This is a genomic window from Sphingomonas sp. NBWT7 (genome assembly GCF_014217605.1).
Lineage (GTDB): Bacteria > Pseudomonadota > Alphaproteobacteria > Sphingomonadales > Sphingomonadaceae > Sphingomonas.
Genome location: NZ_CP043639.1, coordinates 2,769,992 through 2,824,983 on the forward strand (window position 1 = coordinate 2,769,992; position 54,992 = coordinate 2,824,983).

General features: G+C 69.2%; 57 protein-coding genes (2 of these 57 running past the window's edge). 35 read left to right on the plus strand and 22 right to left on the minus strand.

Annotated features, from left to right (window positions below):
• The 5 genes from F1C10_RS13430 to F1C10_RS13450 all read left to right on the plus strand — a co-directional run.
• Positions 1-169, plus strand: the 3' end of a protein-coding gene (locus F1C10_RS13430; protein WP_185206908.1) for a lytic transglycosylase domain-containing protein. It extends 704 nt beyond the left edge of the window; 169 of the gene's 873 nt are visible here — the last part of the coding sequence; its start codon lies beyond the left edge, outside the window; its stop codon occupies positions 167-169.
• A 4-nt stretch (positions 170-173) separates the two neighbouring features.
• On the plus strand, positions 174-2,279 hold the full coding sequence (flhA, locus tag F1C10_RS13435; RefSeq protein WP_185206910.1) for a flagellar biosynthesis protein FlhA: 2,106 nt from the start codon (positions 174-176) through the stop codon (positions 2,277-2,279).
• Positions 2,276-3,025: a FliA/WhiG family RNA polymerase sigma factor gene (locus F1C10_RS13440; protein ID WP_185206911.1), complete on the plus strand. Its 750-nt coding sequence runs from the start codon at positions 2,276-2,278 to the stop codon at positions 3,023-3,025. The genes flhA and F1C10_RS13440 overlap by 4 nt, the downstream gene beginning before the upstream one ends.
• Positions 3,026-3,134: 109 nt before the next feature.
• The gene (gntA, locus tag F1C10_RS13445; RefSeq protein ID WP_185206912.1) at positions 3,135-3,842 is read left to right on the plus strand and encodes a guanitoxin biosynthesis heme-dependent pre-guanitoxin N-hydroxylase GntA; all 708 of its coding nucleotides are present in this window, start codon (positions 3,135-3,137) and stop codon (positions 3,840-3,842) included.
• Between the two features lie 10 nt (positions 3,843-3,852).
• Entirely contained in the window at positions 3,853-4,464 is a 612-nt protein-coding gene (locus tag F1C10_RS13450; protein ID WP_185206913.1) for a DUF1989 domain-containing protein, read from the plus strand.
• 134 nt (positions 4,465-4,598) lie between these two features.
• Here F1C10_RS13450 and F1C10_RS13455 read toward each other — a convergent pair whose 3' ends face one another.
• Together F1C10_RS13455 and F1C10_RS13460 are read right to left on the minus strand one after the other, a co-directional pair.
• A complete protein-coding gene (locus F1C10_RS13455) occupies positions 4,599-5,450 on the minus strand; it encodes a flagellin (protein ID WP_185210251.1) in 852 nt (283 codons plus the stop codon).
• Between the two features lie 300 nt (positions 5,451-5,750).
• Entirely contained in the window at positions 5,751-6,626 is an 876-nt protein-coding gene (locus tag F1C10_RS13460) for a flagellin (protein ID WP_185206914.1), read from the minus strand.
• Between the two features lie 320 nt (positions 6,627-6,946).
• Between F1C10_RS13460 and F1C10_RS13465 the strand changes: the two genes are divergently transcribed.
• From F1C10_RS13465 to F1C10_RS13550, 18 genes are all read left to right on the plus strand, one after another.
• Positions 6,947-8,218 carry a sigma-54-dependent Fis family transcriptional regulator gene (locus tag F1C10_RS13465; protein WP_185206915.1) on the plus strand — a complete coding sequence of 424 codons (1,272 nt, stop codon included), beginning with the start codon at positions 6,947-6,949 and terminating at the stop codon, positions 8,216-8,218.
• Positions 8,215-8,577: a flagellar hook-basal body complex protein FliE gene (fliE, locus tag F1C10_RS13470; RefSeq protein WP_185206916.1), complete on the plus strand. Its 363-nt coding sequence runs from the start codon at positions 8,215-8,217 to the stop codon at positions 8,575-8,577. The genes F1C10_RS13465 and fliE overlap by 4 nt, the downstream gene beginning before the upstream one ends.
• A gap of 1 nt (position 8,578) precedes the next feature.
• A complete protein-coding gene (gene fliF / locus F1C10_RS13475; protein ID WP_185206917.1) occupies positions 8,579-10,294 on the plus strand; it encodes a flagellar basal-body MS-ring/collar protein FliF in 1,716 nt (571 codons plus the stop codon).
• 53 nt (positions 10,295-10,347) lie between these two features.
• Positions 10,348-11,304, plus strand: a complete 957-nt coding sequence (fliG, locus tag F1C10_RS13480) for a flagellar motor switch protein FliG (RefSeq protein WP_258043162.1) — start codon at positions 10,348-10,350, stop codon at positions 11,302-11,304.
• Positions 11,297-12,028, plus strand: a complete 732-nt coding sequence (locus F1C10_RS13485) for a flagellar biosynthesis protein FliH (RefSeq protein WP_185206920.1) — start codon at positions 11,297-11,299, stop codon at positions 12,026-12,028. The genes fliG and F1C10_RS13485 overlap by 8 nt, the downstream gene beginning before the upstream one ends.
• Positions 12,029-12,070: 42 nt before the next feature.
• Entirely contained in the window at positions 12,071-13,399 is a 1,329-nt protein-coding gene (locus tag F1C10_RS13490) for a FliI/YscN family ATPase (protein WP_185206922.1), read from the plus strand.
• Positions 13,392-13,808 carry a hypothetical protein gene (locus tag F1C10_RS13495; protein ID WP_185206924.1) on the plus strand — a complete coding sequence of 139 codons (417 nt, stop codon included), beginning with the start codon at positions 13,392-13,394 and terminating at the stop codon, positions 13,806-13,808. Before F1C10_RS13490 ends, F1C10_RS13495 begins: the two co-directional genes overlap by 8 nt.
• A gap of 114 nt (positions 13,809-13,922) precedes the next feature.
• Positions 13,923-15,506 carry a flagellar hook-length control protein FliK gene (locus F1C10_RS13500; protein ID WP_219729757.1) on the plus strand — a complete coding sequence of 528 codons (1,584 nt, stop codon included), beginning with the start codon at positions 13,923-13,925 and terminating at the stop codon, positions 15,504-15,506.
• A gap of 25 nt (positions 15,507-15,531) precedes the next feature.
• Positions 15,532-16,185 carry a flagellar basal body-associated protein FliL gene (gene fliL / locus F1C10_RS13505; protein ID WP_185206927.1) on the plus strand — a complete coding sequence of 218 codons (654 nt, stop codon included), beginning with the start codon at positions 15,532-15,534 and terminating at the stop codon, positions 16,183-16,185.
• Positions 16,186-16,191: 6 nt separating this feature from the next.
• Positions 16,192-17,130: a flagellar motor switch protein FliM gene (locus tag F1C10_RS13510; protein ID WP_185206929.1), complete on the plus strand. Its 939-nt coding sequence runs from the start codon at positions 16,192-16,194 to the stop codon at positions 17,128-17,130.
• Positions 17,127-17,429: a flagellar motor switch protein FliN gene (fliN, locus tag F1C10_RS13515; RefSeq protein ID WP_085808300.1), complete on the plus strand. Its 303-nt coding sequence runs from the start codon at positions 17,127-17,129 to the stop codon at positions 17,427-17,429. Before F1C10_RS13510 ends, fliN begins: the two co-directional genes overlap by 4 nt.
• 9 nt (positions 17,430-17,438) lie before the next feature.
• Positions 17,439-17,708: a flagellar biosynthetic protein FliO gene (locus F1C10_RS13520; protein WP_185206931.1), complete on the plus strand. Its 270-nt coding sequence runs from the start codon at positions 17,439-17,441 to the stop codon at positions 17,706-17,708.
• An 83-nt stretch (positions 17,709-17,791) separates the two neighbouring features.
• The gene (gene fliP, locus F1C10_RS13525) at positions 17,792-18,583 is read left to right on the plus strand and encodes a flagellar type III secretion system pore protein FliP (RefSeq protein ID WP_374939383.1); all 792 of its coding nucleotides are present in this window, start codon (positions 17,792-17,794) and stop codon (positions 18,581-18,583) included.
• Positions 18,584-18,596: 13 nt separating this feature from the next.
• Positions 18,597-18,869: a flagellar biosynthetic protein FliQ gene (locus tag F1C10_RS13530; RefSeq protein WP_085808303.1), complete on the plus strand. Its 273-nt coding sequence runs from the start codon at positions 18,597-18,599 to the stop codon at positions 18,867-18,869.
• A 3-nt stretch (positions 18,870-18,872) separates the two neighbouring features.
• Positions 18,873-19,646 carry a flagellar biosynthetic protein FliR gene (gene fliR / locus F1C10_RS13535; RefSeq protein WP_185206934.1) on the plus strand — a complete coding sequence of 258 codons (774 nt, stop codon included), beginning with the start codon at positions 18,873-18,875 and terminating at the stop codon, positions 19,644-19,646.
• On the plus strand, positions 19,646-20,779 hold the full coding sequence (locus F1C10_RS13540) for a flagellar biosynthesis protein FlhB (protein ID WP_185206936.1): 1,134 nt from the start codon (positions 19,646-19,648) through the stop codon (positions 20,777-20,779). Before fliR ends, F1C10_RS13540 begins: the two co-directional genes overlap by 1 nt.
• Positions 20,780-20,841: 62 nt before the next feature.
• Entirely contained in the window at positions 20,842-22,347 is a 1,506-nt protein-coding gene (gene fliD / locus F1C10_RS13545; protein ID WP_185206938.1) for a flagellar filament capping protein FliD, read from the plus strand.
• Entirely contained in the window at positions 22,347-22,745 is a 399-nt protein-coding gene (locus tag F1C10_RS13550) for a flagellar protein FliS (protein WP_185206940.1), read from the plus strand. Before fliD ends, F1C10_RS13550 begins: the two co-directional genes overlap by 1 nt.
• 10 nt (positions 22,746-22,755) lie before the next feature.
• On the opposite strand, the gene F1C10_RS13555 is transcribed toward F1C10_RS13550, so the two are convergent.
• Genes F1C10_RS13555 through argH form a run of 5 tightly spaced genes read right to left on the minus strand, consistent with a single transcriptional unit; the run spans position 22,756 to position 27,306 of the window.
• Positions 22,756-23,706 (minus strand): CorA family divalent cation transporter, encoded by a 951-nt coding sequence (locus F1C10_RS13555; RefSeq protein ID WP_185206942.1) that lies wholly within the window; start codon positions 23,704-23,706, stop codon positions 22,756-22,758.
• Positions 23,703-24,452 (minus strand): bifunctional precorrin-2 dehydrogenase/sirohydrochlorin ferrochelatase, encoded by a 750-nt coding sequence (locus F1C10_RS13560; protein WP_185206944.1) that lies wholly within the window; start codon positions 24,450-24,452, stop codon positions 23,703-23,705. Before F1C10_RS13560 ends, F1C10_RS13555 begins: the two co-directional genes overlap by 4 nt.
• Entirely contained in the window at positions 24,449-25,705 is a 1,257-nt protein-coding gene (lysA, locus tag F1C10_RS13565; protein ID WP_185206946.1) for a diaminopimelate decarboxylase, read from the minus strand. The genes F1C10_RS13560 and lysA overlap by 4 nt, the downstream gene beginning before the upstream one ends.
• A gap of 3 nt (positions 25,706-25,708) precedes the next feature.
• Positions 25,709-25,942 (minus strand): hypothetical protein, encoded by a 234-nt coding sequence (locus tag F1C10_RS13570; protein WP_185206947.1) that lies wholly within the window; start codon positions 25,940-25,942, stop codon positions 25,709-25,711.
• Positions 25,939-27,306, minus strand: coding sequence for an argininosuccinate lyase (gene argH, locus F1C10_RS13575; RefSeq protein ID WP_185210252.1), 1,368 nt, complete (start codon positions 27,304-27,306; stop codon positions 25,939-25,941). The genes F1C10_RS13570 and argH overlap by 4 nt, the downstream gene beginning before the upstream one ends.
• 16 nt (positions 27,307-27,322) lie before the next feature.
• Here argH and F1C10_RS13580 point away from each other — a divergent pair, with 16 nt between their 5' ends.
• Positions 27,323-27,937, plus strand: coding sequence for a TlpA disulfide reductase family protein (locus tag F1C10_RS13580; protein WP_185206948.1), 615 nt, complete (start codon positions 27,323-27,325; stop codon positions 27,935-27,937).
• On the opposite strand, the gene queA is transcribed toward F1C10_RS13580, so the two are convergent.
• From queA to F1C10_RS13605, 5 genes are all read right to left on the minus strand, one after another.
• The gene (queA, locus tag F1C10_RS13585) at positions 27,934-28,959 is read right to left on the minus strand and encodes a tRNA preQ1(34) S-adenosylmethionine ribosyltransferase-isomerase QueA (protein ID WP_185206949.1); all 1,026 of its coding nucleotides are present in this window, start codon (positions 28,957-28,959) and stop codon (positions 27,934-27,936) included. The two genes, F1C10_RS13580 and queA, sit on opposite strands and share 4 nt — an antisense overlap.
• 26 nt (positions 28,960-28,985) lie before the next feature.
• Positions 28,986-29,663 (minus strand): peptidylprolyl isomerase, encoded by a 678-nt coding sequence (locus F1C10_RS13590; RefSeq protein WP_185206950.1) that lies wholly within the window; start codon positions 29,661-29,663, stop codon positions 28,986-28,988.
• Between the two features lie 92 nt (positions 29,664-29,755).
• Positions 29,756-30,262, minus strand: a complete 507-nt coding sequence (gene coaD / locus F1C10_RS13595) for a pantetheine-phosphate adenylyltransferase (RefSeq protein ID WP_185206952.1) — start codon at positions 30,260-30,262, stop codon at positions 29,756-29,758.
• Between the two features lie 2 nt (positions 30,263-30,264).
• Positions 30,265-31,161 carry a polyprenyl synthetase family protein gene (locus F1C10_RS13600; protein WP_185206953.1) on the minus strand — a complete coding sequence of 299 codons (897 nt, stop codon included), beginning with the start codon at positions 31,159-31,161 and terminating at the stop codon, positions 30,265-30,267.
• Positions 31,158-31,394 carry an exodeoxyribonuclease VII small subunit gene (locus tag F1C10_RS13605; RefSeq protein ID WP_185206955.1) on the minus strand — a complete coding sequence of 79 codons (237 nt, stop codon included), beginning with the start codon at positions 31,392-31,394 and terminating at the stop codon, positions 31,158-31,160. The genes F1C10_RS13600 and F1C10_RS13605 overlap by 4 nt, the downstream gene beginning before the upstream one ends.
• An 83-nt stretch (positions 31,395-31,477) precedes the next feature.
• On the opposite strand from F1C10_RS13605, the gene F1C10_RS13610 reads away from it, so the two are divergent.
• Positions 31,478-32,836: an NAD-dependent succinate-semialdehyde dehydrogenase gene (locus tag F1C10_RS13610; RefSeq protein ID WP_185206957.1), complete on the plus strand. Its 1,359-nt coding sequence runs from the start codon at positions 31,478-31,480 to the stop codon at positions 32,834-32,836.
• A 2-nt stretch (positions 32,837-32,838) separates the two neighbouring features.
• On the opposite strand, the gene F1C10_RS13615 is transcribed toward F1C10_RS13610, so the two are convergent.
• The 3 genes from F1C10_RS13615 to F1C10_RS13625 all read right to left on the minus strand — a co-directional run bounded on the left by F1C10_RS13615 (position 32,839) and on the right by F1C10_RS13625 (position 36,965).
• A complete protein-coding gene (locus F1C10_RS13615; RefSeq protein WP_185206959.1) occupies positions 32,839-33,045 on the minus strand; it encodes a hypothetical protein in 207 nt (68 codons plus the stop codon).
• A gap of 65 nt (positions 33,046-33,110) precedes the next feature.
• Positions 33,111-34,793 (minus strand): diguanylate cyclase, encoded by a 1,683-nt coding sequence (locus F1C10_RS13620; protein WP_185206961.1) that lies wholly within the window; start codon positions 34,791-34,793, stop codon positions 33,111-33,113.
• A gap of 84 nt (positions 34,794-34,877) precedes the next feature.
• Positions 34,878-36,965: a S9 family peptidase gene (locus F1C10_RS13625; protein ID WP_185206963.1), complete on the minus strand. Its 2,088-nt coding sequence runs from the start codon at positions 36,963-36,965 to the stop codon at positions 34,878-34,880.
• A 143-nt stretch (positions 36,966-37,108) separates the two neighbouring features.
• Here F1C10_RS13625 and F1C10_RS13630 point away from each other — a divergent pair, with 143 nt between their 5' ends.
• Entirely contained in the window at positions 37,109-38,296 is a 1,188-nt protein-coding gene (locus tag F1C10_RS13630; RefSeq protein ID WP_185206965.1) for a PepSY domain-containing protein, read from the plus strand.
• On the plus strand, positions 38,296-38,481 hold the full coding sequence (locus tag F1C10_RS13635) for a hypothetical protein (RefSeq protein WP_185206967.1): 186 nt from the start codon (positions 38,296-38,298) through the stop codon (positions 38,479-38,481). Before F1C10_RS13630 ends, F1C10_RS13635 begins: the two co-directional genes overlap by 1 nt.
• 58 nt (positions 38,482-38,539) lie before the next feature.
• Here the strand turns inward: F1C10_RS13635 and clpA are convergent, their stop codons facing one another.
• A complete protein-coding gene (gene clpA, locus F1C10_RS13640; RefSeq protein WP_185206969.1) occupies positions 38,540-40,858 on the minus strand; it encodes an ATP-dependent Clp protease ATP-binding subunit ClpA in 2,319 nt (772 codons plus the stop codon).
• Between the two features lie 201 nt (positions 40,859-41,059).
• Positions 41,060-41,257, minus strand: a complete 198-nt coding sequence (locus tag F1C10_RS13645) for a DUF1192 domain-containing protein (protein ID WP_185206971.1) — start codon at positions 41,255-41,257, stop codon at positions 41,060-41,062.
• 91 nt (positions 41,258-41,348) lie between these two features.
• Between F1C10_RS13645 and F1C10_RS13650 the strand changes: the two genes are divergently transcribed.
• The 6 genes from F1C10_RS13650 to F1C10_RS13675 all read left to right on the plus strand — a co-directional run bounded on the left by F1C10_RS13650 (position 41,349) and on the right by F1C10_RS13675 (position 46,959).
• Complete coding sequence (locus F1C10_RS13650; protein WP_185206973.1) at positions 41,349-42,350, plus strand: NAD(P)H-quinone oxidoreductase; 1,002 nt, start codon at positions 41,349-41,351, stop codon at positions 42,348-42,350.
• Between the two features lie 25 nt (positions 42,351-42,375).
• Complete coding sequence (locus F1C10_RS13655; RefSeq protein WP_185206975.1) at positions 42,376-42,993, plus strand: glutathione S-transferase family protein; 618 nt, start codon at positions 42,376-42,378, stop codon at positions 42,991-42,993.
• 123 nt (positions 42,994-43,116) lie between these two features.
• Complete coding sequence (locus F1C10_RS13660) at positions 43,117-43,968, plus strand: UDP-2,3-diacylglucosamine diphosphatase (protein ID WP_185210253.1); 852 nt, start codon at positions 43,117-43,119, stop codon at positions 43,966-43,968.
• A gap of 4 nt (positions 43,969-43,972) precedes the next feature.
• On the plus strand, positions 43,973-44,989 hold the full coding sequence (locus F1C10_RS13665) for a glycosyltransferase family 1 protein (RefSeq protein ID WP_185206977.1): 1,017 nt from the start codon (positions 43,973-43,975) through the stop codon (positions 44,987-44,989).
• 106 nt (positions 44,990-45,095) lie between these two features.
• On the plus strand, positions 45,096-45,770 hold the full coding sequence (locus tag F1C10_RS13670) for a DUF1013 domain-containing protein (RefSeq protein ID WP_185206979.1): 675 nt from the start codon (positions 45,096-45,098) through the stop codon (positions 45,768-45,770).
• 100 nt (positions 45,771-45,870) lie between these two features.
• A complete protein-coding gene (locus F1C10_RS13675; RefSeq protein WP_185206981.1) occupies positions 45,871-46,959 on the plus strand; it encodes an MBL fold metallo-hydrolase in 1,089 nt (362 codons plus the stop codon).
• Positions 46,960-47,022: 63 nt separating this feature from the next.
• Here F1C10_RS13675 and purH read toward each other — a convergent pair whose 3' ends face one another.
• The 4 genes from purH to F1C10_RS13695 all read right to left on the minus strand — a co-directional run bounded on the left by purH (position 47,023) and on the right by F1C10_RS13695 (position 52,405).
• A complete protein-coding gene (gene purH, locus F1C10_RS13680) occupies positions 47,023-48,594 on the minus strand; it encodes a bifunctional phosphoribosylaminoimidazolecarboxamide formyltransferase/IMP cyclohydrolase (protein WP_185206983.1) in 1,572 nt (523 codons plus the stop codon).
• Between the two features lie 86 nt (positions 48,595-48,680).
• On the minus strand, positions 48,681-50,414 hold the full coding sequence (locus F1C10_RS13685; protein ID WP_185206985.1) for a heparinase II/III family protein: 1,734 nt from the start codon (positions 50,412-50,414) through the stop codon (positions 48,681-48,683).
• Positions 50,411-51,070, minus strand: a complete 660-nt coding sequence (gene rpe / locus F1C10_RS13690) for a ribulose-phosphate 3-epimerase (protein WP_185206987.1) — start codon at positions 51,068-51,070, stop codon at positions 50,411-50,413. Before rpe ends, F1C10_RS13685 begins: the two co-directional genes overlap by 4 nt.
• 27 nt (positions 51,071-51,097) lie before the next feature.
• The gene (locus F1C10_RS13695) at positions 51,098-52,405 is read right to left on the minus strand and encodes an RsmB/NOP family class I SAM-dependent RNA methyltransferase (protein ID WP_185206989.1); all 1,308 of its coding nucleotides are present in this window, start codon (positions 52,403-52,405) and stop codon (positions 51,098-51,100) included.
• A gap of 41 nt (positions 52,406-52,446) precedes the next feature.
• On the opposite strand from F1C10_RS13695, the gene F1C10_RS13700 reads away from it, so the two are divergent.
• The gene (locus F1C10_RS13700; protein ID WP_185206991.1) at positions 52,447-52,608 is read left to right on the plus strand and encodes a DUF1674 domain-containing protein; all 162 of its coding nucleotides are present in this window, start codon (positions 52,447-52,449) and stop codon (positions 52,606-52,608) included.
• 52 nt (positions 52,609-52,660) lie between these two features.
• Entirely contained in the window at positions 52,661-54,514 is a 1,854-nt protein-coding gene (locus tag F1C10_RS13705) for an AsmA family protein (protein WP_258042930.1), read from the plus strand.
• Between the two features lie 10 nt (positions 54,515-54,524).
• Here F1C10_RS13705 and F1C10_RS13710 read toward each other — a convergent pair whose 3' ends face one another.
• Positions 54,525-54,992 carry the 3' portion of a DUF1697 domain-containing protein gene (locus tag F1C10_RS13710; protein ID WP_185206993.1) on the minus strand. It continues 54 nt past the right edge of the window, so the window shows 468 of its 522 coding nt (coding positions 55-522); its start codon lies off the right edge, out of view — the gene reads right to left on this strand; its stop codon occupies positions 54,525-54,527.

A 54,992-nucleotide genomic window follows, 5' to 3' on the forward strand; every position in this document is an offset into this window, starting at 1 on the left:
GGTCATCACCGGCGCCAACCAGTCGGCGTCGGACGCGATGAGCTGGGCCACCGCCGCCATGGGCCGCGCACCCGCCGGTGCGGCCGGGGTGACACAGGCAAGCCTGCTGCGCCCGTCGCCCGACAACGCGCGCCTCGCCTACATGATGCTCGCGCGGATGGGCGGCTGAGGCGATGAAGCTCCTCGCCAACTCGCGCCAGGCGGCGCTCCCCGCCGCGATCCTGCTGCTCGTCGTCGTCATGGTCGTGCCGATCCCGGCCTTCCTGCTCGACGTGTTCTTCGTCGCCAACATCGCGATCAGCCTCGCGGTGCTGATGGTCGCGTTGAACGCGCAGAAGCCGCTCGACTTCTCCGCCTTTCCCACGGTGCTGCTGTTCGCCACGCTGTTCCGCCTCGGCCTCAACGTCGCCTCGACGCGCGTCGTGCTGGTCCACGGGCATGAGGGCGAAGCGGCGGCCGGCCACGTGATCGAGGCGTTCGGCAGCTTTCTGATCGGCGGCGACTATGTCGTCGGCATCTTCGTCTTCGCGATCCTGATGATCATCAACCTGATCGTCGTTACCAAGGGCGCCGGCCGCGTCTCCGAAGTCTCGGCGCGCTTCACGCTCGACGCGCTGCCCGGCAAGCAGATGGCGATCGACGCCGACTTGAACGCCGGGCTGATGACGCCCGAAGAGGCCAAGAAGCGTCGCGTCGAAGTCGCGACCGAAGCCGATTTCTACGGCTCAATGGACGGTTCGTCGAAGTTCGTGAAGGGCGACGCGATCGCCGCGATCCTGATCCTCGCGGCGAACATCATCGGCGGGCTGATCCTCGGCCCCGTCAGCCACGGCATGTCGATCGCCGATGCGGCGAAGGGCTATACGCTGCTCGCGATCGGCGACGCGCTGGTCGCGCAGCTGCCGTCGCTGATGCTGTCGATCGCCGCCGCCGCGATCGTCACCCGCGTGTCGTCGGAAAAGGATCTCGCCGGACAGATCGGCAGCCAGTTCGGCAGCCCGCGTACCTGGGCGCCGGTCGCCGGCATCCTCGGCCTTCTCGGCGTGCTGCCGGGGATGCCGCACCTCATCCTGCTCCCCGCCGCCGGGATTGCGGGCTTCACCGCGTGGAAGCTCAACCAGATCGCGCAGCGCCCGGCACCGGTGGAGGAGGCGCCCGCCGCCGAGCCGATCGACCAGTCGCGCATCGGCTGGGACGAGGTGACCGACGGGATGATGGTCAACCTCGACATTGGCTACGGCCTGGTGCCGCTGGTCGACGAGCGCAAGGGTGCGCCGCTGATGGGCCGGATCACCGGGGTGCGGCGCCAGCTGTCGAAGGAGCTCGGCTTCGTCGTGCCGCAGGTGAAGGTGCGCGACGACATCAACCTGGCGCCCTACACCTACCGGCTCGTCGTCGGCGGCGTCGTGGTCGGCGAGGATCAGGTCTCGCCCGACGAGATGCTCGCGCTCGATACCGGCACCGGCTTCGGCGACCTGAAGGGCAAGAAGGCGAAGGATCCGACCTTCGGGCTCGACGCGACGTGGATCGCGCCGGGCGACGCCGATGCCGCGACCGGCGCCGGCTATCTGGTGGTCGATTCGGGCACCGTCATCGCCACGCACCTCAACCACGCACTCGGCCAGAACGCCGCCGATCTGCTCGGCGCCGACGAGGTGCAGGCGCTGCTCGACGGGCTGAAGGAGCGCAATCCGCAGCTCGTCGCCTCGCTGGTGCCGCAGCCGCTGTCGCTCACCACGCTGACCGGCGTGCTCAAGGCGCTGCTCAACGAAGGCATTACTTTGAAGGAATTCCGCCGGATCGCCGCCGCGGTCGCAGTGATCGCGCAGCGCACGCAGGACGCCGACGAGATCGTCGAGCTGATCCGTCCCGAGCTCGGGCCGCTCATCATCCAGAAACTGTGCGGGGTGCGAGAGCCGCTGCGCGTGATGACGCTGGAGGGCGGGCTCGAGGGGCTGCTCGGCCAGGCGATGCGTGCCGATCCGTCGCGCCGCCACGTCATCGAGCCTGATCTCGGCCGACGCATCGTCGATGCGCTGCAGCGCGCTGCGCAACCGATGATCGCCGAGGCCAAGCCGTTCGCGCTCGTCGTCCAGCCCGCGATCCGCGTCGCGATCCGCAAGCTCGTCAAAACCTGTCTGCCGGATACCCCCGTCATGAGCTTCTTCGAAGTCCCCGAGGACAAGGCGGTCGAAGTCGTCGCCGTCATCGGCGCGAACGATACGCACCCGGCGAACGGCATGCTGGGTGGCGGCCAACCGCAGGCGCTCGCGGCATGAGCGCCGAGCCGCATCGCAGCGCGTTCGCGAACGCCGCGCCGCTCACTTATAGTCCGCGTGCGCGCGCACGCGAGGAAGGCGCGCTGGTACGCGAGCATCTGCCGCTCGTCCGCCGGCTCGCCTGGCATGTCCACGGCAGCGTCTCCACCGCGGTCGAGGTCGAGGATCTCGTACAGACCGGACTCGTCGCGCTGGTCGAGGCCGCCGCCGCGTTCGAGGATCGCGGGCAGGTGACGTTTCGGCAATATCTCACCACGCGACTGCGCGGCGCGATGATCGACGAGCTGCGCCGCCACGCCGCGATGACGCGCGGCGCCATCCGCCGCCGCCGCGATTATGCCCGCGCCGTCCAGGTGCTGACCGGCGAGCTTGGCCGCGCGCCAAGCGAGGCGCAGCTCGCCGCGCGTCTCGGCGTCTCGGTCGACAAATTGCGGTCCGAATACGTGACGGCCGAGGCCGCCAAGTTCGATTCGATCGACGAGGTCTACACCGACGACCAGCCCTGGTTCGCCAGCGACGAGCCGAACGCGTTCGATCAACTCGCCGAGGGGCAGCAGCGCGCGCGCCTCGTCGCCGCGATCGCTGCGCTGCCCGAACGCGAGCAGCTGGTGATCCAGCTCTACCATGTCGAGGAACTTAACCTAGAGGAGATCGGCGCGGTACTCGGCGTCGGGTCGGCGCGCGTCTGCCAAATCAAATCGGCAGCGCACGCCAAGCTCAAGAAGGCGCTCCTGCGCGCCGGTTGAGGCGCCGCCGGGCGGTAACCGGCTGCGAATGTGTCATAAACTGCGACACTGACGCAGATTATACCGAATCCCCGGAACGCCGGCCTCGCCCTGCGCGTACCTCGGGGCGATGCCACAACCTGCCACACCGATGTTCCCCTGGCGCCACGTCGACCAGGAACGCTTCGAGACGCTGCTGCACGATCACGTCACGGATCGGCTATTCCCGTGTGTCGGCGCCAAGGCCGCGCTCGCCCGTGGCACGCTCAACACGCTCGCCTGCAACCGGATCGACAGCGGGTGGGACGATCTGCGGATCCACGACGGGTTGATGCGCTTCGCCGAGGCGTATCGCGAGGAGCCCGGCCTGTTCCGCAGTTTCGCCGTCGTCTTCGACGGGCCCGAGGATCTCGACGAGCCGAGCTTCGAGCGCGCGCTCTGGTCGCGCATTCAGTCGCTGTCGGACAAGGATGTGTGGCGCGGGCAGGCGTATGACGCGCGCGTCAGCCACGATCCCGACGATCCGCATTTCTCCTTGAGCTTCGGCGGCGAGGCGTTCTTCGTCGTCGGCCTGCATCCCAACGCCAGCCGCCCGGCGCGCCGCTTCGACAAGCCCACGCTGGTGTTCAACCTGCACGACCAGTTCGAGACGCTGCGCGCGACTGGCCAATATGAGGGGATGCGCGAGAAGATTCTGGTGCGCGACGAGAAGCTCGCCGGATCACGCAACCCGATGCTCGCGCGCCACGGCGCGTCGAGCGAGGCGCGGCAATATAGCGGCCGCGTCGTGGACGATGGCTGGGCGTGCCCGTTTCACTACAGCGGCGACAACGGCTAAAGCCGCGCCGATGCCCATCGATACTGCCGCTGCCCGCGAAACCGCCACCCGTATCCCCGAGCGCAGCGGCACTGCGTTCCGCCTTGCCGCCGGCGCAACGCTGGAGGTGATCGATCCGAAAGGCTGCCAGGTGTCGGACCTGCTCGCCTTCAATGCCGATGATGTCGGCGAGGCGATCTCCGCCGGTCGTACATTCGATTATGCCGAAACGATCTATCTCACCACCGGCCACACGCTCTACTCGAACCGCTCGCGTCCCATGCTTGAGATCGTCGCCGACGACGTCGGGCGGCACGACTTCCTGCTCACCCCGTGCAGCGTCGAAACCTTTCGGCATTTCTATCCCGACAAGCCGCTCCACCGCGGCTGTTTCGGCAACCTCGCCGCCGCGCTCGCGCGCTATGGCATCGCCGAGGACATGATCCCGAGCGCGTTCAACTGTTTCATGAACGTGCCGGTCGATGGAGAGACGGGCAAGCTGCGCGTCCTGCCGCCGATCAGCAAGGCGGGCGACCGCATCACCTTTCGCGCCGCGATGGACCTCGTCGTCGGCCTCACCGCCTGTTCGGCGTACGATTCGAACGGCGGCAGCTTCAAACCCATCGACTATCTGATCCGCTAGGCCGGCACCGCCGCGCCATCGCAGACGACGGGCTCTTCAAAAACGGCAAACCCCGGCTGCCGCGCGGCAACCGGGGTTCGTGATCGGCACCCGCACCCGATGTGGGGGCGGCGCCGGTGCCGAGCGATCGGTGATTAGCCGAGCAGCTTCAGCACGCCCTGCTGCGACTGGTTCGCCTGGCTGAGCATCGCGGTCGAGGCCTGCGACAGGATCTGCGCCTTTGCGAGATTGGTCGATTCCGCGGAGAAATCGGCGTCCTCGATCCGGCTGCGCGCGTCGGACAGGTTGGTAGCGTTCGAGGTCAGGTTGTTCACTGCGCTCTCGAGGCGGTTCTGTGCTGCACCAAGCCCGGCGCGGGTCGTCGCGACGGTGGCGAGCGCAGTATCGAACTTGGCAAGGTCAACCGCAGCCAAACGCGCCGTTGTACCTGTTGCCGTGAAGTCGACGATCTGGCTCAGCTGACCTTCAGCCGGTGGGCCCGCGACATAAGCCGCGTCAAGTTTCGGCAGGCTCAGCGTCACGGTGTCAGTTGCGTTGGCACCTGCCTGAATCGTGATATCATTGCTTGCCGTCGCAAACAGATTCTTTCCATTGAACGTCGTATTCTTGACCACCGACTGAATCTGTTGCGCCAACGCCTCCTGCTCGGCGACGATATTGGCGGAATCGCTGGTCGAATAGGTGCCGTTCACCTTCTGCACCTGGAGCTCGCGCATACGCTGCAGCATGTTGCTGACCTCGTCGAGCGCGCCTTCGGCGGTCTGCGCCAGGCTGATGCCGTCGTTCGCGTTGCGGATGCCCTGGTTCATGCCGCGGATCTGCGCGGTCATCGAGCTGCTGATCGCCAGGCCGGCGGCGTCGTCCTTCGCGGAATTGATGCGCTTGCCGGTGGACAGGCGCTCCATCGCGGTCGACAACATATCCTGCGCCTTGGCCGAAGCGTTCGAGGAACGCAGGGCTGAAATATTGCTTCCGATAACAGACATTGTCGATCTCCAAGTTCGGCGTCCACCACCGCCCCCAAGGCGAGGGCCTAACCACCTCAGCAAGAGAAACGACCGGTTCGTGGCGGGCTTTAGGGCAAAGTTTGCACGTTGCGCCGGTTCTTGATCCCGCGTTCAACTCGCTAAGACTGGCATGAGGTCACGAGCGCTATGGACCTGCGCCGGACGCAGAAAAGCCCCGGCGAGCAATTGCCGCCGAGGCTTTACGCCCGCTCTGAAGACGGGGCGGGCGGTAACGCAGCCGGCACCCTTAAAGGGGGGGCGGCGCCGGCTCCGCAGCTCTTAGCCAAGCAGGCGCATTACGCCCTGCTGCGACTGATTGGCCTGGCTCAGCATCGCGGTCGACGCCTGCGAGAGGATCTGCGCCTTCGCAAGGTTCGTCGATTCCGACGAGAAGTCCGCGTCCTCGATGCGGCTGCGCGCGTCCGAAAGGTTCGTGGCGTTCGAGGTCAGGTTGTTGACCGCGCTCTCCAGGCGGTTCTGCGACGCGCCGAGGCCCGAGCGGACGGTGGCGACGTACGCAAGCGCATCGTCGAACGCTAGAATCGTCGGCACTACCGGCGGCGTGGCGGCGCTGTCGCCGGTCATGCCATTCACCGTGGCGGTCAGATCGACCACCGCGTTCAACTTGTTGACCGTGCCAGTTGCATTGTTGAGATCGGCGATGCTGATCGAGACCGTGTCGGTAGCATTCGCGCCGGCCTGGATCGTCACCGACTGCGCAGTGCCGGGGGTGCCGTTGCCCTTGAACAGGTCAGTGCCGTTGAAATTGGTATTTCTAATCACCGAGCGGATCTGGTCGGCGAGCGCATTCTGCTCCGAATAGATGTTCTGCTTGTCGCCGGCGGCATAGGTACCATTCTCGGACTGCACGCGCAGTTCGCGCATGCGCTGCAACATGTTGCTGACCTCGTCGAGCGCGCCTTCGGCGGTCTGCGCCAGGCTGATGCCGTCGTTCGCGTTGCGGATGCCCTGGTTCATGCCGCGGATCTGCGCCGTCATCGAGCTGCTGATCGCGAGGCCGGCGGCGTCGTCCTTGGCCGAGTTGATGCGCTTGCCGGTCGACAGGCGCTCCATCGCGGTCGACAGCATCTTGCTCGCGCTGGTCGAGGCGTTCGACGCGCGCAGCGCCGACGTGTTGGAAGCGATAACGGTCATGGTGATCTCCGTATGGGTCTCGACGCGAACGCTGCCCCCCTTGCGGGCGTCGATCCGTCGCCACACCAAACGGCCGCCGGCCGGCAAACTTTAGCCGATTTTCTGCCGGCGACCGGCAAATCGCCGCCGGTCGCGCGCGCTCGCGGTGTGCCCGTGATGCGCGCGCTCTCGCGTGTGTACGTGGGTACGCGGCGCGGGTGTAGGCGCGGGTGTGGGCGCGGGGGCACGCGCCCGGAAATATTCTGCCGGCCGGCTGCCGGCGAAACTGGTCGTTAACCATTTGAGCGGCATCAGCAGCGTCGTTCCGAAGGAGGAAGACCTTGCGTTCGATCGTTCCCACCGCCGCGATTGCCGATGCCCATATCGCGCTCGTCTCGTCGCTGCGCGCCCAGGGGTTCAGCGTCGCTGCCGCCGGCACCCGGCCGCAGGCCGATACCGCGTGGCTGGTGGCGCCGGGTGAGGCATCGCCGGTGCCGTCGCGCACGGTGGTGCTGGCGCGCGGCGAGCGGCAGGTGGTGCCGTATCGCGATGGCGCCCCTGCGCGGCTGACGTTCGATCACGCCGACGCCGTCGTTGGCAACGCCTTCGTCCGCGCGCTCGCCGGCGGGCCCGAGCTGCCGACCGCCGCCGATCCCGAGAGCCTGGCGCTCTACGCGCTCGCCGAGCGCGTCGCCGAGGCCGACATCACCGTGCTCATCAACGGCCCCACCGGCACCGGCAAGGAAGTGCTCGCGCGCACCATCCATCGCAATTCGGCGCGCCGCGACGGCCCGTTCATCGCGATCAACTGCGCCGCGCTGCCCGAGACGATGCTCGAGGCGATGCTGTTCGGCCACGTGAAGGGCAGCTTCACCGGCGCGTCGTCGGGTGGCGACGGCTTCTTCCGCGCGGCGCACGGCGGCACGATCGTGCTCGACGAGATCGCCGAGATGCCGCTGCCGCTCCAGGCCAAGCTGCTGCGCGTGCTGCAGGAGCGCGAGGTGGTGCCGATCGGCGCGACGCATCCGGTGCCGATCGACGTGCGTGTCGTCGCCTGCGCCAACCGCGATCTGCAGGCCGAAGTCGCCGCGGGTCGGTTCCGCGCCGATCTCTACTACCGCCTGTCGGTATTCCCGCTCACCACGCGCCCGCTGGCGGATCGCCCGCAGGACGTGCCGGCGCTCGTCGCGACGATGGTCCTGCGCCACGCCGGCACGCGCGCGGTGGTGCCGTGGCCGTCGGACGCCGCGATCGCGCGGCTCGTCGGCCATGACTGGCCCGGTAACGTGCGTGAGCTGGAAAACGTGATCCAGCGCGCGCTGCTGTTCTGCGGCGGCGCGACGATCGAGGCCGAGCATATCGTGTTCGACCGTCCGGCCGCGCCGCGTCTCGCCGCAGTGCCGGCGAGCGACGAGCCGGCGACCCTCGGCCACGTTGTCCAGCTCTCCGAATTTGCCGCGATCCGCGAGACGATGAAGGCGTGCGGCGGCAATCGCATCGAGACCGCGCGCCGGCTCGGCATTTCGGAACGAACCTTGCGTTACCGCTTGGCGAAGGCGCGCGAGCAGGGTGAGGAGATCGCGGCGCCGCATGATCGGAGGTTGACGGCATGAGTGGGGTCGGGGGTGTCGGCGGGATCGACCGGGTGATGGCGCTGCGCGCGCAGATCCTGGAACGCAACGCCGCCTTGAGCCGCGCCAACGCGACCGCTGCCGCCGCGCCGAGCGCGCCGACATCGGGCGCGCAGCAGGCGGGCAGCTTCGCCGCGACGATGGAGAATGCACTCCAATCGGTGAATAACCAGGCGCAGAAGGCGTCGGCGCTGTCCGAGGCGTACGAGCGCGGCGAAACGGTGGACATCGCCAAGGTGATGCTCGCCCGCCAGGAAGCGTCGGTCGGCTTCGAGGCCACGCTTCAGGTCCGCAACAAGATCCTGTCCGCCTACAAGGACATCATGAGCATGCCGGTCTGATATGGCAAACGCACTCGCCCCTTCGAACCCGATCATCCCCGAACGCTTCGCCAATCCGCTGAAGCAGATCCAGGGCGTCTTCGCGCAGCCCGCGGTGCGCCGCGCCGGGCCGATGGCGATGATGGTCGGGCTGATCGGCGCGTCCGCGCTCGCCTGGTCGGCGCTGTCGGGCGCACCGCAGAAGACGCTGTTCAGCGGGCTGCCCGATGCCGACAAGGCGGCGGTGACCTCTGCGCTGAACGCCGCGAGCATCGACAGCCAGATCGACGAGGCCACCAACGCCGTCACCGTCAACGAAGAGGATTTTTCGCGCGCGCGGTTGCTGCTCGCCGGGCAGGGCCTGCCCAAGGCGGCGCCTGGCGGCTACGCGATCCTCGATCAGCTGCCGATGGGCGTCAGCCGCGCCGTCGAGGGTGAGCGCCTGCGCCAGGCGCGCGAGACCGAGCTCGCACGCTCGATCCAGGAAATCGACGCCGTCGTCGAGGCGCGCGTGCATCTTGCGATGCCCGAGGCGAGCGTCTTCGTGCGCGACAGCGCGCAGCCCAGCGCCTCCGTCGTCGTCAAGTTGCAAGGCGGGCGGGCGCTGTCGGACGCGCAGGTGCAGTCGATCATCAACCTCGTCGCCTCGTCGGTGCCCGGCATGAAGCCCGAGGCGGTAACGATCGTCGACCAGATGGGCGCGCTCTTGTCGAAGCCCGGCGGCGTCGGCGAGAGTGGCAGCGATCAGCGCATCACACTTCAGCGGCGGCTCGAAGACAAGTATCGTGCGCAGCTGCTGCAGCTGCTGACGCCGCTCGTCGGCGCGGGCAATTTCACCGCCGAGGTGCAGGCCGACGTCAACATGGACGAGACGTCGGCGACGCGCGAGAGTTTCGAGAAGCAGGGTGTCGTGCGCGCGGAAACGGGCGCGTGGACGGGCAATCAGGCGTCAGTGGCGCAAGGGCCCGGCGGCATCCCCGGCGCGCTAAGCAACACGCCCCCGCCGGCAAGCACGCTGCAACAGCCGCAGGCCGCGGTCGGCGCGGATGGTCGCCCGATCCCGACCGGCCAGGCGGTCGCGGGCGGCCCGGCGCCCGACGCCAACAAGCAGTCCGATCAGTTCGCCCGCTCGTACGATCTTGGCAAGGAAGTGTCGGTGACGCGCGCCGCGCCCGGCGGGATCAAGCGCCTGTCGGTCGCCGTCCTGCTGCGCGATCCCGAGAAAGGCCGGCGCACCGCGGCGGAGATCAACCAGATCACGCAGCTAGTCCGCTCCGCGGTCGGCTTCGATCAGGCGCGCAACGACCAGGTGACCGTGATCAGCCGCAAGTTCGCCGGCAGCGATGCGGAGGAAGGCAATGGCCCGGCGTGGTACGACAATAACTGGCTGCCGGTGGTGGCGCGCAACGTCACCGCGATCCTGATCGCGCTGCTCGTGCTGCTGCTCGGCGTGCGTCCGCTGCTCAAGACGATGACGAAGAAGAAGGACGAGGCGGGCGATCCTGCGACGCGTCCCGGCCTCGGCCGCGCGATCGGCGGCGCCTCGGACGAGGATGGCGACGCAGGCGAGGCGGCAACACCGGGGACGATCGCGGTCGCGCCGCCGGTGACGCTCGACGAAATCGAGGCAGGCCGCAACTATGACGAGCGGATCGGTGCGGTGCGTGGCTTCACGCGCGACAACCCGGCGCGCGCTGCACTGGCGGTGCGCGACATGATGAAGGCGCCCGCGCTGTGAGCGTCGACATTCCGCTGCGCACGTTCACGGGGACGGAGCGTGCCGCGGTGCTGATGATGCTCGTCGGCGAGGATGAGGCGGCGTCGATCCTCCAGAAGCTCGAGCCCGACGAAGTGCGCGAGCTCGGCCGCGCGATGTTCACCGTCGCCGACGTGAGCGAGGCCGACGTCGAAGGCGTGCTCGACGATTTCGTCGGCCGCGCGCGCGAGCGGACCGGCATCAGCTTCGACCCGCGGCCCAAGATCGAGGCGGTGATGCACCGCGCGCTCGGCCAGGAGAAGGCGGAGAGCGTGCTCGCGCGCATCACCCCGCCCGAGGCGGCGTGCGAGATCGACCTGCTCGACTGGCTCGACGCGACCGACATCGCCGCGATGATCGAGAAGGAACATCCGCAGATCGCCGCGGTGCTGATCGCGAACCTCGATCCCGCGGTCGGCGCGCAGGTGCTGGAGCTGCTGCCCGACGCGGCGCAGCCCGAAATCCTTCACCGCATCGCCAAGCTCGGCCCGATCACGCCCGAGGCGGTCGATACGCTGAAGACGATGATCGCCAACCGCTCGTCGGCGGGCGGGCAGGGCGCGCAGGTGAAGCTGGGCGGCACGCGTGAGGCGGCGAAGATCCTGCAGGGCGCGCGCAAGGCAACCGAGCAGCGTGTGATGCCCAAGCTTTTCAAGCTCGACAAGGAAACGGCGAAGGCGATCGAGGAGGCGATGTTCGTCTTCGACAACCTGCTCGACATGGACGACAAGAACCTCGGCACGCTGATCCGCAACGTCGACAGCGACATCCTGACGCGCGCGCTGAAGGGCGTCGACGAATTCGCCCGCAACCGCTTCCTCGGCTGCATGTCGGCGCGCGCCGCCGACGGCATCCGCGACGAGATGGAAGCGCGCGGCCCGATGAAGCTGAGCGAGGTGCTCGAGGCGCAGAAGGTCATTATCCAGATCGCCCGCACGCTGGCCAAGGACGGCACGATCATGATGGGCGGCGGCGAGGACGATTATGTTTGAGGCGGCGCAACCGTTCGTCGTCGGCCTGTCCGCGCGCCACGACGACGCCGCGCAGCGGCTGCAGCGCGTCTTCGCCGACCGCCCGGCGGGATTCGCCCCGGCCGATCTGATCGCGCGGATCGAGGACGCGTTCGCCACCGAAGGCGGTCCGCGCAGCTATGCCCCCGCCGATCCGTCGGCGAACCCGACCGAGGGGTGGAACCCGCTCGACCCGACCGTGACCGACGCGCCGTTCATCGATCCGATCGAGGAAGCGCGGCGCGAGGGCTATGACGAAGGCTTCGCCGCAGCGCAGGCGGCGCACGATGCTGCCAGCCGCCGCGATCTCGATCTGCTCGAAGGCGTGCTGGCGGCGCTCAAGTCCGACGATCGCATCGATCGCGACCGGATCGCCGCGCAACTGCGGCAGACGGTGCTTCATCTCGTCACCCGGCTGGTCGGCGAGGTCGGCATTTCCGCCGATCTGCTTGCCGGGCGGGTGGAGGCGGCGGCGGAACTGCTCGCCGACGCATCGGAAAGCGCGATCCTGCGCGTTGCGTCCGCGGACGTGGCGCTGCTCGAGGGCCGCCTGCCGGCCTCAATCTTCGCGGTCGCCGATCCGGCACTGGCGCGCGGTACCTTCGTGCTCGAGGCCGCCTCGACGATTGTCGAGGACGGACCAGCGCTGTGGCTGGAACAGCTGACCCACGCGCTCGACAAGGTCGCGGTGCCCTCGGCCGCCTGAGCGGTCGATCGCCCACCCGTTCGATCCCGCCAAGGACCCGCGATGCTCAACCGCTTCACCGCCGATTATCTCGACGCGCTTGGCAATGCCGATTTCCGGCCGGCACCCAAGGTCGCCGGGCGGCTCGCGTCGTACGACGGGCTGCTGATGGAGGCGGTGGGGCTGACGCTGCCGGTCGGTACGGTGTGCCAGGTCGGTGAAAAGGGCGCGGGGGTCGAGGCGGAGGTGATCGGGTTCCGCAACGGCCGTACGCTCTTGATGAACCTCGGCGGGCCCGCCGCGCTGCTGCCGCAGATGCCGGTGCGCCCGACCGGTGCGCCGGGCGAGGCGGAAGTCGGCGCGGCGATGCTCGGCCGCGTCGTCGACGGGGCGGGCAAGCCGATCGACGGCAAGGGCCCGATCCGTGGCGCCGGCCGCTGGCCGCTCGCCGGCAAGCTGCAATCTCCGCTCGATCGCGGCCGCGTGCTCGAGCCGCTCGACGTCGGCGTGCGCGCGATCAACGGGCTCCTTACCATCGGCAAGGGCCAGCGCGTCGGCATCATGGCGGGCTCGGGTGTCGGCAAGTCGGTGCTGCTCGGCATGATGGTGCGGGCGGCCAAGGCCGACGTCATCGTCATCGGGCTGATCGGTGAGCGCAGCCGCGAAGTCGCCGACTTCCTCGAGACCAAAGTCGCCGGCGCGGCGCGCGAACGGTCGGTGGTGGTGGCGGTGCCGGCCAACCATTCGCCGGTCCTGCGCATCCGCGGTGCCTTGCGCGCGACGGCGATCGCCGAGGCGTTCCGCGACGAGGGCAAGAACGTGCTGCTCATCATGGATTCGCTGACCCGCGTCGCGCACGCTGGGCGAGAGATCGGACTGGCGCTGGGAGAGCCCGCTTCGGCGCGCGGCTATCCGCCATCGGCGATCGCGATGCTGCCGAACCTCATCGAGCGCGCGGGCACCGACGTGAACACCGGCGGCGCGATCACCGCGATCTACACCGTGTTGGCGGACGGCGACGACGGCAACGACCCCGTCGTCGATTCGGCGCGCTCGATCCTTGATGGCCATATCGTGCTGAGCCGCGCGCTCGCCGAGCACGCCGTCTATCCCGCGATCGACGTCTCCAAATCGGTCAGCCGCGTGATGACCGACATCGCCGATCGCGCGCACGTCCAAGCCGCGCGCGTGCTGCGGCGCCACCTCGCGACGTATGAAGAGAACCGCGATCTGGTGCTGATGGGGGCATATCGGGCGGGCGCCGATCCCGCGATCGACGCCGCGATCGCCTATCATCCGGCGGTGATGGAATATATTCGCCAGGATGCCGACGGCAGCGTGACGCTCGACGATGCGGTCGCCGAGCTGACGGGCGTGTTCGGCGATGGATAGCAAGAAGCTCGCGCGGCTCCACCGCGTGCGCACGCTCCAGCTGGGCATGGCGCAGGCGGCGGAAACGCAGGCGCGCGACCGGCTGGCGAGCGAGACGCAGCTGTCGCATCGGATCGCGCAGCTCGCCGCGGCGGTATCGCCCGGTGCCGGGGACGGCGCGGCGCTGTCGTTCGCCGCGATGGCGCATTACCGCGACAAGCTGCACCGCACCGCCGAGGCGGCCGACAATCGTGTGCGCGCGGCCGAGGCCGATGCAGCCCGCGCACTCGAATCGCGCCAGTCGGCGAAGCGCGATCAGACGGCGGTCGAGAAGCTGATCGCACGCGGCGAGAAGGAAGCCGCGCTGCGCGCGATCCGTGCGTTGCAGGAAGCGCCGCCGTCGAGGAAGGTTCGGCACGATCCTTGCTGATCGCTTCGCGGGTTCCATTCCGACGAGGCAGTGCGCCGCTCCATGACGCCTACAGTGTTTCCTTCCAGCACCAAGACGGTTGGTCTGCCACCGCCCGGCACCGGCGCATCGCCGATGCCGGGCAGCTCGACTCAATCACCGGCGGCGGGCTTCGCCAACCTGTTTCCCGCCATCGTCGCGCCCGTGATGCCGCGGCAGCGCGATGCCGAACCCGGCAAGGCTTTGCCGGCAACGGGCGCCGGCGACGCGTCCGCGACGCCGTGGATCGCGCCATCCGAGTGGCCCGCGATCTGCCCGCCGACAAAGCCGCTCACCGGCGGTGCGGCCAAGGGCATCGGCCCGCAGACGATTGATCCGTCGGCGAATCGTGCTCCGCGTGCGGATGCTGCGCTCGACGGTGTCGGAAGCGAAGGCGGTACTGCTGACGCGGGCGCAAGCGACGCGGAGACTGCGCCTGGTGGAACGCCGCTGGGCGAGGCGGTCGATGCCGCCACCGCAACGCTCGTGCTTGGCTCGATCGCGCCCGGCGTGTGTCCGCCAGCGCCCGTTCTTCACGTCGAACTCGTCGTGCCGATCGGCGATCAGCGGGCAAACGGCGGTTCCACGCCGAGCGTGTGTCCGGCCGCTCCGGATTGGCAGGTCGAAACTGTCGGGTCGAATACCGGCGTGCCCCCGGTCGGCGTCCCGCCCGTCATGCCGCTCGCCCCTGCTGCGATCGGCACTGCGCCCGCCAATGCGGATGGTGCGTCGAGTGGGCGCATCGCCGCGCCTTTGCTTGCCTCATCGCTTAGCGCGTCTCCCGTCACGCTTTCGCTGATCAAGACCGATGCCGCCCCGGCTCCGCCGACCTTCCCGGCGATGGCGCCCGCTGCCGAAAACGGTGCCGGCCCCTTCGGCCCTACTCCCGCGGATACGCGCGCCACCCCGATCAGGCAGCCGGCGCCGTTCGCACCGACACAACCGGCGAACGGCGAGGAAGCCGCAATCTCGGTTTCGATCGCGGCCGGCGAGCCTTCGCTTCGTCGCGCCTCCTCGATCGCGACCGATCGCGCGTCGCTGCCGCAAGAGAGCACCCGGACGGGCGCCGCGACCGTCGCGCTGCAGCCGGCCGATCAGCTTACGGTGCCGCAGCGCGTCGCGCCCGCGGCGCAGATGTTCGCCGCCGCGATCCAGCGCGCGGTCCGGGCCGACCGCCGCCCCGCGGAGCCCGCACTCGCGAACCCGCTGCTCGGCGACGCCGCGCCGCTCGCCATGCCGGCGGTCGCTGCCGCCGAGACCAGCCGCCACGCGGCGCTCGACATGGCACGCGCGAACTGGCCGGGGGCGATGATCGAGCGGATCGAACGGCTGCGCGATGCCGCCGATGCCGCCGACACCAGCATCCGGCTAGTCCCGGACCGGCTCGGCGCGATCGACGTCTCGCTGCGCCGCGACGGCGATACGGTGGCGGTGCAGTTCAGCGCGCAGGCGGCCGAAACGCGCCAGCTACTCGCCGATGCGCAGCCGCGGCTGAGCGAAATGGCCGAGGCGAAGGGGCTGCGCCTGTCGCTGCACGCCGGCGATGGCGGGAGCGCGAACGGCCAGCCGCAATCGCAATCGCAACCACAGCCGCAGCAGCGCGCAGCGGCAACATTCATCAACCGCGCGCGGGCATCATCGCCTGACGCCGACGTCACCGCGGCCGATCGTGTCGCGTGATCAACAGCTTTCGGGGGACTGAACCATGAGTGAGAAAGAAGCGGCCGACGCGCCGCCCAAGAAGAAGGGCAAGATCGGTAAGATCGTCGTCATCGCGGTCGGCACGCTGGTGCTGGTCGGCGGCGGCGTTGGCGCCGGGCTCTATGCCGCGGGCTCCGGGCTGGTCGGCGGCGGCGCGCATGCCGCGGAGGATCCGAACACGCCCAAGCTCGTCCCCAAGAGCGAGCAGAAGCGCGCCGGCGAGAGCGGGGAAGGCGGCGGTGAGGGCGGCGGCGAAGGCGGCGGCGCATCCGAGGGCGAGGCCGAAGGCGGCGGCGACCATGAGGGCTTGCCGACGCCGGAAGGTGCGGGCGGCGAGCGCTACGCCTCCAACTATTTCGCGCTGGAAAAGGAGTTTACCGCCAACCTCCAGGATTCGGTGCACTTCATCCAGGTCGGCATCGCGGTGTCGACGCCGTACGACGACAAGGTCATCCAGAACATCAAGACCAACGACATCGCGATTCGCTCGGCGATCCTGATGGCGCTCGGCGACACGACCGAGGATCAGGTGTTCACCTCGCAGGGGAAGGCGCAGCTGTCCAAGCGGCTGGTGACCGCGATCAACGCGACATTGAAACAGAAAGAGGGATTCGGCGGCGTTGGTAACGTCTACTTTACCAATTTCGTTGTTCAGTGAACGGGCATGGTTAACAGCCCGTCCACCCCCACGCACGAGCGTCGCGAGCGCGCCCGGCCGCAGACCGTCCAGCCGGGCGGCCTTGGCCAGGCGAAGCTCAACCCGTTCGGCGACCTGCACACGCTGCAGCACCTCTCCGCGCGCCTCGCGCGGGGGCTGCGCGGCGTGTTCGAGCCGCTGCTGCGTGAGGAAGTACGGACGTGGGCCGAACCGCTCGCGGTGCAGCGCTTCGCCGATTATCGCGCGGAGCGCCCCGATCGGCTGACCGCGTGGCTGCCGGTCGGCATGGACGATCGCACCGCGCTCCTGGTGTTCGACGGGCGCTTCGTCCTCGAACTGCTCGACCTGTTCTTCGGCGGGACCGGCGCCGCCCCGGCGGAGATGCCGGCGGAATTCTCGCCCGCCGCCGAAACGATGGTCGCGCGGCTGGGTCAGATGATCGCCGCGCCGCTGACCACCGCGTGGGAGCCGCTCGCGCGCGTCACGTTCACCGTCGGGCGGTGCGAGGCGAACGCCGCGATGCTCGCCGATTTCGACGGCGACGACGCGACGATCATCACCCGCTTCGGCATCGCGCCGGGCGCCGCCAAGCCATCGTTCGTCGATATCGTCTACCCCGTCGCCGCGCTGAAGCCGCACGGCACCGCGCTGACGGGCAAGGTCGTCGCCAAGGCTGCGGCGGAGGATGCCGAGTGGCAGACCGCGCTGACGCGCGCAGCGATGAACATCCGCTTTCCCGTCCGCTCGGTGCTCGCCGAGCCGACAATCCGCCTGTCGAAACTGATGACGCTCCAGCCGGGCGACGTGATCCCGCTCAGCTTCGGCACCGAAGTGCCGGTGATGGTGGGCGGCGATCGACTCGGCACCGGCACCGTCGGCACGTCGAACGGCCACGCCGCGATCCGGCTCACCTCGCTCGCCTCTCTCGAAGGACTGACCCAATGAACGACATGAGCGGCGGCTTCCCGCCGCAGAACCTGGGCGACGGCGCGGTCGCGGCCAATTTCCGGCTGCTGCAGGACGTCGACGTCAAGCTGACGGTCGAGATCGGATCGACCAGCCTCACGCTGCGCGAACTGCTCGCGCTCGGCGAATCGAGTGTCATCGAGCTCGACCGGCAGGCGAACGAGCTGCTCGACGTGTTCGTCAACGGCACGCTGATCGGCCGCGGCGAAGTGGTGACCGTCGGCGAGCGCTTCGGCGTGCGGATGACCGAGCTCGTCAATCCCGACAAGAAGAACTGAGCCACGCCGATGCTGTGGTCCTATATCCTGAAGCTCGTCGTCCTGCTGCCGCTCGTCTGCGGGCTGATGATCGGCTGCCTCTACCTGTGGCGGCGGCTCGAGAGCCGCATGCCCGGCCGCCCCGACACGCGGATGATCGCGGTCAAGGAAACGATGATGATCTCGCCGGGGCTGCGGCTCGCGGTGATCGATTTCGAGGGCAAGCGGCTGCTCGTCTCGGTCGGGCGCGGCGGGGTGAACCTCGTTGATCGCGTCGACGCGCCGAGGACGCTGTCGTGAGCGTCACGCGCATCGGCAACGGCCCGGCGCTGTTCCGCGACCGCGCGACCGCGCCTTCCGCCGGCTTCTCGTGGACCAAGGCGCTGCTCGTCGGCTTCGCGCTCGTCGTCGCGCTGCTCGTAGCGATGCCGGCCTTCGCCCAAAGCGCCGCGCCGATCGCACCCGCCGCGCCGGCGGCGCCGGGTGCGGGAGATGCGGTCGATCGCGCGCTCGGGCAGCTCGGCGGCGGGCAGAACGGATCGGGATCGCTGTCGCTGTCGCTGCAGGTGCTCATCATCATGGGCCTGCTCAGCATCCTGCCGGGCATCCTCCTCATGATGACGAGCTTCACGCGGATCATCATCGTGCTGTCGGTGCTGCGCCAGGCGCTGGGCCTGCAGCAGACGCCGCCCAACCAGGTGCTCGTCGGCCTCAGCCTGTTCCTGTCGTTCTTCATCATGGCGCCCGTCATCAGCCAGATCAACACGACCGCGGTGCAGCCCTATGCCGCCGGCCAGATCGGCGGCACCGACCTGATCAAGACCGCGGGGGCGCCGCTCCACGCCTTCATGGCGAAGCAGACGCGGGTGAAGGACGTCACGATGTTCGCCGAGATGGCGAAGTCCGGCCCCTATGCCAGCCCCAACGACATTCCCTTCTCGGTCATGCTCCCGGCGTTCGTCACCAGCGAGCTCAAGACCGCGTTCCAGATCGGCTTCCTCGTCTTCCTGCCGTTCCTCGTCATCGATCTCGTCGTCGCGACGGTGCTGATGAGCCTCGGCATGGCGATGCTCAGCCCGACGATCATCTCGTTGCCGTTCAAGCTCCTCCTGTTCGTCCTCGTCGACGGATGGGCGCTGACGATGGGCAGCCTCGCCAACAGCTTCGCGACCTGACCGGACACATAACATGGTAGATTCGGATTACTTCCTCACCGTCGCGAACCAGACGCTGTGGGTGCTCGCACTCGCCGCCGCACCGATCCTCATTCCCGCGCTCGTCTCGGGGCTGATCCTGGGCATGGTGCAGGCCGCGACCTCAATCCAGGAACAGACGCTGAGCTTCGTGCCCAAGCTGATCGTCGTCGGCATCTCTCTGGTCGTGTTCGGCGCGATGATCCTCGGGCTGCTGAGCGACTTCACGCTGTCGATCTTCGATCGCATCCCGGAGCTCGTCCGCTAGGCGATGCTCGGCCTTGGCCTCTCGATCGAACCGCAGATCTGGGCGCTCGTCTTCGTGATGGTGCGCGTGGGCGCGACGTTCGTGGCGGCGCCGATGTTCGGCAACGTCTCCGTGCCGCTGCCGGCGCGGATCGCGCTCGCCGGCGCGATCGGCGTGCTGGTGCTCGGCACGCAGACGATCACGCCGCCCGCGCAGGTATTCGGCCTCGCCACTTTCCTTGCGGTGGGGGCGGAGGCGCTGGTCGGGCTCGCGCTCGGCTTCATCCTGCAGATCGCCTTTGCCGCGCCGCTGATCGCTGGCGAGCTGATCGGCGGATCGATGGGGCTCGGCTTTGCCAACATGATCGATCCGAACTCGGGCCGCTCGTCGCCGGCGATCGGCCAGTTCCTGTCGATCCTGCTGACGCTGCTGTTCCTGTCGATCGACGGACACCTCGTGCTCGTCGATACGGTGGCGAAAAGCTATGTCGCGCTGCCGCCGGGTGCCGCCTGGCTCGCGCCCGCGCAGATGCGCGACATCGCGCTGTTCGGCGGTTACGCGTTCCTCTCCGGCCTGCTGCTCGCATTGCCGGTCGGGTTCCTGCTGCTGTGCCTCAACCTCGTCGTCGGCATGATCTCGCGCTCGGCGCCCGCGCTCAACCTGTTCTCGATCGGCCTGCCCGCGAGCCTCGCGATCGGCGTGGTCGCGATGGCCGCCGCTTTCCCGGCAATGGGCGACTACATGCTCGTCGTCGTGCGCGAGGGGCTCGACGCGACGGCTAGCCTGGTGATCGGCTGATGGCGGACGAATTCGGCGAAAAGACAGAAGCCCCGACACCCAAGCGTCTCAAGGACGCGGTCGAGAAGGGCGACATCCTCAAGTCACGCGAGTTCGCGACCGCGCTGGTGGTACTGGCCGGCGTCGCCTGGATCGTGTTCTTCGGGCCCGCACTGGTCGCCGCGTGCAAGGGCGTGATGGCGGAAAGCTTCCGCTTCGGGCGCGGCGATGTCGAGGATTTCCAGCCGTTCCGCCCGCTCGTGGCGGCGGGGTGGAAGCTGCTGCCCGCGCTCGGCGCGCTGTTCGCGATCACCGTGGTCGCCGGCATCCTCAGCCAGGCGGGGCTCGGCTCGCTCGGCTTCAACGGCAGCCTGCTCGCGCCCAAGGGCAGCCGCATCAATCCCGCGTCGGGGCTGAAGCGCATCTTCGGCATGAACGGCTGGATCGAACTCGGCAAATCGCTGCTCAAGGTCGCCCTGCTCGGCACGATCGGCGGCTGGCTGCTGATGCAGTCGGCGCGCGTCACGCTGGGGCTTGCGCGCTCCAACCTCGGCGCCGCGGTCGATGCGCTCGGCGGCACGCTGACGCACCTGCTCATCATCATGGCGATGGGGCTTGCCGCTATCGCCATGCTCGATGTGCCGCTGCAGATGTTCCAGCGGCTGAAGAAGCTGCGCATGACCAAGCAGGAGCAGAAGGACGAGCACAAGGAGAGCGACGGCAACCCCGAGGTGAAGGGCCAGATCCGCGCCAAGCAGCGCGCGATTCTGTCACGCTCGACGCGCAAGTCGGTCGCCGAGGCGCATGTCGTGCTCACCAATCCGACGCATTTCGCGATCGCGCTGCGCTACGATCGCGGGCGCGACCAGGTGCCCGTCGTCGTCGCCAAGGGGCGCGGCGCGATGGCATTGGCGATCCGCGAGGCGGCGGGCGAGATGGCGGTCCCGATCCTCGAATATCCGATGCTCGCCCGCGCGATCTACTATACCAGCCGCGAAGGGCAGGAGGTGCGCGACGACCTCTACCTCGCGATCGCGACGGTGCTGGCGTTCGTCTTCGGCCTCAACGAGCGGATGGGCGGCACTGCGCCGCTGCCCGCGGTCGACGTGCCGGTCGGCGCCCGGTTCGACGAGAATGGTGCGGCGCTGTCGTGACCGGCGGCGGCAGTGCGCAATTCGTTAAAGGTTGCGCGGGCGCGGCCGTTTAGGATGGCGTCATGACCACGACCAGCAGCAGCACCGCGTCGCCGACACCGACACCGTCGACGACGACGATCGCCAAATCGGCGGCCAGCGCGCTGCTGACGTCGCTCAACACAGGATCGGGTGTCGATACCGACAGCCTCGTTACCGGGCTGGTCGAGGCGCAGTTCGCCGCCAAGACCGCTGCGCTCACTGCGCGCTCTGATAGGCTGACGGCGCAGCTGTCGGGCGTCGCCACGCTGAAGAGCGCGATCACCGATTTCGCCAGCGCGCTCGAGACGCTCGTCAAGGGCGGGTCGCTCCAGTCGCAGCCGGCGAGCTCGGACAGCCGCGTGCTGACGGCGACCGCGATCTCGGGCGCGAAGCTCACCGGACTGACGGGCAGCATCAAGGTCGATCGGCTCGCCACCGCGCAGGCCGCGGTCAGCCGCACCGCGGTCGCGACCAAGGATACGCCGATCGCGACGGGCACCTTCACGCTCAAGATCGGGACCGCCAGCTACATGAACGGCGCGATGACCGGCGTCACCGCGCCCGATGCCGACGGGGACGGCGCCGAGGATACGCTGACGATCGACGTCACCAACGGATCGCTCACCGGCATCGCCGCCGCGATCAACGCGGCGAAATCGGGCGTCACCGCGTCGGTCGTCACCGACGCCAACGGTGAAGCGTATCTGTCGCTCAAGGGCGAGACGGGGACCGCCAAGGCCTTCTCGCTCACCGCCGACGCTCCTGATAGCGCGCTCGCGCAGTTCAACGTCGGCCCGGACGCGACCGATATGAAGGAAATGAGCACCGCCGGGAATGCGGCGCTGACGGTCGACGGCATCCCGGTGGAGCGCGCCAGCAACAGCATCAGCGATCTCGTCACCGGCGTGAAGCTCGATCTGATCGGCACGTCGACCACGCCGGTAACCTTGTCGTCGACGACGCCCACCGCAGCGCTGACCAACGCGGTCGAGGACGTGGTCTTCACCTACAATTCGCTGATGGCGGAGCTGAAGAAGCAGACCGATCCGATCAGCGGCGAGCTGCGCGCCGATCCGGGTGCGCAGAACATGCTGCGCAGCCTGAAGGCGCTCAACACGCGCGATCTGCTGCCGGGCGCCGCCCTCGGCACGCCGCGCACGCTCTCCGATCTCGGCGTCGCCACCAATCGCGACGGCACGTTGTCGGTCAGCAGCGACAAGCTCGCCAAGGCGATGGCGGACAATCCCGGCGCGATCGAGGCGATCTTCTCCAATTCGTCCGACGGGTCGGGGCTGCTCGCGGCGATGAATTCGGTCAAGCTCGCCGCCACCAGCACGCTCTACGGGCTCGGCGCGTCGACCACGCGCTACAATGCCGCGAAGAGCGACCTTGCCGATCAGCAGGACAAGATCGCCGACCAGCGCGAGCGGCTGACGACGCGGATGACGCAGCAGTTCGCCTCGATGAACGCGCGGGTGGCGGCGTACAAGTCGACGCAGACGTTCATGGAAAACCAAATCAAGCAGTGGACCAACGGTAACAACTGATGGCCTATGCATCCGTGCTGCTGCGCGATCCGGCGCAGACCTATCGCCAGATCGATCTCGCCGGCCGCACCGCGAATGCGGACGGCCCCGCGCTCGTGCAGCTATTGTACGAGGAGCTCGTCCAGGCGCTGCGCGTCGCGGCGTGGGCGGCGGAGCGCAAGAAGTTCGCGGTGAAGAGCGAGCGTGTGACGCGCGCCACCGCGATCCTCTTCGCGCTTGAGGGGGGGCTCGATTTCGACAAGGGCGGCGACGTCTCACGCACGCTCGCCAAGGTCTATGCCGGGGCGCGCAAGCAGGTGATCGAAGCGAGCCTGGGGCACGACGGCGCGCCGTTCCGCGATGCGGCGACGACGTTCGAGGAGATCGGTGCCGCGTGGCGTACCGCGCGCGCCGCCTAATCGCGAGACCCTAGCGGAACCAGTGCCGCGCGACGAACCATCCCGTCACCCCGATCGCGATCGCGGCGCATAGCGCGACGATCGCGTCGAACGCCCAGGGTTCCTTGGCGAACCACAGCCCCTCGACGTTCATCCCGTAGAGGCCGGTGACGAAGGTGAGCGGCAGGAACACCATCGCCGCGATCGAGATGACGAGCCCGCGCTGGTCGAGCTGCTCGGCGCGCAGATCGGTCAGCGCCTCGTGCATCAGGCTCGACCGCTCGCGGATTGCCTCCAGTTCCTCCGCCATGCGCGCCGCGCGGTCGGCCGCCGCCGCGATGTGCGCGCGATCGTCCGGCCCCAGCCATTCGCCCGGCAGCGTGGCGAGCTTCTCGAGCGCCGCGCGCTGCGGGTTGAGGAAGCGGCGGTAGTTGATCGCCTCGACGCGTACGCGCGTTACGTTGCGGCGAAGCGCAAAGACCTGCGACGCGTCGAGTTGCTGCTCGCAATCGTCGAGATCGTCGCCGAGGTCCGCCACCACGGGATCGAGATCGGCGGTGATCGCGGTCGCGAAGGCGGTGATGAGGTCACCCGGATCGCTGACGCAGCCACGCTCGACCTCGGCTGCGACACTGTCGGTAGCGACGAGGTGCTTGCGCGTCACCGAGATGGTTCGGCCGCGCTCCGCCCAGATGCGCACGGAGGCGAGCATGTCCGACGGGTCGAGCTGCTCCTCGGTGCGGCCCCGCAGGTTGAGGAACGCGCCTTCGTCGAACGCGTCGCAGCGCGGCCGCGTCTCGTTCGCGGTCAGCGCTTCGACGACATATTCAGACAGCTTCGCCGCATCGCGCAGCCATGCCTGCGCCTCTTCGGCGTTGCTCGACAGGTGCACCCACACCATCGCGTCAGCGCAGGCGAGCGCGTCCTTAATCGCGACCTTCTCGGGCTTGTCGCCCGCGATGCGATACGCGAATCCGCTCATGCCATCCTCACGTCGACCGTCAGCCCTTCGGCGCCGGTGGGGGGCGCGTCGCACAGCAGGCGATCGGCATCGGCGCGGGCGCGATCGAGGATCGCGCGCGGCACGTCCGACGCGTGGCAGACGCGATCGGCGTTGGAGAGCAGCCGCGCCTGGCGCAGCGTCAGATCGTCGGGATCGGCCGAGGTGAGGCGCATGCGCACAACCGCCGTCGTCTGGTCATCCGCAGCAGGGGGAAGCCCGCTCGCGTCGCCCACATCCGGCTGCAAAGGATCGTACGCGCCGCCTGGCGCAAAGGCAGCGGCGATCGCACGGCGCCGCGCGCTCGCATCGGGATAGCGCGCACGCCACGCCGATCGCGCTGCGAACAGCCGCTCCGCCAAGCGGCCGAGTTCGGCCGGGAGCAGCGCTTCGAGTCGCTGGCGCAGCGCCGCGGCGAGCCCAGCCGACGCGCCGCCGGTACCGATCGCGACGAGCACCGGATCGCGATCGACGATCGCAGGAAGCGTGAAGTCGCACAGTTCGACGCGGTCGACCGCGTTGACGAGGATGCCGCGCGCCTTCAGCCGGGCGACGGCAGCATCGTCGTCAACGACGATCGCCAGTCGTGCATCGCCCTCTTCCCCCACGACGATCGCGCCCGCGCGGTCGAGCAGCCGCCGCTTCGCCGCCGCCGCCTCACCGCTACCCACCAGGATCACGCTGCGGCCCTGCAACCGTACGAAGATCGGCAGGCTGTGGAGGCTCATAGCCAGTCCGGCACGCGCTCGGCGGCGAGGATCGTCTCCGCCGCGATCCGATCGGCGACGACGGCGTAGCGATCGCCGTCGACCAGCACCTCGGGCACCAGCGGGCGCGAATTGTACGTGGACGCCATCGTCGCGCCGTACGCGCCGGCGGTGCGGAAGATCGCGAGGTCGCCCGATCGCACCGCATCGATCTCGCGATCGCGCGCGAAGGTATCGCCCGTCTCGCATACCGGCCCGGCAATGTTCGCCGTCATCCGCGCACCGTTCGGACGCACCGCGGCGAAATCGTGCCACGCATCGTACAGCGCGGGGCGCGCGAGGTCGTTCATCGCCGCGTCGACGATGACGTAGGGATTGGTGACGCCGGGCTTCACCCAGATCACCTCGGTCATCAGCACGCCGGCGTTGCCCGCGATGACGCGGCCCGGCTCGAACATCAGCGTGACGTCCCAATCCTTCGTCACGCGTGCCACCATCGCACCGAAATCGGCAAGGTCGGGCGGCACGTCGCCCGCCTTGTAGTTGACGCCCAGCCCGCCGCCGAGATCGACGTGGGTGATGGTGTGGCCGGCGGCGCGCAGCTCCGCGACGAGCGCGCCGATACGCTTATAAGCGGTTTCGAGCGGCGCCAGGTCGAGCAGCTGCGAGCCGATGTGGATCGCCACGCCGCGCAGATCGAGCCCATCGAGACCGGCGAGCCGCGCGAAGATCGCCGCCGCCTCGTCGATCGGCACGCCGAACTTGTTCTCTCGCTTGCCGGTCGAGATCTTGGCGTGCGTCCCCGCATCGACATCGGGGTTCACCCGCAGCACCGCGCGCGCCGTCCGCCCCGTCGCAGCGGCGATCTGCGCGAGGACGACGCCTTCCTCCTCCAGCTCGATGTTGAACTGGCCGATCCCTGCCTCGAGCCCCTTGGTCAGCTCGGCGCGCGTCTTGCCGACGCCCGAGAAGACGACGTCCTGCGCCGCCATGCCTGCCGCCAGCGCGCGTGCGAGCTCGCCGCCCGAGACGACGTCGGCGCCATAGCCCTCGCGCGCCAGCACGTTGAGCACGGCAATGTTGGGATTGGCCTTGATCGCATAGGCGACGTGGACGCGGCCGGCGGGCTTCAGCCCGTCGCGGAACGCGCGCGCGTGACGGCGCAGCGTCGCGGCGGAATAGACGTAGACGGGGGTGCCGACCTCCGCCGCGATGCGCGCCAGCGGCACCGCCTCGCAGTGAAGCTCGCCGTCGATCAGCGTAAAATGGTCCATGGATTACCTTGGCGGGAGATCGAATTCGTCGCTGCGCCGCTCCTGCGAATTGCGCAACAGCTCGTCGCTGCGGCCTGGCCGCGCCTGCGGGCCGGGTTTGAGGAGGTCGGCAGGGGCGGGCGTCGCGGTCGCGCCATACGGGGCGGGCGGCAGCTGCTCGCCCTCGGCCGGCTTCAACCCGCGCGACGCACCGCATCCAGCGAGTGCCACAGCCGCGGCAAGGATAAGCGGCTTCACGACAGCGCCTCGCGCGCTTCGCGGATCGCCGCACGCACATTGTCCGGCGCGGTGCCGCCGAAGCTCGTCCGGCTCGCAACCGATGCGTCGACCGACAGCACGTCGAACACGCGCGCATCGATTCGCGCGTCGATCGCGGTCAGATCATCGATCGGTACCTCGTCCAGCCGGACGCCGAGCGCCTCGGCGCGCGCCACCGCGCGCCCGGTGATATGGTGCGCCTCGCGGAACGGCACACCCGCCTCGCGCACCAGCCAGTCGGCAAGGTCCGTCGCGGTGGCGAAGCCGCTCTCGGCCAGCGCACGCATGCGATCGGTGCGGAACGTCGCGCTCTCGACCATGCCGGTCATCGCCGCGAGGCACAGGCCGAGCAGATCGTGGCATTCGAACACCGGCGGCTTGTCGTCCTGCATGTCCTTCGAATAGGCGAGCGGCAGGCCCTTCATCGTCACCATCAGGCTGACGAGGCAGCCGGTGATCCGCCCGGCATGGCCGCGAACCAGTTCCGCCGCATCGGGGTTGCGCTTCTGCGGCATGATCGAGCTGCCGGTCGACCATTGATCGCTCAACGAGACGAAGCCGAACGGCTGCGACGCCCACAGCACGAACTCCTCCGCCAGCCGCGACAGGTGCAGCGCGCATTGCGCCGCGCCGGTGAGATATTCGATCGCGAAATCGCGGTCGGACACGGCGTCGAGCGAGTTGCGCGTCGGCCCGTCGAAGCCGAGCGCGGCGGCGGTGGCCTGGCGATCGACCGGGAAGCCGGTGCCGGCGAGCGCCGCCGAGCCGAGCGGCGACAGGTTCATCCGCACGCGCGCATCGCGGAAGCGGCCAACATCGCGCCGCGTCATTTCGACATAGGCCATCAGATGGTGGCCGAGCGTGACGGGCTGCGCCGACTGGAGGTGCGTGAAGCCGGGCATCACGCTCGCCGCATGCTCCTCCGCGCGTGCGAGCAGCGCGCGCTGGAACGCGGCGAGTGCCGCCAGCGTCTCGTCGATCGCGTCGCGCACCCACAGGCGGAAATCGGTCGCCACCTGATCGTTGCGGCTGCGCGCGGTGTGCAGCCGCCCTGCGACCGGGCCGATCGCCTCGGCAAGCCGCGCCTCGGTCTGCATGTGGATGTCCTCGAGCGCGAGGTCCTCCGCCACGCCGTGCGCCTCGTACTGCACCGCAACCGTATGGAGCCCACGCGCGATCGCCGCTGCGTCGTCGCCCGCCACGATGCCCTGCTTCGCCAGCATCGCGACGTGCGCCTGGCTGCCGCGCACGTCCTGCCGCCACATCCGCTTGTCGAAGGGGATAGAGGCATTTATCTCGCGCATCACCGCCGCCGGCCCTTCGGCGAACCGGCCGCCCCACATCTGGTTGGAACCGCTCATGCCATCGCGCTCGGGAACCGTCTTTCTCCTCGCCGCAACGCTCGCGACCGCCGCGTGCGATAAGCAAAGCCCCGCGCCGGAGCAAGCGAACGTCGCCGCGACCGCCCCGGCGACTCCAGACGAGGTCACGCCCGACGAGGTCGTATCCGACAGCAAGGCGGCGGCGCCAACATCGGGTGCGGTCGACCGCACACACAAGGGTGAGGCGGCGCCGGCGCTCGCCTTTGCCGATCCCGCGGGGAAGAAGGTGACGCTGGCCGATTTTCGCGGCCAGCCGGTGCTGCTCAACCTGTGGGCGACGTGGTGCGCACCGTGCATCAAGGAGATGCCGAGCCTCGATGCTGCGGCGGCGGGTGCGGGGGATCGCGTCCGTGTTGTCGCCGTCAGCCAGGACATGCAGCGCGAGAAGGTCGCGCCCTTCTTTGCCGAGCGCAAGCTGACGCACCTCGCGCCTTACACCGACGCCGACATGGGGCTGAGCCTCCACTATCGCGTCAACCTGCCGACGACGATCATGTTCGACGCGGAGGGCCGCGAGCTGTGGCGCGTCAGCGGTGCACTCGACTGGAACGGCGCGGCGGCCAAGGCCCTGATCGCCGAGGCGACCCTCTAGGCCAGCAGTAGCGAGGCGTCGCCGTAGGAGTAGAAGCGATACTCGTGCGCGATCGCATGCGCATAGGCCGCTTTCATCCGCTCGAGCCCCATCAGCGCAGATACCAGCATGAACAGCGTCGAGCGCGGCAGGTGGAAGTTGGTGACGAGACCGTCGATGCCGCGAAAGCGGTAGCCAGGCGTGATGAAGATCGACGTGTCGCCCTCGAATGGGCGAACGATGCCGTCCTCCCCACTCGCGCTCTCGATTAGCCGCAGCGACGTGGTGCCGACCGCGATCACGCGCCCGCCGCGCGCGCGGACGGCGTTGAGCCGATCGGCGGTCGCGGCGTCGATCCGGCCCCATTCGGCGTGCATCGCGTGATCGTCGGTATCATCGGCTTTCACCGGTAGGAACGTGCCCGCGCCGACGTGCAGCGTCAGCGTCGCATGGTCGATCCCCGACGCGGCCAGCGCGGCCATCAGCTCGGGCGTGAAGTGCAGCGCCGCCGTCGGCGCGGCGACCGCGCCTGCCTCGCGCGCGAACATCGTCTGGTAATCGTCGGCGTCGCGCGCGTCGGTCGGGCGCTTGGCGGCGATATACGGCGGCAGCGGCATGCGGCCGGCGCGTTCGAGCAGCAGCTCGACCGGCTCGTCGCCCGCGAAATTGAGCGCGAAGCTGCCGTCGGCACCGCGATCGTTCGCGATTGCCGTCACGCCGTTGCTGAAATCGATCGTGTCGCCGTCGCGCAGCCGCTTCGCGTTGCGCACGAACGCGCGCCAGCGGCGCGGCCCCTCGCGCTTATGTAGCGTTGCGCCGATCTTCGCCGCGCCGCGCGTCCCCTCAAGCTGCGCGGGGATCACGCGCGTGTCGTTGAATACCAGCAGGTCGCCCGCGCGCAGCGCCGCGGGCAGATCACCAACCGAGCGGTCATGCAGGCCGGCGCCGTCGACGACGAGCATCCGCGCCGCGTCGCGTGGGCTCGCTGGGCGAAGCGCGATCCGCTCGGGCGGCAGCGCGAAATCGAACAGGTCGACGTTCATGCGGGTACGGTCGGCGGCGGTGCCGCTTACTTGCGCGTCGCCGGCTTCGTTCCAGGCAGCGTCACCGGCGGGCCGAGCGCGGGGGCGGGCGCCGATGGTGCGGCCTGATAGGGCGGCGGATTGTCCGCGGCGATATAGGCGTGGAGGATCCGCGTCGGGTTCGCCGGCGGCTCGCCGCGCTCGATCGCGTCGACATATTGCATGCCCTGCAGCACGCGGCCGAACACGGTGTACTTGTTGTCGAGGCTCAGTCGCGGCTGGAAGACGATGTAGAATTGGCTGTTTGCGCTGTTCTCCGCGTCCGCCCGCGCCATCGCCACCGCGCCGCGCACGTGCGGCAGGTAATTGAACTCGGCCTTGACGTCGGGCAGCTCCGAACCGCCGCTGCCGTCGCCCTTCGGATCGCCGCCTTGCGCCATGAAGCCGTCGATCACGCGATGGAACGTCAGTCCGTCGTAGAAGTGGCGGCGCGTCAAATTCTTGATCCGCCGCACCGTATCGGGGGCGACGTCGGGGCGCAGCCAGATCGACACCCGCCCGCCGGTCGACAGGTCGAGCAGCCAGGTGTTCTCGAGATCGGTCGTCGGCGGCGGGGTGTAGCGCGTCGCCGGCTTCGCCGCCGCGGCGTCCTGCGGCTTGTCCTTCGCCAGCGCCGGCCCGGCGAGCAGCGCGCTGAGCATTGCGATCATTCCCAGAAAACGCATCGTTATCCCAACCAGATCATCGTCGCGCGCCCGTAGACCAGAACGCAGCTTGCGCCAATCTGAACTGCGGCGCGGCGACTGCAGCGTCGAGGTCAGCCCCCGCGCTTGCCCGTCAGCGCGACACGCGCGACCACTTCGTCGCGCACCGCGGGCGTCACGAACTTGCCGATCTCGCCGCCGAACACCGCGATCTCCTTCACCAGCCGGCTGGCGATCGGCTGCAGCGCGACATCGGCCATCAGGAAGACCGTCTCGATGCGACTGTTGAGCTGCTGGTTCATGCCCGCCATCTGATATTCGTACTCGAAATCGGCGACGGCGCGCAGCCCGCGGACGATCACGCTTGCGCCCTCGCGCTCGGCGAAATCCATCAGCAGCAGGTCGAAGCTGACGACGCGGATATCGGCGTCGAGCGAGGCGCACTCGCGCTCTACCATCGCCATCCGCTCGTCGAGGTTGAACATCGGGCTCTTCGACGGATTGGTGGTGACGCCGATCACCAGCCGGTCGACCAGCTTCGCGCCGCGCCGGATGATGTCCATGTGGCCGAGCGTGATCGGATCGAAGGTGCCGGGGTAGACGCCGATGCGCGTGGTCATGCTCAATGATCCCTTGCGAGTACGAAACGCGCGATATCGCGCAGCAGATCGGCCTCCGGGCCGTAGGAACGCAAATGGTCGATCGCCTGGTCGACGAGCATGCGGCAGCGCGTGCGTGCCGGCTCGACCCCCAGCAGCGAGACGAACGTCTCCTTGCCAGCGCCGGCATCCTTGCGCAGCTTCTTGCCCGCCAGCGCCTCGTCGCCCTCGACGTCGAGCAAATCGTCGACGATCTGGAAGGCGAGCCCGATGTCGCGGGCATAGCCGCGCAGATGCGTGCGCCCCTCCGGCGGCACGCGGCCAAGGATCGCGCCCGCCTCGACCGCGGCGGCGATCAGCGCGCCGGTCTTCATCGCCTGCAGCCGCGTGACGGTGGCGAGATCGAACGTCGTGCGTTCCGCCTCCAGATCCATCATCTGCCCGCCCGCCATGCCCGACGGGCCGGCGGCGCGCGCGAGATCGAGCAGCAGCTCGCTGCGCACGAACGGATCGGGATGCGTCGCGGGATCGGCGAGCACCTCGAACGCCAGCGCGTGAAGGCAATCGCCGGCGAGGATCGCGGTCGCCTCGTCGAACGCCTTGTGCACCGTCGGCCGTCCGCGGCGCACGTCGTCGTCGTCCATCGCGGGCAGATCGTCGTGGATCAGCGAGTAGACGTGGATCGCCTCCAGCGCGACCGCGACGCGGCCGGCGCAATCGCGGTCGCAGCCGAACAGTTGCGCCGTCGCGAACACCAGCAGCGGGCGCAGCCGCTTGCCGCCGTCGATCGCGGCGTGGCGCATCGCGCGATACAGGTTGGCGCGCGCATCGTCGGGAACAGCGAGCAGCACGTCGAATCGCGCGTCGATCTCGCGCGCGGTGTCGGCGAGGGCCGCGGCAAGCGCCGGCGAGGGGCTCATCCCGCGGCGAAGGGGGTGGTGGTCGCGCGGCCATGCGCGTCGAGCCGGATCGCCTCGATCCGCGCCTGCGCCGCGTCGAGCCGCTCTGCGCAGCGCGCGCGCAGCGCGTTGCCGCGCTCGTACAGCGCGATCGCGTCCTGCAGCGGCGTATCGCCCGATTCCAGCCGCGCGACGATGCCTTCCAGCTCCTTCAGCGCCGCCTCGAACGTCAGGCTCTCGACGTCGGTATCCATCGCGGTGTCCATGGCCCGCGCTATGCGGCAGAGCGGGCGAAGGGGTCAAGGATACCCGCCGCGCGGCGTTCGTTAGGGCAGCCATGTTTCAGAGCATCGACCCCGCGACCGGCACGCCCGGCGCCACCTTCGCCGAACTGACCGACGCCGAGATCGAGACGCGCGTCGCGCGTGCGCAACAGACCTTCGCCGAGTGGCGGCTGACTGATCTCGCGACGCGCAGCGCGCTGCTCGAGAAGATCGCCGAGGCGTTCGAGGCGGACAAGCGCCGCCTCGCCGAGATCGCGACGCGCGAGATGGGCAAGACGCTCAAATCGTCGCTGGCGGAGGTCGAGAAATGCGCCGCGGGCTTCCGCTACTACGCGCAGAACGGGCCCGCGATGCTCGAGCCGCGCCGCATCGCGGTGCCCGGCGGGACGGCGACGACGCACTTCCTTCCGATCGGCGCGGTGCTCGCGGTAATGCCGTGGAACTTCCCCTATTGGCAGGTCGTGCGCTTCGCCGCGCCGACGATCATGGCGGGCAACGTCGGGCTGTTGAAGCACGCGTCGATTTGCCAGGGCGTGGCCGCGGCGATCGAGGAAACGATCATCGCCGCCGGCGCGCCCGCCGGCCTGTTCCAGAACCTTGCGATCAAGAGCGGCAAGGTTGCCGCGCTGATCGCTGACGAGCGCATCGCGGCGGTGACGCTGACGGGCAGCGAGGAGGCGGGGTCGAAGGTCGCAGGCGCGGCGGGCGCGGCGCTCAAGAAGGTCGTGCTCGAGCTCGGCGGGTCCGATCCGTTCGTCGTCATGCCGTCGGCCGATCTCGATCTCGCCGCGAAGACCGCGGTCACCGCGCGGATCCAGAATACCGGCCAATCGTGCATCTGCGCCAAGCGCATGATCGTCCATGCCGACGTCTACGACGCGTTTCTCGAGCGCTTCTCCGCCGGAATGAAGGCAGTCGTCGCGGGCGATCCGATGGACGGCGCGAGCGACATGGGCCCGCTGTCGAGCGAGGAGCAGCGCCAGACGGTGGTCGATCAGCTCGCGCAGATCGAGGCGGCGGGTGGCCGGCTGTTGTTTGGCGGCGAAGCGCTGCCGGACAAGGGCGCATACATGTCCGCCGGCATCCTCGTCGACGTGCCGATCGACCATCCCGCGGCGCAGGAGGAATTGTTCGGCCCCGTCGCGATGGTGTTCAAGGCCGATGGCATCGATGCCGCGATCGCGCTTGCCAACGACGTGCCGTTCGGGCTCGGCGCGTCGGTATGGACAAACGACGCCGGCGAGCGCGATCGCTTCGCGCGCGACATCGCGTCGGGCATGATGGCGGTCAACAAGATGCTCGCCTCGACGCCCGAGGCGCCGTTCGGCGGGATCAAGCGATCGGGGCACGGCCGCGAGCTCGGCAGCCACGGGCTGCACGAGTTCATGAACCTGAAGACGGTGTTCGACTGACGTCAGCGCGTCAGTCGGCCCGCCGTCCACGTGACGAGGATCGACGCGCTAGCGAGCCCGAGATCGAGCGCGGCGCGAAAGCGCTCGGGCGCCACGTCGCCCGCGCGATGCGTCAAGATCTCGATATCGGCGCGCGGCGGGTTCGCCGCGGCGAGCGCGGTAAGCGACAGGACGCCGGCGGCGAAGGCGATCTGGCGGCGCTTGGTCATGTCGGCAGCGTAACGAAGGTGCGGTGCCCGTGCAATCGGGCTGCCCGGCAGGCGACCAGGAACGGTCAGGCAGCGATCGCAACGCGCGGCGCGGTGCGCGCCCGGTCGCGCCCCGCCGCCTTGGCGGTGAACAGCGCTTGATCGGCATCGCGGTACAGCCGTTTCCAGTCGCTTTCGTCCCCCACTTCGCCTTGACCGATGCCGAGCGATGCGGTGATGCGAACGTCGAACGGCATGCGTTCCGCGCGGACGGCGGCGAGCAGCGCTTCCGCAGCGATCGGCGCGGCCCCCGCCGCGAGCATGACGAATTCCTCGCCGCCGAGCCGCGCGACAAGCGCGCCGGGCGGCGCGGCGCGGCGCAGCACGCGCGCCATGATGCGCAGCACCTCGTCGCCGCCATCGTGGCCCAGCGTGTCGTTGACCGTCTTGAAATGATCGATGTCGACGATGGCGAGTTGCTGTTCGCCGGCGCGGCCGATCGCCTCGCGCAGGAACGCGCGCCGGTTCATCAGCCCGGTCAGCGGATCGTGATCGGCGAGCGCGAGCGCGGCCACCTCGCCCTCCAGCGCCGCGTCGCGCTCGCGGGCCAGTAGCCGGGTACGATAGGCGATCGCCAGGCTCGACAGCAGCGCCTCTGCCGCCATCGCCACGAGCGTCGAATTGTCGAGCAGGAAGCTCCACGGCAAGATACGGAAATTGCCTGCGACGCGCACCGCGGCGAGCAGGATCGGCAGCGCCCAGGCGTAGGCGAACAGCCGCAGGTAATCGCTCTTGCGGCGCCACGCCTGCCAGAGGATGGGCACGCTCACCGCGACGACGAGAAGGAAGCTGGCGGCGTAGAGCCGGTCTAGCAGCACGACGTTCCAGCTCGACGCGGCGACGAACAGGATCGCGCTGCCCATGATGATCGCCGAGGCGCTGCCGATCAGCGTGCCGACCCAGCCGCGGAACACGCGCTCTTCGAAGAAGGTGCGGGCAAAGGCGAGTGCGGCGGCGGCGGAAGCGGCGAGCGACAGGTAATTGAGTTCGAGCCGGGTATTGTTGGCATGGCCCGGGAAGGCCCAGGCGAACGCCCCCGATGACGAGAAGGCATAGCAGCCGAGCATCGCGAGCATCGTGCAATAGGCGAGCTGGAAGCGATGCCGCTGCGCCGCCCATAGCGCCAGATTATACACCAGCAGCGACAGGCACAGCCCGCCAAACGCCCCGTACAGCGCGGCGAATAGCAGATTGGAGGACCGGCTCTGCGCCGGCGTGGCGAGCCGTACGCCGAGAACGATGCCGCGCAGGTTGGCGGCCCCCTCCACCCGCCACAGCAGCCGGACGAGCGGCGCCTCGCGCGTTTCGAGCGCGAGTTCGGGGATCGCGCCGAGCTGGATCGTATCCGCCAACGCGCGGCCGTCGAGCCGGCGCCGCACGACGTGGCCGTCGCCATATATCGCCCATATCGTCACCGCCTGCTGCCACAGGCTGGTCATCCGCAGTACGTGCTCGCCGCGGACCGCGATCGGGGCGGAGCGCGCCCAGTAATCGCCCGGCCCGAAATCGGTCTGCAGCGTCGTGCAATCGTAACGACCCGTCGCGCGCAGCATCGCGGACGGCGTATCACCAGGCTGGACGCGCGCGACGCAGGTCGCGACGGGCGCGCCGACGAGGCCGGTCTGGGCTGACGCCGGCGCCGCCACCATCAACATGCCCACCACGATCGCCACCAGCGACCAGAACCAGCCTCGATCATGCCCCCGCATGGCAATCGCCTAGGGTGGCGGGTGCGAAGATTGCGTAAACGTACCGCCTGCGTCACGAAACGTGCGTCAGCGGCGGGACTGACGCTATTCCTGTGTCACGCCCTGCGCTGCGGCGGGTGCTGCGGCACTGCGATAGCGATCGAACCAGGCAAGGATAGCGCTCGCCTTCGCCGCCGACTGCGACGGGCGGCTGGTAAAGCCACCGTGGCTCGCGCCCGGTACCTTGACGAGCGCGGTGGGCACATTCGCGATCTGCAGCGCGGCGTAATATTGCTCGCTCTCCGACACCGGGGTGCGATAATCCTCGCTGCCGACGACGACGAGCGTCGGCGTCTTGACGTTGCCGACGAGGCTGAGCGGCGAGCGGTTCCAGTAGCTCATCGGATCCTCCCACGGCAGCTTCGAAAACCAATAGCGCGACGTGAACAGCGTATTGTCCATCGTCAGCGCCTCGCTGATCCAGTTGATCACCGGTTTCTGCGTCGCCGCCGCCTTGAACCGGTTGGTCTTGCCGACGATCCACGCCGTCAGCACGCCCCCGCCCGACCCGCCGGTGACGAACAGGTTGTTCGGATCGGCGACCCCTTCCGCGATCGTCGCGTCGACCGCCGCCATCAGGTCGTCATAGTCGGCGCTGGGATAGTTCTTGTCGATCAGATTGGCGAATTCGGCGCCGTAGGAGGTGGAGCCGCGCGGGTTGGTCCACAGGACGGCGTAGCCGCCCGCGGCGTAGAGCTGCACGTCGGTTGCGAAGCTCGGGCCGTAGGCGGAGTGCGGGCCGCCGTGAATCTCGAGGATCAGCGGCACGCGCGTCCCCGGCTGCCACCCCGGCGGGGTTGCGAGCCACGCGTCGATCGGCCGCCCGTCGGGCGCGGTGACCGCCACCTTGCGCACCGGCGCCATCGCCTTCGACGCGGCCATCACCGCGTTGAGCTGCGTCAGCCGCCGCGCCTTGCCGCCGCTCCACACCCACACGTCCGCCGGCGCCGACGCGTCGCCGCCGGTATAGGCGATCGTGCCGCCGCGCGAGATGGAGAAGTCGCCGCCGGTATACGGCCGGTCGAGCCCGCCGCCGGCAAGGTTGTCGACCAGCATGTTGACGCGCCCGTCGGTCCCGATCCGCACGAGCTTGCGCTGGCCCTTGTCGTCATAGGCGGCGTACAAAGATCGCCCGTCCGCCGCCCAGTGCGCGTCCTCGATCGACCGGTCGAGCGCGGCGGTCAGCGACCGCGGCGCGTTCGCCTCGGCATCGCCGACGTAGAGTTCGGCATTGGTATAGGCGCGGCGCTTGTCGTCGAAGCCGATCCACGCGATGCGGCTGCCGTCGTCGGAGAAGCGCGCATTGCCGTCTGGCCCGTCGCGGCTCGTCAGCGTGCGCATCGTGCCACTGTCCGCGTCGACGGCGATCACCTCCGAATTCATCACCTGCCGCTCGGCATCCTCGCCGCGGATCGCCGAGAACAGGATCGTCCGCCCGTCGCGGCTCCATGACAGCGGGCCGCCGTCGTCGAACTTGCCGAACGTCAGCTGCCGCGCCCCGCCGCCGTCCGCGGCGACGACAAACAGATGGTCGTAGCCGGGCTTGCGATAGCCGGGCCCGTCGTTGCGATAGGTGACGCGGTCGATCACCTCGAGCGGCTCGGCCCATTTCGCGCCTTCGGGCTTCGCCGGCGCCTTGCCCAGCGTCGTCGCCTGTCCCGATACCGTCGCGACATAGGCGAGGCGGCGCCCGTCGGGCGACCACGCCAGGCTGTTGGGATCACTCGGCAGCCCCGTCACGCGCGCACTCGCGCCGCTCGAGATCCAGCGCACGAACAGTTGCGATCGCTCGCCGTCGGACGCGACATAGGCGATGCGCGTACCGTCGGGCGACCAGCGCGGGCTCGATCCGTTGGCCGAGAACGGCGTCTGCCGGCCACTCGCGACGTCGATAAGCCACAACGAGGACTGCATCCGATCGGTCATCACGTCGCCCGATCGACGGACGTAGACGATCGTGCGCCCGTCGGGGCTGATCTGCGGATCGGCGGCGATCGCCAGGCCGAACAGGTCGTTGCCGGTGAAGCCGCGCACCGGGCCGTCGACCGGCGCGGCGTTGGGCTGCTGTTGCGCCAGCGTTGGCGTGGCGACGGCGGTACAGGCGAGAAGCAGGGCAAGACGACGCATCGACATGTCTCCGGGAAGGATGCGCGCGACTGAAGCCGCATTGCCGCGCCCGCGCAAGCACCACCAGCTTGCGCGAAGGCAAGCGCTCGCTTGCAGCGCCCTGGCGGTACGGCTAGAGATTTGCGAATGCTTTGCAACAGCAGCGTCCGATGAGCAGAGGCGTGATCCGCGGCTGGTTCCTTGTGCACAAATGGTCGAGCCTCGTGTCGACCGTGTTCCTGCTGATGCTGTGCGTGACCGGCCTCCCGCTGATCTTCCACGACGAGATCGACGCGCTGGCCGAGCGCGGCGGCCGCACCGTCTCCGCGACGCCGTCGTCGGGTGTCAGCCCCGCGCTTCAGTCGCTCGACGCGATCCTCGCGCGTGCGCTCGCCGCAAAGCCGGGCGACGTGCCGCTGTTCATGGCCTTCTCGAACGACGATGCCACCACCACCGTCACCACCGGCGCGCGCCCCGACGTGCCGGCGGAGGCGATGACGCTGCACCTGTTCGATCGCGTCACCGGGCAGCCGATCGGCGCCACCCCGGCGGAGGGCGAGGGCGTGATGGCGTTCCTGTTGCGGCTGCATACCGACATGCTGATGGGGCTGCCGGGCATGTTCTTCCTCGGCGCAATGGGCGCGCTGTTCGTCGTCGCGCTCGCCTCGGGCGCGGTCCTCTACGCGCCGTTCATGCGCAAGCTCGATTTCGGCACGCTGCGCACGCGTCGCAGCCGCCGCGTGGCGTGGCTCGATCATCACAATCTGCTCGGTATCGTCGCGCTCGCGTGGATGGCGGTGGTCGGGCTCACCGGGATCGTCAACGCGTTCGTCACGCCGATCACCAAGATGTGGCAGGCGGGCGAGCTCGCCGAGATGACGCAAGCCTATGCCGGCCGTGCGGCGCTGCCGCCGGCGCGCTACGGCTCGCTCGACCGCGCGATGGCGGCGGCGCGCCGCGCGGTGCCCGGCATGAACTCGCAGTTCATCGCCTTTCCCGGCGGCGCGTTCAGCAGCCGGCATCATTATGCGATCTTCTTCCAAGGCGCGACGCCGCTGACCGAGCGGCTGCTCACTACCGCGCTGGTCGATGCCAAGACGGGGCAACTGACCGATCAACGCCCGATGCCGTGGTATTTCAGGGCGCTGATGCTCTCGCGACCGCTGCATTTCGGTGACTATGGCGGGCTGCCGATGAAGCTGCTGTGGGCACTGCTCGACGTGTTCACGATCGTCGTGCTGGGTTCGGGCGTCTACCTCTGGCTCGGCCGCCGCCGCGCGCCGACCGATGTGCTGGTGCGCGAGATCGCGCGTGGCGCGCGCCCGTTCGCAGGCGTAGCGGCGATGCCCGCCGAATGATGCACCGCGATCGTCGGCCCGCGCTGGTCCGCGCCACCTGGCCGATCCCGATCCTAATTGCGCTCGCAACGATCGCCGGCCTCATCGCGGCGCTCGCTGGCGATGGGTGGCACGATCTGCCCGCGTGGCTCGCGCTCGCCGCGCCGCTCGTCGCGCTGGCGTGGGCGCGTCGCGGGCGCCGCTGATAGGAAAAAGGGCGCCGGTCTTGCGACCGACGCCCTTTCATGACGATGGTGTCGTTGCTTACTCGGCGACCACCTTGGCCTTGCCGCCCTTGCGCTTCGGCTTCTTGGGTGCCGCGCCGACGATCTCGAACGTCAGCGCATTGTCCCTGAGCTTCACGACCACCTCGCCGCCATGGACGAGCTTGCCGAACAGCAGCTCTTCCGCCAGCGGCTGCTTGATCTTCTCCTGGATCAGGCGGCCCATCGGGCGCGCGCCGTAGAGCTTGTCATAGCCCTTGGCGGTGAGCCACTGGCGCGCATCGTCGTCGAGCTTGATGTGGACGTCGCGGTCGGCGAGCTGCAGCTCGAGCTGGAGAATGAACTTGTCCACCACGCGCGCGACCACTTCGGTCGGCAGGTAGCTGAACGGCACGATCGCATCGAGACGGTTGCGGAACTCGGGCGTGAACAGCTTCTGCACCGCCTGCTCATCCTCGCCCTCGCGGGAGAGGTTGCCGAAGCCAAGCGTCTCGCGCGCCATGTCGCTCGCGCCCGCATTGGTCGTCATGATCAGGATGACGTTGCGGAAATCGACCGTCTTGCCGTGCTGATCGGTCAGGCGCCCGTTGTCCATCACCTGCAAGAGGATGTTGAACAGGTCGGGATGCGCCTTCTCGATCTCGTCGAGCAGGAGCACGCAATGCGGGTTCTGGTCGACCGCGTCGGTCAGGAGCCCGCCCTGGTCGAACCCGACATAGCCCGGCGGGGCACCGATAAGCCGGCTGACCGAATGGCGCTCCATATACTCCGACATGTCGAACCGCTGAAGCGGGATACCCATGATCGTGGCGAGCTGCTTGGCAACTTCCGTCTTGCCGACGCCGGTCGGCCCGGTGAACAGATAGTTGCCGATCGGCTTCTCGGGATCGCGCAGCCCCGCACGGCTCAGCTTGATCGCGGAAGCCAGGTTTTCGATCGCCTTGTTCTGGCCGAACACGACGCGCTTCAGATCGGTCTCGAGATGCTCGAGCACGCGCTTGTCGTCGGTCGATACGCTCTTCGGCGGGATGCGCGCCATCGTCGCGATCACCTGTTCGATCTCCTTGGGGGTGATCGTCTTCTTGCGCTTGTTGGGCGCTACCAGCATCTGCATCGCGCCGACCTCGTCGATCACGTCGATCGCCTTGTCCGGCAGCTTGCGGTCGTTGATGTAGCGCGCGCTGAGCTCCACCGCCGACTTGATCGCGTCGGGCGTGTATTTCACGTCATGGTGGCTCTCGAACGCCGAGCGCAGCCCGGCGAGGATCTTGATCGTGTCCTCGATCGTCGGCTCATTGACGTCGATCTTCTGGAACCGGCGCAACAGCGCGCGATCCTTCTCGAAGTGGTTGCGGAACTCCTTGTAGGTGGTCGACCCGATGCAGCGGATCGTGCCGCCCGACAGTGCGGGCTTGAGGAGGTTGGACGCGTCCATCGCGCCGCCGCTCGTCGCGCCGGCGCCGATCACCGTGTGGATCTCGTCGATAAACAGCACCGCGTGCGGCAGCTTCTCGAGCTCGTTGACGACCTGCTTCAGCCGCTCCTCGAAATCGCCGCGATAGCGCGTGCCGGCAAGCAGCGCGCCCATGTCGAGCGAGTAGATCACCGCGGGCTTGAGCACGTCGGGCACGTCGCCCTCCACGATCTTGCGCGCGAGCCCTTCGGCGATCGCGGTCTTGCCGACGCCGGGATCGCCCACATAGAGCGGGTTGTTCTTCGACCGGCGGCACAGGATCTGGATCGTGCGATCGACCTCCGGCCCGCGGCCGATCAGCGGATCGACCTTGCCGTTCTTCGCCTTCTCGTTGAGATCGACGGTGAACTGCTTCAGCGCGCTCTCGCCCTTCGCCTTGTCGGCAGGCTTCTTCTCTTCCTTGTCCTCAGCGCCTTTGGGCCCGGCGGACGCTTCGGGCGCGGACACGCCCTTGCCGACGCCGTGGCTGATGAAGCTGACGGCATCGAGCCGGCTCATGTCCTGCTGCTGCAGGAAATAGACGGCGTAGCTCTCGCGTTCGGAGAAGAGCGCGACGAGGACGTTGGCGCCCGTCACCTCGTCGCGGCCCGACGACTGGACGTGCAGGATCGCGCGCTGGACGACGCGCTGGAAGCCGCTGGTGGGTGAGGGGTCGGTCTGCTGATCGACCTTCAGCGCACCGAGCTCGGTATCGAGATAGTGCGCGACGGTATTCTTGAGCTCGCCGAGATCGACGCCGCACGCCGTCATCACCTGGCTCGCATGCTCGTCGTCGACGAGCGCGAAGAGCAGGTGCTCAAGCGTTGCATATTCGTGGCGCCGCGAAGACGCTGCCTCGAGCGCCTTGTGCAGCGTAGTCTCGAGAGCGCTGGCAAAGGATGGCATTCAGGATACTCCAGGCGGGCCGTGGACAGGTGTCCGGCCCTTGGACGCAATGTCGTGATTGGCGGGCACGGCATCAAGCGCCCAAGAAAACGCACGATGACGAGCGGTGATCCGCTGCGGTCGTACGGTGGCGATCACGCGGGCGCCCGCCGCATCATCTGGCCCGTCGCTCGGCGGCAGGGCTGATGGCGGGGGCCAGGATCATCGCTTGAACAGCGCGTCCGCGCTGGCGCGGTGGTCGACGGCGAAGGCGATCTTGGCGCGCGATCGCGCGATCTCGCCCTCCAGCGCCGCGATCCGCGCCTCTAGTTCGGCGACCGAGAGGCGATCGAGGTCCTCGCGCAGCAGCGCGGCCAGGGGATCGTCGGGCCGGGACCCAAGGATATCATCCAGATCCATGTGATGCATCGTTGACCGCTGCAGGTGCGAAGTCAATAAGGCGCGCGCCGAACGGCTGGAAGGGAAACCGGCAGGCGGCAAGGGGACGGCGATGCACGAGATACCGAAGACGATGCTGGCGATCGATCCAGCGGCGCCGGGCGAACCCGAGGTGCTGGTGCCCGTCGAGCGCGCGGTGCCCGTGCCCGGCCCCGGCGAGGTGCTCGTCCGCGTCGCCGCCGCGGGGGTCAACCGGCCCGACGTGCTCCAGCGCAAGGGCGGCTATCCGCCGCCGCCGGGTGCGCCGTCGATCCTCGGGCTCGAATTCGCCGGCCAGGTCGTCGCGGTGGGCGACGACGTCGGCAAGGAGATGATCGGCCAGAACGTCTGCGCGCTCGTCGCCGGCGGCGCCTATGCGCACTATGCCGTCGCGCCCGCCGGCCAGTGCCTGCCCGTGCCCGCCGGCCTGTCGATGGCGGAAGCGGCGGCGATCCCCGAGACGCTGTTCACCGTGTGGACCAACCTGTTCGAGCGCGCCTTTGCGGTGGAGGGCGATACCGTGCTCGTCCACGGTGGCACCAGCGGCATTGGCACGATGGCGATCGCGCTCGCCAACATCTTCGGGCTGACGATCATCGTCACCGCCGGTTCGGACGAGAAATGCGCGGCGGCCATGGCGCTCGGCGCCGATCACGCGATCAACTACAAAACCGAGGATTTCGTCGCACGCGTCGCCGAGATCACGGGGGGCAAGGGCTGCGCTGCGGTGCTCGATATGGTCGGCGGCGACTATGTCGCGCGCAACCTCAAATGCCTCGCCGACGATGGCCGCCACGTGTCGATCGCGGTACAGGGCGGCGCGATGGCGACGATCCCGGTGTTCGAGGTGATGCGCCGCCGGCTGACGCTGACTGGCTCGACGCTGCGCGCGCGCGATCTTGGCTTCAAGTCGATGGTCGCCGACGAACTCGCGCGCACTGTCTGGCCGCATGTCGAGGCGGGCAAGCTCAAGCCGGTGATGGACAAGGCGTTCCCGCTGGCGGAGGCGGCTGCCGCCCATGCCCGGATGGAGGCCGGCGACCACGTCGGCAAGATCGTGCTGACGATGCAGTAATCGCGGGCGGCGGGAGGCAGCGGCGGTGACCGAATATTCGCTTCACGAGGATCCCGCGTCGGGCAATTGCTACAAGATCCGCCTCGTCGCCGCGTATCTCGGTATCCCGCTCCAGCGCCGACGCTACGACATCCAACGCGGCGAGACGCGAACGCCGGCGTTTCTCACCGAAGTCAACGCCGGCGGGCGCATCCCGGTGCTCCAGATCGACGCGCGCTTCCTGCCTGAGAGCAACGCTGCGTGGGCCTATCTCGCGCACGGCAGCGCGCTGATCCCGATCGACCGCTTCGATCATGCGGACATGCTACGCTGGCTGTTCTGGGAACGACATAGCCACGAGTCTTATATCGCGACGCTGCGCTTCTGGCGGCACTATCTGGGCGAGGCGGCGCTAAGCCCCGCGCAGACGGCGCTGATGCCTGCCAAGCAGGCCGCTTGCGAAGCGGCGCTGGCACTGATCAGGGGCTATCTCACGACTCGCGACTGGCTCGCCGCGGACCGGCCGACGCTCGCCGATCTCGTGCTTTACGCCTACACGCATCTGGCGGGCGAGAGCGGGTTCGATCTCGCCGCCCGTCCCGCCGTGGCGCGCTGGCTCACCCGTGTCGCCGCCATGCCGGGCCACATCCGCTTCGACGACTGACGCCGAACCGTCACGCAATCGAGACCGCGGCGTCATCGCGCTGTGATCGCGGCGTCACACGCGCACGCTATTGCCCGCGGGCAGGGAGAGCCTGTCATGCCGAAGCCCGCCTCGCTCGCTACCATGTCCTTGGGTGACGTTGCCGACCTCGCCGATTTCGCCCAATCGCGCCCGCATCTGCCCGAGCGCATCGTCGAGCGCACGCGCTACCGCACGATCTGGATCAGCGATGTCCATCTCGGCACGCGCGGCTGCAATGCGGACATGCTGGTCGACTTCCTCGACCACGTCGACAGCGACACGATGTACCTCGTCGGCGACATCGTCGACGGATGGCGGCTGCGGCGCAAATTCTACTGGCCCGCCGCACACAACGACGTCGTGTGGCGGCTGCTGCGCCGCGCCGGCCGCGGCACGCGGATGATCTTCATTCCCGGCAATCACGACGAGGCGTTCCGCCAATACTGCGGGCTCGATTTCGGCGGCATCGCGATCCGCCGCAACGCGGTGCACGAGACGGCGGACGGCCGCCGCCTGCTCGTCCTGCACGGTGACGAATTCGACGCCATCACGCTTGCGCATCGCTGGCTCGCGCACGTCGGCGACCATGCCTATACGCTGCTGATGGCGGCCAACCGACTGGTCAACGCCGCGCGCCGACGGATGGGCATGCCCTATTGGTCGCTGAGCAAGCACGCCAAGGCGCGCGTCAAGAACGCCGTCGCCTTCATCTCGCGCTTCGAGGAGATCGTGGCGGAGGCGGCGGGCGCGCGGGGCGTCGATGGCGTCGTCTGCGGCCATATCCACACCGCCGAGATGCGCGAGATCGGCGGCGTTGCCTATTACAACGACGGCGACTGGGTGGAGAGCGCGACCGCGCTGGTCGAGCATCCCGACGGGCGGATGGAGATCCTCCACTGGGCCGACGTGATCGCCGGCCGCGATCGTTCCGCGCCGCTCGCGCTCGCGGCGTAACGCGATGCGTATAGCAATCGTCACCGACGCGTGGGCGCCGCAGGTCAACGGCGTCGTGCGTACGCTCGAATCGGTCATCGCCGAACTCGGCGTGCTCGGCCACGAGACGCTGGTGATCGCGCCCGACGCGTTCCGCTCGCTGCCGTGCCCGACATACCCTGAGATACGCCTCGCGATCGCCGGGCGTGCCGCGGTGGGGCGCCGGATCGCCGACTTCCGCGCGGAGGCGGTGCATATCGCTACCGAAGGACCGCTGGGGCTCGCCGCGCGGCGCTGGTGCCTCGATCGCCGCCGGCCGTTCACCACCGCCTATCACACGCAATTTCCCGATTACGTCGCCGCGCGCACCGGTACCGATCCCGAATGGGTGTGGCGCTTCATCCGTTGGTTCCACCAGCCGGCCGACGCCGTGCTCGTCTCGACGCCGACGATCCGGCGCGCGCTTGCCGCGCACGGCATCGCGCGCACCCGCCACTGGAGCCGCGGCGTTGCGCCTACCTTCGTGCCGCACGGCGAGGTAGACCCCGTGATCGCCGCGCTGCCCGGCCCGGTCATGCTCTACGTCGGCCGCGTCGCGGTGGAGAAGAACGTCGAGGCCTTTCTCGGTGCGCCGTGCACCGGCAGTAAGGTCGTCGTCGGCGACGGGCCCGCGCTCGCCGGGCTGCGGCAGCGCTTTCCCGGCGTTCACTTCCTCGGCGCGCGCTTCGGCGACCGCCTCGCCGCCTGCTACCGCGCGGCCGACGTGCTCGTCTTTCCCAGCCGCACCGATACTTTCGGGCTGGTGATGATCGAGGCGCTCGCCTGCGGCACGCCCGTCGCGGCCTATCCGGTGCCGGGCCCGCTCGACGTGCTGACGCCCCGCGTCGGCGCGATGGATGCCGATCTCGCCGCCGCGATCGCTGCCGCGCTGCCGCTCGATCGCGTCGCCTGTGCGCGCGAAGGCGCGCGCTACACGTGGCGGGCGAGCGCGCAGCAGTTCCTCGGCGCGCTCCACCCGATCGATCTGCCGCACGCCGCCTGACGCAAGGACGCTTGCCCTTGGCGAATGCGCGCATTAAGTCGCGGCAGGTTAAGCGGCCGCTCCGGTAAGGGGCGGCCCTATTTGTTTCTACCGAAAGGCTTTTCGCATGGCACAGCCGCTCATGCCCCACGCGACCGCGTCGTGGATGGTCGACAATACGTCGCTCACCTTCGAACAGATCGCCGAATTCTGCGGCCTCCACATCCTCGAGGTGCAGGCGATCGCCGATGATACCGCCGCGACCAAGCTCACCGGCCGCGATCCCGTGCGTACGCATGAGGTGACGCAGGAGGAGATCGACAAGGGCCAGGCCGATCCGAGCTATCGCCTGAAGATCACCAAGGGCCCCGAGCAGGTCCGCCGCACCAAGGGCCCGCGCTACACGCCGGTGTCGAAGCGGCAGGACAAGCCCGACGGCATCGCCTGGATCATCCGCAACCACCCGGAGATCTCCGATGGCGCGATCTCCAACCTGATCGGCACGACGCGCACGACGATCGCCGCGATTCGCGACCGCTCGCACTGGAACATCAGCAACATCACGCCGAAGGATCCGGTGACGCTCGGCCTCACCACGCAGCGCGAGCTTGACGCCGCGGTGTCGAAGGCTGCGAAGAACGCGGGCGTCGAGGCGCCGGTCGACACGCGTCTCGACGGCGATCGCGAGGCGCTGATCGAGCAGCTGCGCGCCGAGCGCGAGCAGGCGGCGCGCGATGCCGAGCTGGCGGGCGATGAGGGCGTCGCCCCCAAGCCGTTCTTCGACGATCCCTTTCGCCGCTGATCGGTCGCTGCACGACGGTTTCGGATCGGGCGTCGCACTGCCGGCGTTCGCCCGCCGAATTCGCTCGACGTAACGAATGTTATGCTGATACCCCCGCAGCATGGCGACGGCATATCAACGCACGCTGATCGGGGATGAGGGGCTGACGCCCACCAGCTGGGCCGGTCTGACCTTTCCGTTCGGCGATCGCGGCCCGCAGCCGGGCGAGTTGCTGACGGTGATGGACGGCGTGCGCTGGTGGCGCGTGCCGATGTCGGGCCCGCTCAAGCACGTCAACGGCCTGATCCTCGACGACGGCGACGCGCTGCTCGCGATCGATACCGGCACCGCCAGCCCGCGGACGACCGAGGCGTGGCGCGCGATCCTAGAAGGGCCGCTCGCCGGCCAGCGCGTCGGGCGCATCCTGTGCACGCACATGCACCCCGATCACGTCGGGCTCGCCGGCTGGCTGTCGCGCCGCTTCGACGATGCCGGGATCGTGATGACGCGTACCGAATGGCTGATGGTTCGCATGCTCGCCGCCGACGCGAGGCCCGAGGTGCCCGAGGAGCAGCTCGATTTCTGGCGCGGCGCTGGGTGGGACGAGGAGCAGGTCGCGCGCGGCGCGGGGCGCGGCTGGTCCAATTTCGGCAAGATGATCGCGCGCATGCCGCTCACCTACACGCGCATCCAGAACGGCGACGTGATGCGCATCGGCGGCAGCGACTGGCACGTCGTCACCGGCAACGGCCACAGCCCCGAACACGCCTGCCTCGTCGACTATGATCGCCGCGTGCTGATCGCGGGCGATCAGGTGCTGCCCAAGATCAGCTCCAACATCTCGGTTCACGTCAGCCAGACCAACGACGATCCGCTGGGCGACTGGCTCACCTCGATCGCCAAGTTCAAGACGCTGCCAGAGGATTTGCTCGTCCTCCCCGGCCACGGCGATCCCTTCTACGGCCTCCACACCCGGCTCGACGCGCTGCGCGACGAGCATATCGATCGGCTGGACGCGATCGTCGACCTGATGGGCGAGGGCCCGGTGCGCGCGGTGGATTGCTTCAAGGTGCTGTTCCGCCGCCCGATCGGCCCCGACGTGATCGGCATGGCGACGGGCGAATCGCTCGCCCACCTGTGCCGCCTCGAGGTCGAGGGCCGCGCAGTGCGCGAGGTAAAGGACGGCGTGTGGTGGTTCGGACGCGCCTGACGCCTCGCTGACGCTGCCGCCCCGGACAATGCCGGGGCGGGCGTTGGGTCGATCCGCCGCGCCTCAATGTCGGAAGTGGCGCATCCCGCTGAAAACCATTGCCAGCCCCGCCTCGTCGGCGGCCGCGATCACCTCGGCATCGCGGATCGAGCCGCCCGGCTGAATCACCGCCGTCGCACCCGCCTCGACCGCCGCCATCAGGCCGTCGGCGAACGGAAAGAACGCGTCCGAGGCGACCGCCGAGCCGATCGTGCGCGGCTGGCCCCAGCCCGCCTTGTCCGCCGCGTCCTTTGCCTTCCACGCCGCGATCCGCGCCGATTCGAGCCGATTCATCTGCCCCGCGCCGACGCCCGCGGTGCTACCGTCCTTGGCATAGACGATCGCGTTCGACTTGACGTGCTTCGCCACCGACCAGGCGAAGCGGCAGTCGGCCAGTTCCTGCGGCGTCGGCTGGCGCTTGGTCACCACCTTGAGCATGTCGTCCGACAGCACACCGCCATCGCGCGACTGGACCAGCCAGCCGCCGGCGATCGTCTTCGCGGTCAGCCCGCCGCGCGCCGGATCGGGTAGGCTGCCGGTAAGCAGCAGGCGCAGGTTCTTCTTCGCCGCGAACAGCGCGATCGCTTCCTCGTCGGCATCGGGCGCCACGACGACTTCGGTGAAGATGCCGGTGATCGCCCGCGCCGTTGCCGCGTCGAGCGTGCGGTTGAGCGCGATGATCCCGCCGAACGCCGACACGGTGTCGCACGCGAACGCCGCCTCATACGCTTCGGCGAGCGACGCGCCGGTCGCGACGCCGCACGGATTGGCATGCTTGACGATGACGCACGTCGGGCCCGCGTCGCGGAACTCGCTCACCAGCTCTAGCGCAGCATCGGCGTCGTTCAGGTTGTTGTACGACAGCTCCTTGCCCTGCACCTGTCGCGCCTGGCCGATCCCTGGCGTTGCAGGGCCCGCGTGCCGGTAGAAGGCCGCCTGTTGGTGCGGGTTCTCGCCGTAGCGCAGCACCCTCGGCGCCTCGAGCACGAAGGGCAGCGTCGCCGGGAAACGCTCGCCTTGGTCGGCGAAGCCGAACCAGCTCGCGATCATCGAATCGTACGTCGCGGTTGCGGCGAACGCCTTGGCGGCGAGCCGCTTGCGCTCGTCGAACGTCGTCTCGCCGCGCGCGACGATCTCATAGTCGGCGGGATCGGTGACGATCGCGACGAAAGCGTGGTTCTTCGCTGCCGAGCGCACCATGCTCGGCCCGCCGATGTCGATATTCTCGATCACCTCGGGCCGCTCGGCGCCCTTCGCCACCGTCTGCGCGAAGGGATAGAGGTTGACGACGACGAGGTCGATCGCGCCGATCTGATGTTCCCCCATTGCCGCGGCGTGTGCCGGATCGTCGCGCACCGCGAGCAGCCCGCCGTGCACCATCGGGTGCAGCGTCTTGACGCGCCCGTCCATCATCTCGGGGAAGCCGGTGAGATCGGATACGTCCCGCACCTCCAGCCCGGCGTCGCGCAGCGCCTTCGCGGTGCCCCCCGTCGACACCAGTTCGACCCCGCGCCCGGCGAGCGTTCGGGCGAGATCGACGACGCCGGTCTTGTCGGAAACGGAGAGCAGCGCGCGCTTGATGGCGATCGTGGTCATGGGCGATCCTGTTGCGGCCGCGCGCCCCGCCGGTCGATCGGCAGCCTTGCGCGCTCGGGTGGAAAGAACGCCGCGGCCTTTACCCGTCAGCGCGCGCGCTTCAAGGCCCAGCCGACTGTCGCGCCGCCCGCCTCGGCGCTGCCGGCGATGACGAGCTGCTGCGTCGCGATCGGCCGCCCCTCGCCATCGATCCACAGACTGTCCTCGACTGCCAGCATCCCGTCGCGCGTCCGGAACTGCCAGATCGCGCCGCCGGGGACGCGTAGCACCGCGCCGAGCCCGTCGGCGGTCGGCGACGCTTCGACGCCCTGGCCGAGATGGAAGCGGATCGCGAACGGCGTCGCGCCCGGCTTGCGCCGCTTGCCCTTGGGCAGCAGCACGTCGTCGCCGCGCACTTCCTTGCCGTCGCCCGTCAGCACCAGCTGGCGGCGGTGGACGAAGCCGTGACGGCGCACATAGCCGTCATGGCTCGCCTCGATCCGGCTCGCACCCTCCGATTCCTGCCGCACCAGTTCGACTTCGGCGACGCCGCGACCGAGCGTGCCATCGGCGTGGATCGCGGTGGAATTGGTGTCCGCCAGCGTCAATGTCGAATGCGCCGCGGTCGTGCGCAGCCCCTCGATCAGTTGCCTGGGCAGCCACGCATCGGCTGCGCGCGCGCCGCCGCAGTTGACGATGATGCGCGCGGGCCCGTCGGAGAGTTCGAACGCCAGCGTCGAGGCGCAGCCGCCGTCGACGACGCGCGCAACCGGCGGGGGTGCGGCGTCGACGATCAATACCACGCCTGCCGCCGCAAGCCGCTGATAGCCCCAGTCGCGGGCCTGGCGCAGCGGGCGCGTGCGGATGCCGCTCGCCGCGATCACTTGCGCCACGGTATCTGCCGGCACTGGGCCGCCTCCCTGCCAGCTCGCCAGCCCGCGATCGGCGTGGCAGCTGCCGAGCAGCGCGGGCACGATCCGCACCATCGCCTCGTGCGCGAAGTCGGGCAGCTCGAGCCGCCGCGCGGCATAGCTCTCGCGCAGCATGACGAGGAGGGCAAGGAGATCGAGCAGCGCTTCGGGGCAGCGGTTCACCACGCCGCCGTCGTCGTACAGCGCGCCGCCGATCGCGCGGCTCAGCCCCGCCTCACCGAATGCACGCCGCGGGTCGCCGCCGGGGATCAGCAGCCCGGCCGCGACGACGCCGCACCATGCCGCCACCCGCGCCGGCCCGGCCAGCGCCTTGTCCGCGCTGCGATCGATGTGCCGCGCGCCGCGCGCCAGCGCGTTCAGCACCTTGGAGCGGTAGATGAGGTCGGTCGACGACAGGATCAGCGGCGCGTGCGCGGTCCAGAACAGGATCCGCCGCCCCCACAGATCGGGCCGCCACGCCGCCGCCGTCACCTTTTCGCCATGCGCCGCCAGCCAGCGCTCCATCAGCGATTCGGCGACCGGCGATGCCTGGACTCGCGTCGCGACGCTCGACAAGTCGCGCAGCCAGGCGAAGCTGTGGAGATAGTCGGCGAACCCGGCGGACGGCGCGAGCGTGCGCAGGTCAAGCCCCTCGATCGCGTGGCTTTCGCCGCGGAACTGGATCCGCCCGGCGAGCAGCGCCTGCCCGCGCGCGACGTCGCCGAACAGCGGATCGTCGGGCACGGCGATCAGCTTCAGCGGATAGCGGCCCTTCAGCCTCAGCTCGTGGATCGGCGTGCGCCACGTCAGTCGGTGGAAGCGATCGGTGAGGCGTTCGGCGAGCGACAGGCCCTTGTCGCCGCCGACGCGCATCAGCCGCTTGCCCTCGTCGATCCCGTCGGGGCTGGTATCCTGGTCGGCTTCGCTCATCCGCCGCGCAGCGCGCGGATGTTGGCGGCATAGGCATCGGGGCCGCCGCGGAAGGTGGCGGTGCCGGCGACGAGCGCGTCCGCCCCCGCGGCAATCGCGCGGACGGCAGTGTCGGCGTCGATCCCGCCGTCGACCTCCAGATCGATGTCCCGCCCGCTCGCGTCGATCATCTTGCGGATCGCGGCGATCTTCTTGAGCTGCCCGTCGAGGAAGCTCTGCCCACCAAAGCCGGGGTTGACGCTCATCACCAGGACCAAATCGACCATGTCGATGAGGTAATCGAGCATCTTCGCCGGTGTGCCCGGGTTCAGGACGACGCCCGCGCGCAGGCCGAGCGACTTGATGTGCTGGATCGAGCGGTGAATGTGCGGCCCCGCCTCTGGATGGACGGTGATCGTGTTTGCGCCGGCCTCGGCGAAGGCGTCGAGATAGCGGTCGACCGGCGAGATCATCAGGTGGACGTCAAAGGGCTTCGCGGTGTGCGGGCGCAGCGCCTTCACCACCGCCGGGCCGATCGTGATGTTGGGCACGAAATGCCCGTCCATCACGTCGATATGGATCCAGTCCGCCCCCGCCGCGTCGATCGCGCGCACTTCCTCGCCCAGCTTGGCGAAATCGGCGGACAGGATGGACGGGGCGATGCGGACGGGCTTCATGGTCGCCTGCGTTAACAAGCGTTGCCGTCAGGCGGAAGCGCGCACGAGCCGGACGACGAAAAAGCCGTCGCACCCGCCTTCAGCCGCGAGCGTGCCGGGCAGCGTGCGCAAATAGCCGCGGTCGTGCGCGGCGAACCCCGCAGGCAGCTCGCCCGTAGCCGGCGGATCGACGCGGTAATCGGGATGATCGGCGAGGAAGCGCGTGAGCTGATCCTCGCCCTCGGCGCGCTCGAGCGAGCAGGTGGCGTAGACCAGTCGGCCGCCCGGCCGCACCCACTCGGCTGCCCGCGCGAGCAGCTGTGCCTGCAACGCCGCCATGTCGGCGACGATCGCGGCGTGCGCGCGGTACAGCACGTCGGGGTGGCGGCGAAAGATGCCCGTCGCGCTGCACGGCGCGTCGATCAGCAGCGCGTCGACCGGGACGGGCGGCGCCCAGTGCAGCGCGTCGGCGATGACGACCTTGGCCGGCAAACCGGTGCGCGCCAGATTCTCGTGCAGCCGCGCCGCGCGCGCGGGCGACACCTCGAGCGCCGTCACGTTCCAGCCGGCGGCGGCGAGTTGCATCGTCTTGCCGCCGGGCGCGGCGCACAGATCGATCACCTCGCCGGCCCCACGCCCGAGCAGCCGCGCCGGCAGCGACGCCGCGACGTCCTGCACCCACCATTTGCCCTCGGCGTAGCCGGGCAGCCGCGCCACCGGGCCGGCGTCCACCAGCCGGCGCTGATCGGGGGCGAGCGCCAGCCCGTCGGGCGCGAGCGCGTCGGGATCGGCGAGCGTCAGATCGAGCGGGGGCGGGGCGGCGATCGCTGCTGCCGCCGCTGCAACCGCTGCTTCCCCCCATGCCGCGCGCCACCGCTCCGCCACCGCCGGCGGCAGGGTCGGCACGTCCGGCAGCGTTGCGCCGCCACGTGTCAGCGATCCGAACACGCCGTGAACCAGCTTGCGCGGGCCGCCGTCGACCAAAGGCAGCACCGTCGCGATCGCGGCGTGAGGCGGGGTGCCGAGCGCCAGCGCCTGGACGAGCGCGATGCGCAGTGCGGTGCGCGCCTTGGCGTCGTCCGGCAGCCGCTGCCGGGTCGCGCTGTCGATCACCGCGTCGAGATCGGGCAGGCGGCGCAGCGCCTCCGCGGCGATCGCGTGCGCCAGGCCGCGGTCGTTCGCCTCGGCGAGGTCGCGCGTCGCGGCGGGCAGCGCAGCTTCCAGCGGATCGCCGCGGCGCAGCACCGCGTCGAGCAGTCGCATCGCCGCGCGGCGTGCCGCGGTGCCCGGCGGATCGGCGGGACGACGGTTGGGTGCAGCGGGGCGGGGAGGGCGGGGGTTGGCGGGGGCAGGCATCGGCCCCATGTGGCGGGTGAACGCCGCAACCGGAAGAGCCGATGTCGAAGCGCCCTGCCCATGTGAAGCCGCCGGCCTATCTCACCCCCAATACGCCGGTACCCAAGCCCGAGCCAGTGAAGCGGCCCGAGCACGATCCGCTCGGCCGCGATCCCGTCCGCTACGGCGATTGGGAGAAGAAGGGCATCGCGATCGATTTCTAATCTAAATCAAGACGCCCCCGGAACGATCGCGACGGGCGGGCGTCTTTGCGCGATGCCACGCTTTCTCGCCGATGGCCGCATCCGCATCGCGGTGGCCATCGTGGCGTGCCTGCTGATCGCGCTGCCGATGCTGCTCGCCGCCTTTCCCTACGGCGTATTGAAGGGCGTGATCGAGGATCGACTGAGCGAGCGGTTCGGTCGCCCCGTCACGATCGGCCGGATGGAGCGGGTCGACCGCTTCGGCTTCTCTCCCGTCATCGCGCTTAGCGACGTGCGCGTGCCCGGGCCGGCGTGGACCGGCAAGACCGATCTGGCGCGCGTTGCGACGATGCGGATCGGCTTCGGCGTGCTCTCGCTCCTCAAGGGCGATCTCGCGCTGCACGACGTGACGATCACGGGTGCGCGGCTCCACTTGATCCGTACCGCCGACGGGCGCGAGAACTGGCGCGGCAGCGAGCGGCGCGGCGGCGCAGGCGGCGGCAATCTCAACGCGCTCGAGGTGCGCGATTCGCGGCTGGTGTACGAGGATGCGAAACAGCGTCGCAGCTTCGATCTCGCGTTCGTCTCCGATGCCGCGCGCGGGCTTCGGCTGGCGGGCAGCGGCAAGGTGCGGGGCACCCCCGTCAGCCTCGCGATCCGCACGCCGGCGATCTCCGACCGGCGCGTCATCCCGTGGCCGTTCGACGCGCGGCTCGCTGGGCAGGGGCTGAAGATGCACGCGACGGGGTCGATGGCCGCCCCGCTCGACACCGACGACATGACGCTCGACGTCACCGCCGAGGCGGCGGACTTGAAGCTGATCGATGCGATCATCGAGGCCGGGCTGTTCCGTACCCAGCCGGTCGTCCTCTCCGCGCATGTCCGCCGCCAGCCCGGCCGCTGGCTGATCGACCGGCTCGACGGGCGGATCGGCCGCTCCGATCTGTCGGGTCGTCTCACCGTCGACAAGACCGGTGAGCGTACGAAGATCGAAGGCACGTTCGCGTCGCGTCTGCTCGATTTCGCCGATTTCAGCTCGGACGAGGGCCTTGCACGTGGCGCCGCGAAGGAGCGTGCGATCGGCCCGCGCGTCGTGCCCGACACCAAGCTCAACCTCGCCAAGCTCGGGCCGACCGACGGGCGCATCGCCTTTCGCGTCGCGCGGATCGTCAGCCGCGACGGACCGTCGTCGCTGACGGCGATGCGCGGCACGCTGACGCTCGACCGGCGGCGGCTGACAATCAGCCCGTTGACGATCGCGATGCGCAAGGGGCGGATCACCGGCGACGTGCTGGTCGATCAGCGTGACGGCGCGCCCGAGCCGCGCGTCCGGCTCGATCTGCGGCTCGCCGACAGTAGCATCGCTGCGCTTGGCGGCGGCGGCGGCTCGGTCACTGGCAGGGTCGACGGGCGCGCGCTGCTCAACGGGCGCGGCAGCACACTGCGCGAGGTCGTCGGCCGGTCGGACGGACGGATCGGCCTTGTCGCGCGCGACGGCGCGCTGCCGGCGGAGATCGCCGCCGCGCTCGGCTTCGACGCCGGCCGCGCGTTGCTCGCCGGTCACGATGATCGCGCCACGCTGCGCTGCGTCGTCGTCGGCCTCGCGATGCGCGACGGCACGGGCCGCGCGCAGACGTTCGTCGTCGATACCTCGCAGAGCCGGCTCGATGGCAGCGGCACGATCACCTTCCCCGGCGAAGTGCTCGCGATCCGGCTGACGGGGGCGCCCAAGCGGAACGCCATCCTTCGCCTGCCGGGATCGGCCACGATGACGGGGACGATCAGCGAGCCTGATATCGTCGTGCCGCGCGAGGTGAAATCGGCCGGCAACATCTTCAAGGCGATCGGCCGTGCAATTACCGGGCATCAGGGGCCGGTCGCCACCGACGCCGACTGCGGGGCGCTTGCCACACGCGTGCTTCGCTAAACACCGGAGGTCAGGCGGTCGCGGCGACCAGCTTCAGCAGCGTGTTCCAATTGCGTGCCGTCGCCGGGGGCAGCTTGGCGCGGCGCATCGCCGGCTCCAGCTTTGATCGCCCGACCCCGCCGGCATAGTCGACGAACAGATCGCGGCCCACCGCGTGGAGCCGCTCTGGCCCGCCGTGATCACGCGGCAGGCGCGCGGGATCGACGGGATCGTGGAAGAACAACACCATCAGCAGGTTGGGCCGCGCCGCGCTCGCATCGGGGAACGGGTTCGCCGCGGCGATCGCGACAAGTTCGTCGTGGCTGCGCACGAACCAGTCGGTGTCGAGCGACAGCCGGTCGCGTGCCGCCGCCGCGAGCCGATCCTCGATCGCCTCTGCGTCGCTCTCGTCGCACTCGAACACCGCATTGCCCGACGCGAGCAGCGTCACCACGTCGCGCATCCCTTCCGCGATCAGGAAGGCGCGCAGATCGGCCAT

Coding starts and splice junctions, on each gene's coding strand:
- flhA (WP_185206910.1), top strand. CDS start 174: ATGAAGCTCCTCGCCAACTCGCGCCAGGCGGCGCTCCCCGCCGCGATC.
- F1C10_RS13440 (WP_185206911.1), top strand. CDS start 2,276: ATGAGCGCCGAGCCGCATCGCAGCGCGTTCGCGAACGCCGCGCCGCTC.
- gntA (WP_185206912.1), top strand. CDS start 3,135: ATGCCACAACCTGCCACACCGATGTTCCCCTGGCGCCACGTCGACCAG.
- F1C10_RS13450 (WP_185206913.1), top strand. CDS start 3,853: ATGCCCATCGATACTGCCGCTGCCCGCGAAACCGCCACCCGTATCCCC.
- F1C10_RS13455 (WP_185210251.1), bottom strand. CDS start 5,450: ATGTCTGTTATCGGAAGCAATATTTCAGCCCTGCGTTCCTCGAACGCT.
- F1C10_RS13460 (WP_185206914.1), bottom strand. CDS start 6,626: ATGACCGTTATCGCTTCCAACACGTCGGCGCTGCGCGCGTCGAACGCC.
- fliE (WP_185206916.1), top strand. CDS start 8,215: ATGAGTGGGGTCGGGGGTGTCGGCGGGATCGACCGGGTGATGGCGCTG.
- fliF (WP_185206917.1), top strand. CDS start 8,579: ATGGCAAACGCACTCGCCCCTTCGAACCCGATCATCCCCGAACGCTTC.
- fliG (WP_258043162.1), top strand. CDS start 10,348: ATGATGCTCGTCGGCGAGGATGAGGCGGCGTCGATCCTCCAGAAGCTC.
- F1C10_RS13485 (WP_185206920.1), top strand. CDS start 11,297: ATGTTTGAGGCGGCGCAACCGTTCGTCGTCGGCCTGTCCGCGCGCCAC.
- F1C10_RS13490 (WP_185206922.1), top strand. CDS start 12,071: ATGCTCAACCGCTTCACCGCCGATTATCTCGACGCGCTTGGCAATGCC.
- F1C10_RS13495 (WP_185206924.1), top strand. CDS start 13,392: ATGGATAGCAAGAAGCTCGCGCGGCTCCACCGCGTGCGCACGCTCCAG.
- F1C10_RS13500 (WP_219729757.1), top strand. CDS start 13,923: ATGCCGGGCAGCTCGACTCAATCACCGGCGGCGGGCTTCGCCAACCTG.
- fliL (WP_185206927.1), top strand. CDS start 15,532: ATGAGTGAGAAAGAAGCGGCCGACGCGCCGCCCAAGAAGAAGGGCAAG.
- F1C10_RS13510 (WP_185206929.1), top strand. CDS start 16,192: ATGGTTAACAGCCCGTCCACCCCCACGCACGAGCGTCGCGAGCGCGCC.
- fliN (WP_085808300.1), top strand. CDS start 17,127: ATGAACGACATGAGCGGCGGCTTCCCGCCGCAGAACCTGGGCGACGGC.
- F1C10_RS13520 (WP_185206931.1), top strand. CDS start 17,439: ATGCTGTGGTCCTATATCCTGAAGCTCGTCGTCCTGCTGCCGCTCGTC.
- F1C10_RS13530 (WP_085808303.1), top strand. CDS start 18,597: ATGGTAGATTCGGATTACTTCCTCACCGTCGCGAACCAGACGCTGTGG.
- fliR (WP_185206934.1), top strand. CDS start 18,873: ATGCTCGGCCTTGGCCTCTCGATCGAACCGCAGATCTGGGCGCTCGTC.
- F1C10_RS13540 (WP_185206936.1), top strand. CDS start 19,646: ATGGCGGACGAATTCGGCGAAAAGACAGAAGCCCCGACACCCAAGCGT.
- fliD (WP_185206938.1), top strand. CDS start 20,842: ATGACCACGACCAGCAGCAGCACCGCGTCGCCGACACCGACACCGTCG.
- F1C10_RS13550 (WP_185206940.1), top strand. CDS start 22,347: ATGGCCTATGCATCCGTGCTGCTGCGCGATCCGGCGCAGACCTATCGC.
- F1C10_RS13555 (WP_185206942.1), bottom strand. CDS start 23,706: ATGAGCGGATTCGCGTATCGCATCGCGGGCGACAAGCCCGAGAAGGTC.
- F1C10_RS13560 (WP_185206944.1), bottom strand. CDS start 24,452: ATGAGCCTCCACAGCCTGCCGATCTTCGTACGGTTGCAGGGCCGCAGC.
- lysA (WP_185206946.1), bottom strand. CDS start 25,705: ATGGACCATTTTACGCTGATCGACGGCGAGCTTCACTGCGAGGCGGTG.
- argH (WP_185210252.1), bottom strand. CDS start 27,306: ATGTGGGGCGGCCGGTTCGCCGAAGGGCCGGCGGCGGTGATGCGCGAG.
- F1C10_RS13580 (WP_185206948.1), top strand. CDS start 27,323: ATGCCATCGCGCTCGGGAACCGTCTTTCTCCTCGCCGCAACGCTCGCG.
- queA (WP_185206949.1), bottom strand. CDS start 28,959: ATGAACGTCGACCTGTTCGATTTCGCGCTGCCGCCCGAGCGGATCGCG.
- F1C10_RS13590 (WP_185206950.1), bottom strand. CDS start 29,663: ATGCGTTTTCTGGGAATGATCGCAATGCTCAGCGCGCTGCTCGCCGGG.
- coaD (WP_185206952.1), bottom strand. CDS start 30,262: ATGACCACGCGCATCGGCGTCTACCCCGGCACCTTCGATCCGATCACG.
- F1C10_RS13600 (WP_185206953.1), bottom strand. CDS start 31,161: ATGAGCCCCTCGCCGGCGCTTGCCGCGGCCCTCGCCGACACCGCGCGC.
- F1C10_RS13605 (WP_185206955.1), bottom strand. CDS start 31,394: ATGGATACCGACGTCGAGAGCCTGACGTTCGAGGCGGCGCTGAAGGAG.
- F1C10_RS13610 (WP_185206957.1), top strand. CDS start 31,478: ATGTTTCAGAGCATCGACCCCGCGACCGGCACGCCCGGCGCCACCTTC.
- F1C10_RS13615 (WP_185206959.1), bottom strand. CDS start 33,045: ATGACCAAGCGCCGCCAGATCGCCTTCGCCGCCGGCGTCCTGTCGCTT.
- F1C10_RS13620 (WP_185206961.1), bottom strand. CDS start 34,793: ATGCGGGGGCATGATCGAGGCTGGTTCTGGTCGCTGGTGGCGATCGTG.
- F1C10_RS13625 (WP_185206963.1), bottom strand. CDS start 36,965: ATGTCGATGCGTCGTCTTGCCCTGCTTCTCGCCTGTACCGCCGTCGCC.
- F1C10_RS13630 (WP_185206965.1), top strand. CDS start 37,109: ATGAGCAGAGGCGTGATCCGCGGCTGGTTCCTTGTGCACAAATGGTCG.
- F1C10_RS13635 (WP_185206967.1), top strand. CDS start 38,296: ATGCACCGCGATCGTCGGCCCGCGCTGGTCCGCGCCACCTGGCCGATC.
- clpA (WP_185206969.1), bottom strand. CDS start 40,858: ATGCCATCCTTTGCCAGCGCTCTCGAGACTACGCTGCACAAGGCGCTC.
- F1C10_RS13645 (WP_185206971.1), bottom strand. CDS start 41,257: ATGGATCTGGATGATATCCTTGGGTCCCGGCCCGACGATCCCCTGGCC.
- F1C10_RS13650 (WP_185206973.1), top strand. CDS start 41,349: ATGCACGAGATACCGAAGACGATGCTGGCGATCGATCCAGCGGCGCCG.
- F1C10_RS13660 (WP_185210253.1), top strand. CDS start 43,117: ATGTCCTTGGGTGACGTTGCCGACCTCGCCGATTTCGCCCAATCGCGC.
- F1C10_RS13665 (WP_185206977.1), top strand. CDS start 43,973: ATGCGTATAGCAATCGTCACCGACGCGTGGGCGCCGCAGGTCAACGGC.
- F1C10_RS13670 (WP_185206979.1), top strand. CDS start 45,096: ATGGCACAGCCGCTCATGCCCCACGCGACCGCGTCGTGGATGGTCGAC.
- F1C10_RS13675 (WP_185206981.1), top strand. CDS start 45,871: ATGGCGACGGCATATCAACGCACGCTGATCGGGGATGAGGGGCTGACG.
- purH (WP_185206983.1), bottom strand. CDS start 48,594: ATGACCACGATCGCCATCAAGCGCGCGCTGCTCTCCGTTTCCGACAAG.
- F1C10_RS13685 (WP_185206985.1), bottom strand. CDS start 50,414: ATGAGCGAAGCCGACCAGGATACCAGCCCCGACGGGATCGACGAGGGC.
- rpe (WP_185206987.1), bottom strand. CDS start 51,070: ATGAAGCCCGTCCGCATCGCCCCGTCCATCCTGTCCGCCGATTTCGCC.
- F1C10_RS13695 (WP_185206989.1), bottom strand. CDS start 52,405: ATGCCTGCCCCCGCCAACCCCCGCCCTCCCCGCCCCGCTGCACCCAAC.
- F1C10_RS13700 (WP_185206991.1), top strand. CDS start 52,447: ATGTCGAAGCGCCCTGCCCATGTGAAGCCGCCGGCCTATCTCACCCCC.
- F1C10_RS13705 (WP_258042930.1), top strand. CDS start 52,661: ATGCCACGCTTTCTCGCCGATGGCCGCATCCGCATCGCGGTGGCCATC.